At 46.3% G+C, this 45153-nt stretch carries 38 protein-coding genes; 22 read left to right on the top strand and 16 right to left on the bottom strand.

The window, feature by feature from the left end; genetic code table 11:
• Positions 1-56: 56 nt before the first annotated feature.
• Positions 57-3200, top strand: coding sequence for an efflux RND transporter permease subunit (locus QUB64_RS01010; protein WP_333269008.1), 3144 nt, complete (start codon positions 57-59; stop codon positions 3198-3200).
• 79 nt (positions 3201-3279) lie between these two features.
• Here QUB64_RS01010 and QUB64_RS01005 read toward each other — a convergent pair whose 3' ends face one another.
• Positions 3280-3993: a phosphate ABC transporter permease gene (locus tag QUB64_RS01005; RefSeq protein ID WP_333269007.1), complete on the bottom strand. Its 714-nt coding sequence runs from the start codon at positions 3991-3993 to the stop codon at positions 3280-3282.
• Between the two features lie 29 nt (positions 3994-4022).
• On the opposite strand from QUB64_RS01005, the gene QUB64_RS01000 reads away from it, so the two are divergent.
• Positions 4023-4217, top strand: a complete 195-nt coding sequence (locus tag QUB64_RS01000) for a hypothetical protein (protein ID WP_333269006.1) — start codon at positions 4023-4025, stop codon at positions 4215-4217.
• Between the two features lie 220 nt (positions 4218-4437).
• Here the strand turns inward: QUB64_RS01000 and dapB are convergent, their stop codons facing one another.
• Entirely contained in the window at positions 4438-5265 is an 828-nt protein-coding gene (dapB, locus tag QUB64_RS00995; protein ID WP_333269005.1) for a 4-hydroxy-tetrahydrodipicolinate reductase, read from the bottom strand.
• Positions 5266-5632: 367 nt separating this feature from the next.
• Between dapB and QUB64_RS00990 the strand changes: the two genes are divergently transcribed.
• The 3 genes from QUB64_RS00990 (at position 5633) to QUB64_RS00980 (ending at position 8886) form a co-directional block, all read left to right on the top strand.
• Positions 5633-8089: an EAL domain-containing protein gene (locus QUB64_RS00990; RefSeq protein ID WP_442921623.1), complete on the top strand. Its 2457-nt coding sequence runs from the start codon at positions 5633-5635 to the stop codon at positions 8087-8089.
• 141 nt (positions 8090-8230) lie between these two features.
• The gene (locus QUB64_RS00985; RefSeq protein WP_333269003.1) at positions 8231-8572 is read left to right on the top strand and encodes a DUF6883 domain-containing protein; all 342 of its coding nucleotides are present in this window, start codon (positions 8231-8233) and stop codon (positions 8570-8572) included.
• 8 nt (positions 8573-8580) lie between these two features.
• Positions 8581-8886 carry a DUF4926 domain-containing protein gene (locus QUB64_RS00980; RefSeq protein ID WP_333269002.1) on the top strand — a complete coding sequence of 102 codons (306 nt, stop codon included), beginning with the start codon at positions 8581-8583 and terminating at the stop codon, positions 8884-8886.
• Positions 8887-8962: 76 nt separating this feature from the next.
• Here the strand turns inward: QUB64_RS00980 and QUB64_RS00975 are convergent, their stop codons facing one another.
• A complete protein-coding gene (locus QUB64_RS00975; protein WP_333269001.1) occupies positions 8963-9328 on the bottom strand; it encodes an aspartyl protease family protein in 366 nt (121 codons plus the stop codon).
• 535 nt (positions 9329-9863) lie between these two features.
• Here QUB64_RS00975 and QUB64_RS00970 point away from each other — a divergent pair.
• Both QUB64_RS00970 and QUB64_RS00965 read left to right on the top strand, forming a co-directional pair.
• A complete protein-coding gene (locus QUB64_RS00970) occupies positions 9864-10208 on the top strand; it encodes a hypothetical protein (RefSeq protein ID WP_333269000.1) in 345 nt (114 codons plus the stop codon).
• Positions 10205-10387, top strand: a complete 183-nt coding sequence (locus QUB64_RS00965) for a hypothetical protein (RefSeq protein WP_333268999.1) — start codon at positions 10205-10207, stop codon at positions 10385-10387. The genes QUB64_RS00970 and QUB64_RS00965 overlap by 4 nt, the downstream gene beginning before the upstream one ends.
• A 93-nt stretch (positions 10388-10480) precedes the next feature.
• On the opposite strand, the gene QUB64_RS00960 is transcribed toward QUB64_RS00965, so the two are convergent.
• A complete protein-coding gene (locus tag QUB64_RS00960; RefSeq protein WP_333268998.1) occupies positions 10481-10645 on the bottom strand; it encodes a hypothetical protein in 165 nt (54 codons plus the stop codon).
• A gap of 240 nt (positions 10646-10885) precedes the next feature.
• Here QUB64_RS00960 and QUB64_RS00955 point away from each other — a divergent pair, with 240 nt between their 5' ends.
• Together QUB64_RS00955 and QUB64_RS00950 are read left to right on the top strand one after the other, a co-directional pair.
• Positions 10886-11080 carry a hypothetical protein gene (locus QUB64_RS00955; RefSeq protein ID WP_333268997.1) on the top strand — a complete coding sequence of 65 codons (195 nt, stop codon included), beginning with the start codon at positions 10886-10888 and terminating at the stop codon, positions 11078-11080.
• Positions 11065-11397 carry a type II toxin-antitoxin system PemK/MazF family toxin gene (locus QUB64_RS00950; protein WP_333268996.1) on the top strand — a complete coding sequence of 111 codons (333 nt, stop codon included), beginning with the start codon at positions 11065-11067 and terminating at the stop codon, positions 11395-11397. The genes QUB64_RS00955 and QUB64_RS00950 overlap by 16 nt, the downstream gene beginning before the upstream one ends.
• 48 nt (positions 11398-11445) lie before the next feature.
• Here the strand turns inward: QUB64_RS00950 and QUB64_RS00945 are convergent, their stop codons facing one another.
• Positions 11446-11580: a hypothetical protein gene (locus tag QUB64_RS00945; protein ID WP_333268995.1), complete on the bottom strand. Its 135-nt coding sequence runs from the start codon at positions 11578-11580 to the stop codon at positions 11446-11448.
• A 127-nt stretch (positions 11581-11707) separates the two neighbouring features.
• Complete coding sequence (locus QUB64_RS00940; RefSeq protein ID WP_333268994.1) at positions 11708-12553, bottom strand: PEP-CTERM sorting domain-containing protein; 846 nt, start codon at positions 12551-12553, stop codon at positions 11708-11710.
• 119 nt (positions 12554-12672) lie between these two features.
• Here QUB64_RS00940 and QUB64_RS00935 point away from each other — a divergent pair, with 119 nt between their 5' ends.
• Positions 12673-12963, top strand: coding sequence for a hypothetical protein (locus tag QUB64_RS00935; RefSeq protein ID WP_333343170.1), 291 nt, complete (start codon positions 12673-12675; stop codon positions 12961-12963).
• On the opposite strand, the gene QUB64_RS00930 is transcribed toward QUB64_RS00935, so the two are convergent.
• Genes QUB64_RS00930 through QUB64_RS00920 form a run of 3 tightly spaced genes read right to left on the bottom strand, consistent with a single transcriptional unit; the run spans position 12960 to position 21071 of the window.
• Positions 12960-13391 carry a hypothetical protein gene (locus QUB64_RS00930; RefSeq protein WP_333268992.1) on the bottom strand — a complete coding sequence of 144 codons (432 nt, stop codon included), beginning with the start codon at positions 13389-13391 and terminating at the stop codon, positions 12960-12962. The two genes, QUB64_RS00935 and QUB64_RS00930, sit on opposite strands and share 4 nt — an antisense overlap.
• Positions 13381-13851, bottom strand: coding sequence for an SMI1/KNR4 family protein (locus tag QUB64_RS00925; protein WP_333268991.1), 471 nt, complete (start codon positions 13849-13851; stop codon positions 13381-13383). The genes QUB64_RS00930 and QUB64_RS00925 overlap by 11 nt, the downstream gene beginning before the upstream one ends.
• 17 nt (positions 13852-13868) lie before the next feature.
• Positions 13869-21071 (bottom strand): S8 family serine peptidase, encoded by a 7203-nt coding sequence (locus tag QUB64_RS00920; protein WP_333268990.1) that lies wholly within the window; start codon positions 21069-21071, stop codon positions 13869-13871.
• A 336-nt stretch (positions 21072-21407) separates the two neighbouring features.
• On the opposite strand from QUB64_RS00920, the gene bchI reads away from it, so the two are divergent.
• Complete coding sequence (bchI, locus tag QUB64_RS00915) at positions 21408-22523, top strand: magnesium chelatase ATPase subunit I (RefSeq protein ID WP_442921619.1); 1116 nt, start codon at positions 21408-21410, stop codon at positions 22521-22523.
• A gap of 251 nt (positions 22524-22774) precedes the next feature.
• Here bchI and QUB64_RS00910 read toward each other — a convergent pair whose 3' ends face one another.
• From QUB64_RS00910 to QUB64_RS00900, 3 genes are all read right to left on the bottom strand, one after another.
• A complete protein-coding gene (locus QUB64_RS00910) occupies positions 22775-23380 on the bottom strand; it encodes a hypothetical protein (protein ID WP_333268989.1) in 606 nt (201 codons plus the stop codon).
• Between the two features lie 153 nt (positions 23381-23533).
• Positions 23534-24391, bottom strand: a complete 858-nt coding sequence (locus tag QUB64_RS00905) for a M48 family metalloprotease (RefSeq protein WP_333268988.1) — start codon at positions 24389-24391, stop codon at positions 23534-23536.
• 346 nt (positions 24392-24737) lie between these two features.
• Positions 24738-25376 (bottom strand): macro domain-containing protein, encoded by a 639-nt coding sequence (locus QUB64_RS00900; protein WP_333268987.1) that lies wholly within the window; start codon positions 25374-25376, stop codon positions 24738-24740.
• Positions 25377-25504: 128 nt separating this feature from the next.
• Between QUB64_RS00900 and crcB the strand changes: the two genes are divergently transcribed.
• Positions 25505-25903: a fluoride efflux transporter CrcB gene (gene crcB, locus QUB64_RS00895; protein WP_333268986.1), complete on the top strand. Its 399-nt coding sequence runs from the start codon at positions 25505-25507 to the stop codon at positions 25901-25903.
• A 650-nt stretch (positions 25904-26553) separates the two neighbouring features.
• Positions 26554-27900 carry an ABC transporter ATP-binding protein gene (locus QUB64_RS00890; RefSeq protein ID WP_333268985.1) on the top strand — a complete coding sequence of 449 codons (1347 nt, stop codon included), beginning with the start codon at positions 26554-26556 and terminating at the stop codon, positions 27898-27900.
• A 251-nt stretch (positions 27901-28151) separates the two neighbouring features.
• Here the strand turns inward: QUB64_RS00890 and QUB64_RS00885 are convergent, their stop codons facing one another.
• Positions 28152-28367, bottom strand: coding sequence for a hypothetical protein (locus QUB64_RS00885; RefSeq protein ID WP_333268984.1), 216 nt, complete (start codon positions 28365-28367; stop codon positions 28152-28154).
• Between the two features lie 112 nt (positions 28368-28479).
• Here QUB64_RS00885 and QUB64_RS00880 point away from each other — a divergent pair, with 112 nt between their 5' ends.
• From QUB64_RS00880 to QUB64_RS00870, 3 genes are all read left to right on the top strand, one after another.
• Positions 28480-30009, top strand: coding sequence for an ABC transporter permease (locus tag QUB64_RS00880; protein WP_333268983.1), 1530 nt, complete (start codon positions 28480-28482; stop codon positions 30007-30009).
• A 702-nt stretch (positions 30010-30711) separates the two neighbouring features.
• Positions 30712-32109, top strand: coding sequence for a magnesium transporter (gene mgtE / locus QUB64_RS00875; protein WP_333268982.1), 1398 nt, complete (start codon positions 30712-30714; stop codon positions 32107-32109).
• 227 nt (positions 32110-32336) lie between these two features.
• A complete protein-coding gene (locus QUB64_RS00870) occupies positions 32337-33272 on the top strand; it encodes a hypothetical protein (RefSeq protein WP_333268981.1) in 936 nt (311 codons plus the stop codon).
• On the opposite strand, the gene QUB64_RS00865 is transcribed toward QUB64_RS00870, so the two are convergent.
• From QUB64_RS00865 to QUB64_RS00855, 3 genes are all read right to left on the bottom strand, one after another.
• The gene (locus QUB64_RS00865; RefSeq protein WP_333268980.1) at positions 33203-33577 is read right to left on the bottom strand and encodes a hypothetical protein; all 375 of its coding nucleotides are present in this window, start codon (positions 33575-33577) and stop codon (positions 33203-33205) included. The two genes, QUB64_RS00870 and QUB64_RS00865, sit on opposite strands and share 70 nt — an antisense overlap.
• Before the next feature lie 96 nt (positions 33578-33673).
• Entirely contained in the window at positions 33674-34192 is a 519-nt protein-coding gene (locus tag QUB64_RS00860) for a hypothetical protein (RefSeq protein WP_333268979.1), read from the bottom strand.
• Positions 34193-34212: 20 nt separating this feature from the next.
• A complete protein-coding gene (locus QUB64_RS00855) occupies positions 34213-35295 on the bottom strand; it encodes a ParM/StbA family protein (RefSeq protein ID WP_333268978.1) in 1083 nt (360 codons plus the stop codon).
• Positions 35296-35615: 320 nt separating this feature from the next.
• Between QUB64_RS00855 and ftsH2 the strand changes: the two genes are divergently transcribed.
• The 6 genes from ftsH2 to QUB64_RS00825 all read left to right on the top strand — a co-directional run bounded on the left by ftsH2 (position 35616) and on the right by QUB64_RS00825 (position 45007).
• Complete coding sequence (gene ftsH2 / locus QUB64_RS00850) at positions 35616-37502, top strand: ATP-dependent zinc metalloprotease FtsH2 (RefSeq protein ID WP_333268977.1); 1887 nt, start codon at positions 35616-35618, stop codon at positions 37500-37502.
• A 327-nt stretch (positions 37503-37829) separates the two neighbouring features.
• Positions 37830-38228 carry a hypothetical protein gene (locus QUB64_RS00845; RefSeq protein ID WP_333268976.1) on the top strand — a complete coding sequence of 133 codons (399 nt, stop codon included), beginning with the start codon at positions 37830-37832 and terminating at the stop codon, positions 38226-38228.
• 255 nt (positions 38229-38483) lie between these two features.
• Complete coding sequence (locus QUB64_RS00840) at positions 38484-38921, top strand: surface-adhesin E family protein (protein ID WP_333268975.1); 438 nt, start codon at positions 38484-38486, stop codon at positions 38919-38921.
• A gap of 199 nt (positions 38922-39120) precedes the next feature.
• A complete protein-coding gene (locus tag QUB64_RS00835) occupies positions 39121-40410 on the top strand; it encodes an aminopeptidase P N-terminal domain-containing protein (protein WP_333268974.1) in 1290 nt (429 codons plus the stop codon).
• Between the two features lie 439 nt (positions 40411-40849).
• Positions 40850-43777 (top strand): PAS domain S-box protein, encoded by a 2928-nt coding sequence (locus QUB64_RS00830; RefSeq protein ID WP_333268973.1) that lies wholly within the window; start codon positions 40850-40852, stop codon positions 43775-43777.
• A 9-nt stretch (positions 43778-43786) separates the two neighbouring features.
• A complete protein-coding gene (locus QUB64_RS00825; protein WP_333268972.1) occupies positions 43787-45007 on the top strand; it encodes a hybrid sensor histidine kinase/response regulator in 1221 nt (406 codons plus the stop codon).
• The last annotated feature ends 146 nt before the right edge of the window (positions 45008-45153 follow it).

The following is a 45153-nucleotide window of genomic DNA, read 5'->3' as shown; positions in this document are numbered from 1 at the left end:
AGGACTTTAGTCCTGAATTTTCCGAGGACTAAAGTCCCCACTACAAACCAAAATTTATGAACATATCAGAAATCTTTATCCGCCGCCCCGTAATGACTACCCTAGTCACCACCGGCATTCTCATCTTCGGTTTAATGAGTTATTTCCTGCTACCAATTAGCGCCTTACCGCACGTAGAATATCCTTTTGTCAGCGTTTCCGCCAGCCTACCGGGCGCCACGCCAGAAACCATGTCATCCTCCGTCGCCGCGCCCTTAGAAAGACAGTTTACCGAAATAGCAGGCCTCAATTCATTTAACTCCACAAGTTCCACCGGTAGCGCCAACATTTCCCTGCAATTCGACTTCAGCCGCAGCGTCAATTCGGCCGCTAAAGACGTACAAGCTGCGATCGCAGCAGCCGCAGGTGCATTACCCTCAGGAATGCCCAAACCGCCCAGCTACCGCAAAGTCAACCCTTCAGTATCACCAATTCTCTACCTGTACTTGTACTCAAAAACGCTGCAAATCTCAGCAGTCAATGAAGCCGCCGAAATCACAATCGCCCAACCAATTTCTGCCATCGAAGGTGTGGCGCAAGTCCAGATTTTTGGGCAGAAACAATATGCAGTCAGGATTCAACTCGATCCGCGAGAATTGACATCAAGAGGTATTGGATTAGACCAAGTCAGAACCGCCATTACCCAAGGCAATGTCAACTTACCAACTGGTAGCATTTCTGGCGATTACAAAAGCTATTTAATTCAGGTAAACGGTCAATTAAATAATGCAGCAGAATATCGCTCGCTAATCGTGTCTTACAAAAACGGCGCAGCAGTAAGGCTTCAAGATTTAGGCAATGTTGTTGACGATGTACAAAACAATAAAGTCTTGAACTTGTATAGCGATAAACAAGTCAAAAATCAACCTGCAATTTTGCTTTCCGTGCAGCCGCAACCCGATGCAAACACTGTCGAGATTGTCGATGCGATCGCGCGAATGTTACCCGCCCTCAAACAACAGATTCCGCAATCGATCGAAATGGGCATTATGTACGATCGATCGCAATCAATCCGCGCTTCTGTAGATGATGTAAAATTCTCCTTAATCTTGTCGGTGTGTCTGGTTGTCTTAGTAATTTTTATATTTTTACGCAACATCACAGCCACGCTAATTCCGAGTTTAGCTTTACCTGTGGCGATTATCGGCACCTTTGCGGTGATGTATCAGTTGGGATACTCGCTAGATAACTTGTCTCTGATGGCGCTGACGCTTTCCGTGGGTTTTGTTGTCGATGATGCGATCGTAGTTTTGGAAAATATTGTCCGCCATCAAGAAATGGGAGAAGCGCCGCTAGAAGCAGCATTAAAAGGATCCAGAGAAATTGGTTTTACAATTCTCTCAATGACGCTTTCCTTAGTCGCCGTATTTATTCCACTCATGTTTATGAGTGGGTTGATCGGTAGATTATTTCATGAATTTGCTGTGACTATTTCGGTCGCTATTTTGGTTTCAGGATTTGTTTCTCTGAGCCTGACACCGATGTTGTGCAGTCGATTTCTCAAATCGTCCCACCCCCAACGACAAAACCGCTGGTACCGCATTTCGGAGCGGGGATTTGAGCTACTTTTGCAAGCATACGAATGGACGCTAAAACCTGTTTTAAAATATCGTTTCATGACAGTTATTGTTTCGGTAATGCTGCTGGGATTTACGGCTTATCTGTTCGTTTTAGTTCCGAAAGGCTTTATTCCAACTGAAGACACCGGACAACTGATGGTTAACACTAAAGGTGCACAAGATATTTCCTTTGAGGATATGCTGCGCCACCAACAACAAATCGTTGATATCATTCGGAAAGATCCCAATATCGCAGCTTTGAATTCCACTGTAGGCGCAAGCGGGCCGAACGCATCGGCGAACAACGGACGGATTACAATTAGGCTCAAACCCCGATCGCAGCGACGCCTCAGTGCGGATGAAATCATCCAAAAACTGACTCCGAAATTGCGCGGGATTCCTGGGATTCAAGCTTTTTTGCGCTCTCCTTCAGCGATTCCGATCGGCGGTCAACAAACGAATTCACAATATCAGTTTACGGTGCAAAGTTTAGACTTGCAAGCGCTGCGTCAATCTGTACCGGAATTGTTAGCTAAAGTTAAAACTCTACCGGGATTGCGCGGTGTGGATAGCGATTTGCAATTGAGCACGCCTCAACTTGAGGTTAAAGTCGATCGCGCCAAAGCAGCAATTGTAGGCGTCAGCGCGCAACAAGTGCAGAAAACTCTCAGCGCTGCTTACGCTTCCGGACAGGTTTCCACGATTTACACTCCCAACAATCAGTATACCGTTGTCATGGAACTCAAGCCTGAGTTTCAGCGCGATCCGAGTGCTTTGTCGATGCTGTACGTGCGATCGACTACCGGACAAATGATATCGTTAAGTGCGATCGCCAGTATCACCCAAACCGTCGGGCCGCTCACAGTCAATCACCTCAGCGGACTGCCTTCTGCTACAATCTCCTTTGATACTCTCCCCGGTACGTCGCTGAGTCAAGCCACCGCTGCGATCGAGAAAGTTGCCAAGGATATTTTACCGCCATCAGTGACAACCAGTTTCCAAGGTTCAGCCCAAGTATTCAACCAATCATTTAACGATTTAGGCTGGTTGTTAGTAGTTTCGATTGTAGTGATTTATCTAATTCTGGGCATTCTGTACGAGGATTTTATTCACCCGCTGACAATTTTGTCCGGTTTACCCTCAGCCGGATTTGGCGCGCTGCTAACCCTGGTAATCTTTGGAGTTGAATTGAACCTGTATTCGTTTATCGGGATTATTCTGCTGGTGGGAATTGTCAAGAAAAATGGTATCATGTTGGTGGATTTTGCGATCGACAAACAGCGCCAAGATAGCAGCCGCAGCGCCTACGATGCCATCTACGAAGCCTGTATCGTCCGCTTCCGCCCGATTGTGATGACTACTATGGCTGCATTAATCGGCACCTTACCCATCGCCCTAGGCGTCGGTAGCGGTTCAGAATCGCGCCGCCCGTTGGGAATTGCGATCGTCGGTGGATTGCTATTTTCGCAAATTTTAACGCTGTATTTGACTCCCGTATTTTACACTTATATGGAAGGCTGGAGAGAACAGTTAGGCAATCCCAAAATGAAGCTATCTGAATTATTTTTGCGTCCAAAAACTCGACCTTCAAGCCGCAATTAACATAGGTTCGTAGTGAGGACTTTAGTCCTGGAATTTAGATGCGGACTCGCATTCCTCACTACGAACCTAATTTTGTCGCTCAATAATCAGCGGAAGAGCGCCTTTTCGCACCTCTGCTTTGATTATCAGTATCTCGCCCTTTTTTCTGTCTGCCTTTTTTAATCTGCTGGCTCATCTCCACAAACAAATCCTTGCGCAAATAAGGATAGTCGCTCACCCACACGTCGCGGCTGGGAATGTAAATATCCGAAACTTTGGCAATTCTGCCCAAATCTTCTTGATTCGACATGATTAACATTAAAGCAGCTTGGCCGGGGACAATTCCCTGGTGTTCTTTCTGCAAAGGAGCTCGCAGTGTGGTAGTAAATCCGGTTTTGTCGCCAACTTCTAAGTTAATGCGCGGTTCTAGGTTGTCAACAATTACCAGTTGTCCTTTTTGATTGACTGTTTCTTCTTGACTTGTGACTTCATCTGTGATATAAATATCCAATACTCGCCCTTGCCAAAAACCGCAGTATTGATATTTTCGGCATTCTGCATTCCGCAAACTCGCCCAGAAAATCGGCCCCCACAGCCAGTACAAGCCAGCTATCAATCCGGTAATTAAAACTAGCGGCCCGACATCGGAACCGGCGAAGTTGTAGATAACAAGCAGGAAAACTACGGCTACCGCAGAGATTAACATTCGCCTTAAGAAATCGGGCGGTTTCCCCCAAATGTATTTGTATTGTGCTCCGGTAGCCACGGCGGGAATTAGTTCCTGAAAGGTTTCGCGAGTTAAGGGAATTAGCATAATGGGGAATTGGGAATTGGGAATGGGGAATGGGGAATTGGGAATTGGGAATTGGGAATTGGGAATTGGGAATTGGGAATTGGGAATGGGGAATTGGGAATGGGGAATTGGGAATTGGGAATTGGGAATTGGGAATTGGGAATTGGGAATTAGGAATTGGTGTCAACTTAATTATGAAATCGTTGAAAGTTATCGCTTCCTACTCGTTTTTAGGCTCTGCCTAGAAACGCATATTCGGAGGCTCTGCCTCCTTTTGACCGAGGCAGAGCCTCGCTTATATCGATTCCAAGGCTCTGCCTTGGAACCAGTTAACCAGTTAAAAAGCCGAATGACCCATGACTAATGACTAATGACTAATGACTAATGACTAATGACCAATGACCAATGACCAATGACCAATGACCAATGACCAATGACCAATGACCAATGACCAATGACCAATGACTACAAGATTTTTTCCAATCCGTAAACGAGCGATCGCAATTCCAGCACTTTTCGCACCGACAACAAAACTCCCGGCATATAACAAGCGCGATCGCTCGTATCGTGTCGTAAAGTATAAACTTGACCTGCACCGCCAAAAATTACTTCTTGGTGGGCAATTAAACCGGGTAAACGGATGCTGTGAATCCGAATCCCTTCATCGGCTACCGAACCGCGAGCTCCGGCTATTTTTTCAGTTTCCTCAACTTCGGGCACATTGAAAGTTTTTCCCAATTCTGCTAGCATTTGGGCAGTTTGAATCGCCGTGCCGCTGGGAGCATCGGCTTTTTGATTGTGGTGCAGCTCGATAATTTCTACGTGTTCAAAATACTGAGATGCTGTGACAGCCGCTTGTTGGAGCAGAACCATGCCGATCGAGAAATTGGGTATAATCAAACAGCCGATGCTGGCTTTATCCGCGAATTCACTTAGGTTTTGAATTTGCTCGGTGCTCAAGCCGGTAGTTCCAACTACGGGGCGAATCCCGTAAGCGATCGCCGATCGCACGTTTTCATAAACAGACGAAGGGTGCGTAAAATCTACCATCACGCCTAACTGCTTTTCCTGAGCTGCTAATACCAGCATTCCTTGCAAGTCATCAGTGACGGGAACTTCTAACGGGCCGCATCCGGCTAATTCCCCCGCATCGGCGTTGAGGCACTCAGGAGAGCGGTCTACAGCCCCAAATAAAGTCATGTCACTAGCACTTGCGATCGCCTTAATTACTTCGCGGCCCATCTTGCCGCCAGCACCGTTAACAATCACCGGAATCGGAAGTTGATTCGCCATAATCTCAAAAATATCCAGAAAGTTCGAGCGACTAAATTTTAACTCTTGTGGGAATTTGGGGAAACCGGGGGAATAAAAGACAGGACTTGTCGGCCAATCTTCAGCAACCCGGTTTCTCACCCCAGAAATACTTTGCCAAATCGAGTAATTAGCTTAAATAAACTCGGTTGGGGCACAAATTCTGAAAAAATTACACTCAATCTCATAATAAGCTCAATTCTGTGGGAACAGACTTGTGCTCCGGAATTTGCACCCATATATTTTTTCTGTGACTGCCAAATTCTCTCGAAATCTTCGTTCTGTACTGTCTGTCGCCACTCGCCTCGATCTGAGTTATCCAGGCCGGCGCGTCAGGATTTTGCCTGCCATGCTGGCGGGCGCGACTGTAACGCTGCTGAATATGGGAGTTCAGCGGTTGGGATGGCTGCAAAGCTGGGAATTGGGGAGTTTTGACTCGTTAGTGCGGTTGCAGCCCGATCCCGGCCCCGATCCGCGACTGCTGATAGTGGGAATTTCTGAAGCTGATATTCAAGCTCTCGGGAGATTTCCGATTTCCGACGGTGCGATCGCCCAAACCTTGACAAAACTGCAAAAGTACCAGCCAAAAGTCATCGGTTTGGACTTGTATCGGGATTTGCCTCAAGAACCGGGACACCGAGAATTGCTGGCAGAGATCAAAGCGCCAAATCTAGTGGCGATCGCCGAATTGAGCGATTCAGAACGTCCGGGAGTGTCCGCGCCGCCGGGGATACCGCCCGATCGGGTCGGTTTTAACGACTTTGTGCTAGATGCTGACGGCGTGGTGCGCCGCAATTTGATCTCAGTCTCGCAAGCAGACAAGACTACTGCTTCGTCGTTTTCTGTGCAACTGGCTTTGCTGTATCTCAAAGACAGAATGCAGCCGGCAGATAGCCCCGTCAATCCCCACCAAATCAACTGGGGAAAAGCAGAATTTGTGCCTTTAAAGTCTGACAGCGGCGGCTATGCAAATATTGACACCAGAGGCTACCAAATTATGCTCAAATACCGTTCAGGGAAGAAGGTGGCGCGACAAGTCAGTATCACGCAGGTATTGAACGGCGAAATAGATCCGAGTTGGGTAAAGAACAAGATTGTGCTGATCGGGACGACTGCACCGAGTACCAGAGACGTGTTTCTGACGCCCTACAGTCCGGTTAAAAAGCAAAGTCCGAAAATGCCGGGGGTATTGCTGCACGCGCAAATGCTCAGCCAAATATTGAGTGCAGTGTTGCACGGGCGATCGCTGTTTTGGATGTGGCCCGAATGGGCGGAAATTTTATGGAACGGTGCTTGGGCGGTGCTTGGCGGGGTTGTGGCTTGGCGTATTGTGCACCCGGCGAGGGCGGGATTGGTTGGGGGTGTGGCGTTGATGGGGCTGTTGGGGATTAGTTTGGCGATTTTTATTGAGGGTGGGTGGGTGCCACTGGTGTCGCCCGCTTTGGGTTTGGTGGTGACTGGTGTGGGCGTCACCGCTTACAAGAAGCTTTACGATGCTTTTCACGACTCTCTGACGGGTTTGCCGAACCGGGATTTGTTTGTCGAGTGCTTGGGGCGGGCGATCGCCCATAGGAGGGGCCGCCGCAACTATCTGTTTGCGGTGCTGTTTTTGGATTTAGACCGATTTAAGGTGATTAATGATTCTTTGGGTCATTTGGTGGGGGATGAACTGCTGATGGCGGTGGTGCTGCGGTTGAGGGCAAGTATTGCTCGCGCGGATACTGTGGCGCGGGTGGGCGGCGACGATTTTGCGATTTTGGTGAGGAATGTTGATGTTGCGAGTGCGGTGGATTTGGCCGATCGCATTCAGCAAGCTTTAATTGTGCCATTTGACTTGAGAGAACAGGAGGTGTTTGTCACCGCAAGCATCGGGATTGCCTTGGGGGGCGAACCCGCTGCCGCCGCCCGGGAACAGCCGGAACACTTGCTGCGGGATGCCCACACGGCGATGTACCGGGCGAAGGCTTTGGGAACCGGAAGGTATCAGGTGTTTAATGCTTCGATGCACGATTTGGCGTTGGAGAGGTTGCAGTTGGAGACGGATTTACGGATGGCCCTCAAGCGCCGGGAGTTTTTGCTGCACTACCAGCCGTTTGTGTGTTTGGTAAGCGGCAAGATTATTGGGTTTGAGGCTTTGGTGCGCTGGCAGCACCCGCAGCGGGGTTTGATTTCGCCGGTCAAGTTTATTCCGGTGGCTGAGGAGACGGGGGCAATTATTCCGCTTGGTGAGTGGGTACTGGAGGAGGCTTGTCGGCAGTTGCGGCTGTGGGAGGGAATGTTTGATTTCGATCGCCCTTTGATTATAAGTGTAAATTTATCTGGGAAACAGTTTGCTCAGCCGGATTTAGTCGATCGCCTGAAGGCTATTTTGGCAGCAACGGGTTTGAGTGCCGAGAGTTTGAAGTTGGAGATTACTGAGAGTGTGGTGATGGATGATGTGGAGTCGGCGATCGGGGTTTTGAAGCAAATGAAAGCGTTAAATGTCAAATTGGGAATTGATGATTTTGGCACTGGTTATTCGTCGTTGAGTTATTTGAGTCGGTTTCCTACGGATACTTTGAAGGTTGATAAGTCGTTTGTCGGGCTGATGGAGTTGGGTGAGGGAGAAAATGTGGCGATCGTGCGGACGATTGTGACGCTGGCGCACGCTTTGGGGATGGATGTGATTGCTGAGGGTGTGGAGACGGCGGCGCAATTAGCTAGGTTAAGGGCGATCGGCTGCGAATACGGCCAAGGTTATTTTTTTGCTAAGCCCTTACCCAGCGAAGACGCGACTGCTTTAATGGCTTCCGAACCGCAGTGGTAATCATTAGTCATTCGTCATTTTCTGACTCAAGACTGGGCATATGCTATCGCAGTACGTTAGAGTAAAAATTGAAAGTCGATCGAACTTCCAAAGCAGCTCTTTAATCTATTGGGTGCTAAAATTAGTGCTGGGTAAACAAACATGAAGCTGAAAGAAATTGTCAGCCATCTCGTTATCGCTCCTCAAAAATTAACAGAGTATGCTCTTAATTTAGATAATCCAGTCGGTAGGGATAAAGCTATAATATTTCAGCGTCGTTTGGGATTTACCCGAGACAATCATGAATTGCTGTTAGCACAGATTTCAACTAAAACTCTTGATGCTGAAGCAATTTTAGGACTAAATGACAAACACGGGCAGCGCTATACCGTAGACTTGGAAATTATGGGGGTACAAGGACAGCAGGAGATTGTCCGTACAGGTTGGATCGTAGAAGCTGGCAGTAATGAGGCAAGACTGGTAACACTATTCGTTCGGAGGTGAGCGCGATCGTGCCAGAATTATTTGATGTAGTCGAATTGTTAGTGACCTTGCCTGAATCTAATTTGCACGTAGGTGTTAGAGGGGCAATTGTCGATTGTTATGCTGATGGAAATTATGAGGTTGAATTTAGCGATAGCTCTGGCGAAACCATAGCTTTATGTACCCTGTCTTCCGAGCAAATTTTAGTGGTTTGGAATGCGAAAGAGGGTCGTTGGTTGTCTGTATCCGAGCAGTTAGCTGGGATGATTGAACGTTTGTCAGACGAACGTCAGCAACAAGTTTTAGAGTTTGCCCGTTCTTTGTCTGAAAGATAGGGAGTGTCAATATCAGTATGGTGCATCAGCTCGGTTTTTTAGGAATAATTGATAATTTTATATTCTCAAAAATCAGCTACATAATCGTCAAATAAGTATCGACTGATTCGGAGGGTAAAACATTTAAAGTTTGGTGGCGCAGATCCGGTTCTAAACCGAGGGCTTCCAGAGGAATTACGCCAATTAAAGTATCTCGCCCTCCGGGTAATTCCAGACATTCAAAAGTGCCTTCTCTACCGCAAAGTGAAATCTTAGCATCTTGAAAGATGCTTGCTTTGCTGAATCCCGTTGCGGTGGCCACATCCACTTCTTTAAGCAATTCGAGGCCGAGTTGGGCGATCGCCCGTGGAGGCAGGCATAATGTAGTAGCACCGGTATCTACCACCACGTTATCCAGGGTAATCGAGCGTATTTCCGGGGTAGATAAAGGGCGTGAAGCCAAGCTATCCCCAAGGGAATCGCACTTAACAGACAGAATTTGTTACGAAAGGTAGATGCAGACATGAGGATAATTTTTCTGAATGATTAAAAGTTGACATTCCTGGACGCACGGGTGGTCAGAAACCGGGTTTTTTCGGAGAATATTTGGTAACAGCGATTGAACAGGGAAAAACCCGGTTTCTTTGGTATTTATGCACCTAAGACTGCGGTTCGCGAGTGTTAAAAGTCGATCGCCCGATCGCACTTTTGAAACCAACCGTCATTTATCTATCAGGTGCGATCGGCTAGTTTTATGCAAAACGCGGCTTGATCTTAATAAAACTTTACGAAATCATGTAGTGTTGGGAGGGAGCGATCGAAAGAGGGCGATCGCCATTCGTCGATAAAAGCAGTAAAGGGATCTCGACCTTTCGATGTCAAAAAGTGCGAGATCCCTTCCCTGAGAAAAAGGAGTAAAGGGATCTCGACTTTTCCCTATCGCGATGGTACTTCCCTAAAATGATAAAATCAATGCGAGCATCTCAATAACCTGAATTATGGCGAAATTTTCCCCAGATATTACGGAAATAGTTAATAGGCTTAAACAACAGTCTTTGGATATAGTTGACGGAGTGACAGCAGCAGAATTAGCTTTATTTGAGCTTTTTGGCGAAACAGAGCAGACGTTGCCTTTTTTTGCTGAGTTGACTACGGTGTTGGAGGATGCTGAGGCTTCTTATATGCAGTTATCGAGGTTGGGGCTAAATATTGCTCGCTCTCAACCTAATGCACAGCCAGATATGCTAGAGTTGATGAATCGAGCCATTGCCCGTACTCAAACTAGGATTCCGGCGTGGGAGCGAAGTTTGGAAGAAGTTAAGTTAGAGTGGAATTTACCATGAGCAAGCAGCCACGAATTCCCGATCCAGAAACGGCTAAGAGACTTTTGGCTAATCTGCGCCGGACTCATTTAGAAATGGAACAGTTTAATTTAGAACTAGCAGAAATTAATGCCAGATTGGAAGAAGTTAACCGACAAAAACGACTGTCACGGTTAGATAAATTATTGAATAATTATTAAGCGATCGCGTTTCTTGCCAAAAACTCTCATTCTCAAAAAAGCGAGATCCCTTCCCTGAGAATATAGTCGTAAAGGGATCTCGACTTTTGGATGTCAAAAAGTGCGATCGCCCGTCGCGTGTGAAAAAGTCGTAACGGGCTCTCGACCTTTGGATGCCAAAAGAGCGATCGCCCGTCGCCCGTGAAACAGGAGTAAAGGGATCTCGACTTTTCGATACCAAAAAGTGCGATCGCCCGTCGCCCGTAAAAAATTAGTCAAGGGATCTCGACCTTTCGATACCAAAAAGAGCGAGATCCCCTTGGATGCAAAAAGAGCGAGATCGCCCTGGCGTTGAATGAGTGGGCTAGTCGTGAAGCGAAGCTCTCGGGAGCATGAATCGCCCATTTTACTCAATCGCAGCCGCTCGCCCTTTTCATCCCTGACAAAAAGACCGATCGCTGCTCATCTCAAAGATGCTATGATAGATTAATAGTTACTATGTCTTTATAGGTAAATGACATGAACGCTAAAGAATTGCTCCTTAAAGAAGTGGAAAATATTCCAGAATTTATATTAGAAGAAGTTTGGGATTTTTTGCAATTTTTAAAAGGAAAATATGATAGAGATAAGTTAGAATCAAGCCTGCTGAGTGAATCTGCTTTGCAAAAAGACTGGTTAAAGTCAGAGGAGGATGAAGCATGGCAGAATTTGTAAAAGGTGATGTGGTAGTTGTGCCGTTCCCATTTTCAGATTTAACACAAGCGAAGCGCCGACCGGCTTTAGTTATAGCAACTTTGGCAGGAGAGGATCTAATTCTTTGTCAGATTACTAGCCAGAGAATCGCCGATCGCTATGCTATTAGTCTTGAAAGTAGCGATTTTAGTGAGGGCGGACTTAACCAAACTAGCAACATTAGACCTAATCGCTTGTTTACCGCAGATCGAGAAATTATACTTTATAAAGCTGGTAAGCTTAAAACTGAGAAGTTGAATGAGGCGATCGCTAAAATCGTGGAAATTATTCAGCAGTAATTCTCTATAGTATAGTTAAGCGTTCAGTCTGTTCAAAATGCTGTTTGACTATGTTGTAAAGGGCGATCGACCTTTCGATGTCAAAAAGAGCGATCGCCCGTCGCGTGTGAAATAGGAGTAAAGGGCGATCGACCTTTGGATGCCAAAAGAGCGATCGCCCGTCGCGTGTGAAAAAGTTGTCAAGGGCGATCGACTATTGCAAGATGCTAAAAAGAGTGATCGCCCGTCACCCGTGAAAAAGTTGTAAAAGGATCTCGCTCGCAATTCCTAATCTTGTAGGGACACAACAATGTTGTGTCCTGACTGTAAATTAACGAGATAATTTTTGTTTGCGTTTCCGCACCACACCGACAAGGAAAGAACCGGAAGCAAACAAACCTAACATTGCAGAAGGTTCGGGAACAGCTTCAGCTTCGTTAAGCAGTGCGTGCATATTGAAGTTGGCTTTATCTGTATTGAATTCTAGTTTCAGCGGAAATGCAGTGGAATTAGTCGGATCGACATTGAGGCCGGTAACGCTAAATTCTTTAACACCGCTGCCACCGACTAGCAAGTTGCCGAGTAACTGACTATAATTGCTAAAGCTAACGCTATTTCCGGGGGTAAATTCACCCAAAATCACATCTTTTACTAACACAGTAAAAGGCTTAGAAAAACCAGTGGGAAAATCAATTATTTCGGTAAACACAGAGTCCGAAGTCATCTCGTAGCGAAAACCGTAAGCTGTCGGCGGATCTCCCCAGTCACCGCTGATAAAATCAATAAAAGTCCAGAAGCCTGGTTGAGTTATAGTTGGCATAATGGGATTTTGTTGAGAGGAACCAGGTCGTTCAGGTTGCCAAGGAGCGCACGGAAATCCAGCACCATTAATGCAAGGAAAAATCGGGGAGACAGGTTCTAATAGTTCCTCCTTTTGTTGTCTTTGACGCCATTCTTCTTCTTCTTGTCGGCGACGTAATAATTCCTGTTCTTGGATTGTCATCAATTCTTCTTGTGTATTGAGCGCCTGTTCTCGATCGGGAGCAAAGCTGACGGCTTGAGCAGATTGGGGGAGAGAAAGGGCGTGAAGCGAAGCTATCCCGAAGGGAATCGCGCTTAGCAAACTTAAACCCAAGCTAAACGGGTAGAATTTGTTACGAAAGGTAGATGCAAACATGAGGATAATTTTTGTGAATGATTAAAAGTTGACATTCCTAGACGCACGGGTGGTCAGAAACCGGGTTTTTTTGAAGAATATTTGGTAACAGCGATTGAACAGGGAAAAACCCGGTTTCTTTGGTATTTATGCGCCCAGGACTACAGTTGGCGAGTGTTAAAAGTCGATCGCCCGTAAGCGAAGCCCTCACACACGATCGCACTTTTGAAACCAACCGTCATTTATCTATCAGGTGCGATCGGCTAGTTTTATGCGAAACGCGGCTCAATCTTAATAAAACTTTACGAAATGCTGTAGGTAGCGTTGGGAAAGAGCGATCGAAAGAGGGCGATCCCCTTCGCTTCGCTCCGCCCGTCGCCCGTGAAAAAGTCGTAAAGGGCGATCGCACTTTCATTTATCGCACTCCTTAATTTGCCTTTGCTACCAACTCTGGAGTTTGAATTGAGAAAACATTCTCCAGCAAGTCAAAGAGAGTTTGTTGAGTTGCCAGTAGCAGAACACAAGCTTGCGGTGTCAGGCTAATACTGTTAATCCACTGATGGCAAATATCGCCGATCGCTTCTAGGTGGCAAATCAGCAAATTTGGCGCAATTTCTGCGGCACTTTGTTGCAGGATTTCGGGAACAGCTTGCAGCAGAATAGCTAGTTTTTCCGCAGAGGAATTATCCCAGGTGTACTCAGCTAATGGCATCGGTGCGGGTGCAATTTTGGTAGGAGCAATCCCCCCGCGATCGCCCCTGGGGGTGATGTCTAGCTGAATCAGGCCTTGTTCTCCTGACTTGTTGCAGCAGCATACCGCAGCGGTAGCTAGCCAAAACGACTTACAACTACGATTCATCAGTCAGAATATCTAGAAACTTTGAAAAAGAGTCACAAATTCTGTAGACGTTATCAACGTTATCTTTGCCACGTTCACCAGTCAAATCCCAAAACATTACGCATCCGTAGTCATCTTCAGAAAAAACCAGACATATTAGATCACCAAAATCGCTACACCCAATTGGTAGAAATTTATCCGGTATCCGATCTTTATAGGCTTGAAAGTTCCAGGTTATTGAAACAGAAACAATCAATGTTTCTATTCCAAAAAATACTTGAATTGGCAAAATATTTTCTGGATGGTTTAAAAGAGGGAAATTACTTGGCGTTGGAACACCTCCATTGTGACTTAATAGAAAGCTCTTGTAGTCATCAGGAAGCCGAATACCCAGATAATCTGCTAGACTACTCAAATCTTTCTCGGAATTTGCTTGAGAAATTCCATTGTTTTTTTCAAGGGACTTTATCCTGTGCAACATTTTTTTATTTCTCCACGTCAATTTCCAGAAAAGCCACCATCATGTCCTGTTTTACTATGAATTTCTCCCTTCACTAATTCCATTGTCTTTCCATCTTGATGATGATGCCAGACGTACCCAATTGGTGTGCTTGTATAGCCAGATGCTTTGTTGGCTAAATCTTTGTCTTTTCCGCGATTTCCTGTGAATTCAATCTTAACCCTTTTGAGGATCCATTGAGAGAAATCTGGATATCCATTTTTATCAAAAGGTACACCAGTCACAGGATGCTTCTTGCCAGCTAGATGTACATTACGTCTAGCTTTGAATTTAACGACTGAGCGTTTTTTGCTGTTTTTATTTTTTAAGTTCAGACTCCAACCCGAACCAGCAAACTTAGAACCTACTTTCCCAATGATTAAGTTGGCAAGTAAGCCCAATAGAGGACTAGCGCTAGCTTGGACAAATTTTTCTCCATTCTCATCTAAATCAGCCTCAGTTTCAGCATTATCTAGGCTGTTAGGTAGGTTTTGGGCATCTCCTACCAATTTATTAATACCATTCCAAAGATCCCCAAGAATTTTTGTTCCATCTTCCAAAAGCTTCTTGGCTTCATCCCATAGCTTGCCCAAGTCTAGATTTTGGAGGAAACCCGCAATTTCTGATAGCATTTCGCTAGGGGACTTACCTCTCCCAACTGCTAGAACTGCTCGGCCTAAAGGTGTTCTCCCTAGCACTTTGGCAGCAACAAAATCAAATATCTTTATTCCGAGAGCTTGCCAATCAATATTCGGAAATTTTTTGATATCGTCAATGATTTCGTTGAAAGATGACACAATATCATTGAGCGCATCCTCGCCAAGTCCTTTGACGTACTCAACAACGTATTCCTTGATGTGGTCAACGACTGCATTCAGCTTTCGTTCGCGTGACCAATCTTTTACGCTTTCACCTCTGTCATCTTCAACATAATCGTAAAAGTATTCGTCATCAACTTGATTATTACTCGAATCATCATCAGTTGCAGAATCATCACGGCCACCCGTTGCCCCCACTTCTGCACGCAAACTATTCAATCGATTCAGCCAGCCTTGCAGAAACACCCCCATACTTGGATTATTGGCAACGATCACCCGATACCGAGCTTCTCGCAAATCGAGATACCGCCGAACTACACTCATTTCGTCTCCGTTAGCCGACTGACGCGCCTGCTGTAAAAGCCCGCTTGCGGCACCAACCCCCATATTTACAGCAGTGTCAAAATTAACTGTTGCCAAGCGGGAGGTAAGCTGGTCACTACCAGATGCTTTCCAATACCTTGTGAAGTAGATATCTTCCACTTCCTGGTCTGAAATTAGCCGGACATCCCGTGCAGCTAGTCCTTTGCTTCCTCGGTAAGCGTTGTAAGTATTCTGGGTGATTCCTTTATTTGTGGCACCGCCTGGATCGCTAGGGTGATTGACATACCCTCCTTCCCAGCGACCCACAAAAGCAAGTGCTCGGCGAAAGTCTGCCGATTGAACTGGTGCAGGATTGTTCACAGGTGGTTGCGTAACTGGTTTACCAGGCCCAGTCTGATAACTCACTGGTAGATAGACAGATTGACCCACCTGTAAATTCCGTGCTTCTGCTTCGGTAAACGTACTGCCATCCGCTTTCTTAATTTCCCGCCAACGATCGCCATTCCCCAATTCTCGGAAAGCAATTGTCCACAACGTATCATTGGGCTTGATGATGTACTGTCGCTGCTGTCCCGGTTGTGCTGGCGGCGGTACAGCAGGCGAGGAACTACTACCAACTGGCAGGTAAACTACTTGACCGATTTGCAAGCGACGCGCTTCATCACTCGAAAACGTGCTGCCATCTGCTTTCTGGATTTCTACCCAGCGATTCCCGTTGCCCATTTCTCGCTGGGCGATCGCGCTTAAAGTATCTCCCGATCGAATCGTGTAAGCGCGACGGGTAGGTGTCGGAGTCGGAGTCGGAGTAGAAATCGAATTGCTGGGATTAATAGCAGCCCCCCAGATTTCACCGCTGCCAGATACACTGCCAGTAACACTGACAGCAGCGGTTTGCGGATTAACGGCCAATCTTTGCCCGGTGGAAGTATAAGCCGTTAGCTGTCCGTTAACTTGCGCTAAACCGTAAACTTTGCGGTAGCCTAAATCTCCAATTGTCCGGCTGCTGCCATTAGAGGGATTGACAGCAACTAGGCGATCGCTGCCACTAGAAAAAGAGCCGACCGTAGCAAAAATCTCATTACCATTAAAGACCATATCCCCGCTGCTTGGCCCGCCTAAAGAACCGATTTGGCTAACTTGAGCTGTCTGCGGAGAAATTTGGTACAAATTGCCATTGTTGGTATCTGCACCGTAAAGTCTGCCATCAGGAGAAAAAGTAAGTGAATTAATCCAAGCACCCCCAAAGTTGCCAATGGTTCTGGCTTGACCGCTAGCAGGATTAATCTCATACAGTTCATTAAAGGTAGAACCGAACAATCGGCCATCAGAAGAAACAGCTAAATCCGTGAAAGCTATTCCTTGATAAATCAGACTTTGTTCGCCGGTTGCCGTGTTAACTGCTAATACTTGTCCTCCACTCGTAGACAGATATAGAGTCCTATTAGTTGGTTGGGGTTGCGGTTGAGGTTGGGGTTGCGGTTGCGGTTGCAGTGCTAATCCCGATACCCGTCGCGGAATCAAAATTGTGCGTCCCGTTTGGATTAAATTAGGATTGGCAATGCCATTTTTCTGAGCAATAAAGTTGAAATAAGGTACAGAACCATTGCCCATTGTTCTCGATGCAATCCCGCTCAATGTATCTCCAGAGCGAATGGTATAAGAAACCCATTCGTAATATTGACCCTCAAATTCACTCACCGAAGAACGAGGTTGCTGTTGGGCTGGTTTTGCTGGAGTTATGGATTGTGCTGCGGGTTGTGATTGTACGGGGGGTTGCTGTTGTACAACAGGCGGCGATACTTCTCGTGGAACTGAAATTGTGCGGCCTGCAAAAATACGATCTGGATTAGCAATACCATTCTGCTGAGCGATCAAATTGAAATAAGGTGCAGAACCATTGCCCATTGTTCTCGATGCAATTCCACTCAATGTATCCCCAGAGCGAATTGTGTAGGGAACCCAATCGTAGTATTTGCCCAAGAAAGCAGTAGCAACTGCTCGCTCTCCCGGTATAACTTTACCTTCGCCGCTCCAAGTATCGGGAATTAACACAACTGGCGGGTAATATGTTTCGGGTACAGTTGTTTTTGCTAAATGCACTGCTGCTGAGATATTCAACAATCCTGCACCAGTTTCAGAATCCCAATTTGGCAGTTTTAAATCGGTAGCTGTAGACTTGAGAATCTCGATGACTTGGCGATAGTTTAGATCGGGATTTGCCGCCCATACTTGCGAGACTGCACCGGTTACTTTGGCAGTAGCAACAGAAGTTCCAGCCATTGTACCCAAGCCGTCGCCAACTGTGGAAAGTACGGGATTATCTGCTGTGCCGCCGTCAGCAACAATATCTAATCCTTGACCGTAACTTGAATAGCCAGCATAGTCGAAAGCTTTGGAAAGTGCGATTTCTTGATTAACTCGTTCAGCAGCACCGACGGTAATAATATTGTCAAATTCTTGGGAAGCTTGAGCCAAAGCTGACATTACTCCACCGTCGTTGCCAGCAGCAGCTACAATCATTACTCCTTTTTGACGTGCATATTCAATTGCTTTTCTTTCTGGCGGTGTCAATTCATAGCGAGTTGTGACGCTGCCATCGGGATTAAGTTGAGTTAAGTCAAAACTCAGGTTGACGATGCCGTTTGGCTGTCCAGATGCCACCATTTTATCAACAGACGAAATCAATGCTTCGGCCCATTTACCTGAACCGATCGCGCGAACTGCTAAAATTGGTGCGTTGGGATTAATGCCGTCAATACCAATGCCGTTATCAGGTTTAGCAGCAATAATTCCTAAAACATGATCTCCGTGTCCGTTGACTCGATCTGCTGGTGCTGTGGGGTCAACATCGCCGTCTACTAAGTCAGTTCCCCAAGTAATACGAGAATAGTCAATGTCCGGGTTATTGGCACTGAAGTCTGTATCGATGATAGCGATTAATGGTTGATTTGCTACAGGAAACTCAAACTGTACTGGCTGAATAGGTTCGATCGCAGGTAGTGCAACTTTCACCACCATATCTTCCAGCCGCGAAATCAACGCCCCCGTATTATCCGAGATAGGAGCCGCTTTTGTTTGCTCCCTCAACTTCTCAGTCATGGTTTGCAAACGATCGATCAAAGTGCGATCGATCGCATTTTCAGCAACAACATCTGCACTACCCAAATTACTCAAACGTTGTTTAACGCTTTCCAATCGCGCTATCCAATCAGCATTGACATCATGATTGTTTTGTGCTACTGCCTCCTGAGCCGGTGCTGTTATGGCAACAGGCAACTCCGGCTTAACCTCAGTAGTTTCCTTGCGCCCAATAGGTATTGGCAGATTGTCCTTCACCGCAGAATCGACACTATTTCCAGGTAAACCAACTTTCGGAGTATCAGCTTTTGCAACTACCGTTATAGCAGGTTTAGCAACTTCAGCTTCCGTCTTAATTTCCGCTGGTAAAACTTCAGGTTTCGCCTCTACCTTCGGAGTTGGATTTGCTACTGTTTCCGTTTCAGCCGTAGATTTAGCAGGCAAAGTTGTCGCTGGTGCAGTTTCAACAACTTTATCTTTTTCCTCACTCGTTACTGTCGGAACAGACGTTTTTTCAACTTGTAATTTAGTTTCTAGAGTCTCGACACTATTTCCAGGTGCAGCAACTTTCGGAGTCTCAGCTTTTGCAACTTCCGTTGCAGCAGGTTTAGCAACTTCAGTTTCCCTCTTACTTTCCACTGGCAAAACTTCAGTTTCCGTCTCAGAGGTAGATTTAGCAGGAAAAGTTGTCGGTGGTGGAGTTTCAGCAGCTTTATCTTTTTTCTCAGTCGCTGCTGTGGGAACAGTCGTTTTTTCAACTGGTAATTTTTCCGTCGAATCAACCCGGGCAATATCTTTGACTTTTTCCTCAGTTGTTACCGCTGGAATTGTCGGATTTGCATCTACCTTATCCGTTGGTACAACCTTCGTCGGTTCGGTAGTCGTTTTGTCCGTAGTATCCGCCGCAATATCTTTGACTTTTTCCTCAGTTGTTACCGCTGGAATTGCCGGATTTGCATCTACCTTATCAGTTGGTACAACCTTCCTCGGTTCAGTAGTTTTCGTCGAATCAACCGCCGCAGTATCTTTGACCTTTTCCTCAGTTGTTACCGCTGGAATTGCCGGATTTGCATCTACCTTATCAGTTGGTAAAACCTTGCTGGGTTCAGTAGTATTTTTGTCTGTGCCAGCCTTCTGTTCTGGGGATTTGGGAGTTTCTTTCCCAGGAGTTGATGGATTTGCAATCTCCTTTTCCAAATCATCAATCAAGCCGGATACTTCCGCTTCTAACTTCGGTTTTGGTTGCGATTCCGGTGTAATGTAAGGTTTGGCATAGGCAATTACAGCCTTGCCTAAATCCGTTTTCCGCCAATCTTTATCCGGGTTGACTACACTATCCATCAAGGCCGCTTTACCCTTAGCGCCCCGCACTTGGAAAGTAATATCATTGTAATCCCTGTCAGTCCCTAAATCGAACCGCAGATCCTCCATCGCAAAGGTATTGCCTTCTCCCGTGATATCAGCAATTTGACCCAAATGAAATGCCTCGTTAGGATTGGCTGTCACCATCGAGAACAACGGACGTTTATCGCCGCCAAAACCGGGATAGTCGTACACGAACTTTACAGTGTCGTTCGGTACGATCATGATGCCAAATTCATCCCCTGGAGTCATCGCAAAAGTCTTGACTCCTAAATACGGCCCTTCGTTGAAATTACCTTCTGGTAAATTACCGGAAAATCTCGCACCTTCCGTCAAATCATTGATAACTATGTGACCTTTTTCAGAGTTGCTAAGCGCCCTCGAAGCCGCTTCTTTGATAAACTCTTCCGAACCGGGAACAAACTTCTCCATCCCTTTGAGGCTGATAATCGCTAACTGACCGCGATACAAGCCACCATCTAATAGGTAATCTATGCCGACTTTGCCTGTTGCATCAACAGTAAATATTCCCGATGTAAAGGGAGATGTCAGTTGTTTTGCGGGAGTGGGTTCGGGTTCTTTTTTAGTGTCAGAAATCGGTAGGGCGGTGGTGGGAGTCTCTTTTTGCTTGTCTTCTGCACTGCTGTCGGCAGTAGTTGATTTGTCGGTGGTTTTGTTAGTATCTGTGGCTAAAGCATCGCTGGTTTTTGGTTTGCTGGTAACTGTCTCGCCTGTAACTGCATCTTTTGAAGTAGTTGTTTCGGCACCCGTGTTCGCTGGATTTGTGGTTTTAGCAGCTTCCTCAGACTTTTCTGTGGTTAAAGTTGCAGGTGCGGTTGTTTTGTCGGAGGGTGTGGTTAAAGCAGCGTCGGTTTTGGGTTCTTTACTGGCAATTGTCTCGCCTGTAACTGCATCTTTTGAACTCGTAGTTGTCGAGGCTGCCGTGTTCGCTGGATTTGTGGTTTTAGCAGTTTCCTCAGACTTTTGGGTCGTTAAAGTTGCAGGTGCGGTTGGTTTTTCGGATGCGGCAATTGCCGATTCAGTGTCGGATAAAGTTTTTTCTGATTCGGTTTTGGTAGTTGTTTTAGCAGTGGGAATAGCTGTTTTATCCCCAGCCGCAACTTGACTGTTATTTGTAGGTGCGGCTGTCTTCTCCTCAGCTATAGTTCCTGTGATCGGATCTTTGGTTGCTGTGGATTTTTCAGAAGTGCTGGTGACTGGTAAGATTGTGGAATCTTTGGCGGAAAGTGTCGCTTCTGATTTTGCACCTGTGAGGCTATCGATGCCGATCGCCTTTTCGGTTTGGAGTGCTGCTGTTAAACTTAGGCTGTAATTAGTGTTGCCGCCGATTTGCAAAACTTTGACTGTATAGTCTCCAGCAATTAAGTTGTCAACGCTAATTGTTTCTGCGCTGGTTCCCACGTTGGCAGAAGCGTGCAGTGTTGCACCGCTGCTGTTGAGTACGAATACGTCAGCATTGCTGGTTAAACCGTTAACGGAAATTTGGAAACTTCCGGTATTTTTGATGTTAAATTGGTAAAGGTCAAAGATATTTTTACTGTCAACTGTGCCTGTGTAGGTTTTGCTGCCAGTTAATGCACCGATGTTAGTTTCAGACATTTGCACCCTTCAAAAAAAATAGTTGCTTGACTTTGCTCTTAATTACCTATCTGGAGCAACCTGAGGTTTTTATGCGAATCGGGCAGAATTGTTACATTTCTTTACAATTTGGCACGATCGCCCTTCCGGTGTCCCTTAGGCGCTGATTCCCTCTGTGCTCAGCACGCTACATCTTGACTATATCTCTGATAGTTGTGTCTGCTCGATCGCCCTTACGCACAATTTCCCTTGGGCGCTGAAGCCTGTCACGATCTAAAATCCAAAATCTAAAATCTAAAATCTAAAATCCCTTATCCCTTACAATAAACAGGCAATTATTATATTTTGAGTTATCCTGTGAGTCCTACTGCCGAAGTCAGCAATAACGTAAATGCGGGCGCTATACCAAGCGTTACCGCCACCGCAGCCCGCCGCGCTGTTTTTCCCTTCACTGCGATTGTTGGCCAGGAGGAGATGAAACTGGCGCTGCTGTTGAATGTCATCGATCCCAAAATTGGTGGTGTGATGATTATGGGCGATCGCGGTACTGGCAAATCTACCACAATCCGCGCTCTCACTGATTTACTACCAGAAATTGAAGTGGTGGCTGACGATCCTTTTAACAGTCATCCCACCGATCCGGATTTGATGAGCGATGAGGTGCGCGATCGCACTTTGCATCACGGTACAATGCCGATCGCCCTCAAAAAAGTACAAATGGTAGACTTACCACTCGGCGCTACCGAAGACCGAGTGTGCGGTACGATCGACATTGAGAAAGCTTTGTCCGAAGGTGTGAAAGCTTTTGAACCAGGCCTGTTAGCTAAAGCTAACCGCGGCATTCTTTACGTCGATGAAGTCAATTTGCTCGACGATCACTTAGTCGATGTTTTGCTTGACTCCGCCGCCAGCGGTTGGAATACTGTTGAAAGAGAAGGCATTTCCATCCGCCACCCGGCTAAATTTATTTTAATCGGTTCCGGGAATCCAGAAGAAGGAGAATTGCGGCCGCAATTGCTCGACAGATTCGGAATGCACGCCGAAATTCGGACTGTCAAAGATCCTAATCTGAGAGTAGAAATTGTCGAACAACGATCGAGCTTTGACCAAAATCCGCCCGAATTTCTCGCTAAATATCAGCACCAACAAGACGATATGCAGCAGAAATTGGTAGAAGCCCAGGAAAGGCTGAAATCCGTAACCCTCGATCGCGATTTGCGAGTAAAAATTTCCCAAGTCTGCGCGGAATTGGACGTAGACGGGCTGCGCGGCGATTTGGTCACAAATCGGGCAGCGAAAGCTTTTACCGCCCTAGAATGTCGCACAGAGGTCACTGTGGACGATATTCGCAAAGTGATGACTCTCTGTTTGCGGCACCGATTGCGGAAAGACCCGCTGGAATCAATAGATTCCGGCTATAAAGTGACTAAAGTATTCGATCGCGTATTCGGCCTAGAAACAACTGAAGGGTAGTCCTGAAGCCACTCGCACGAACAGAATAAGATTCGTTTGTAGTGAGGACTTTAGTCCTCTAATTATGCGGACTAAAGTCCTCACTACAAACCTTTTTAATTGGTTCGATCGTTCGGACTTTAGTCCGCATCCATCAAAGGACTGAAGTCCTCACTACAAACCAGGTTCGATCGTTCGGACTTCAGTCCGCATCAATGACTAGCTATGAAACCAGGCTGGTACCGCCACTACAAAACCAGTATTTTGATACTTTACTTCTGCGAATCACCGCGATCGGACTTGTCAAAAAACGCCGTCAGCGCGTTCCACGCAGACTTAGCCGTCTCTTTCAAACGAGTGCCGATCGACTCAATTTCCCCAACCACAACGTGCCAATTCTTTTCAGTTTCCTTGTGAATGTGGTCAACAGCTTGGTCAATGCGATCGCGTTCGATAAACTTATTTTGTTCCAACGCTTCCCGCGCTTGTCGAACCGCTTTCAAATAAGCTTCGCGACTGACTTCGCCGGCATCTTGCACCTGCGCTTGCGCCCGGGTTTTAATCGCATCAACCACCAGCCAATTTTTCTCAGATTCCTTTTTGAGTAGGCTGACTGCTTCTGTCATTCTCTCTTTGGCGATCGACTTATTTTGTTCGATCGCCTTAGAAGCTTTAGTCACAGCTTTCAAATAAGCTTCGCGGGTGAGATCGCCCGCTGCTTGGACTTCGGCGGCGGCGCGTTTTTTAATTGCTTCAAACAAAGCAGCAGTTTCTGCGATCGTCTCATCAGTCGCGTCGGGCATCTCCTTTTTAACGATCGCCGTCGTTTCGGGAGATACCTCTACAATTGTTACTTCAGTCAAATTTGGATCTGTCATATCAATCATCTCCTTTGGTAGTCCGCTTGGAGTGGACTTTGTATGTGTAGCGCCAGAATTCATTCTGGCCCTTAAGACTTTCTACCCATAGCACCATAACTCATGCTAGCTGTTAAAACTTTCGATGTGTAGCGCCAGAATCAATCCTAACACTTAATAAGAACCAGTCAATTCTTGTTCCAGCTTCATCAAATTTTCAATCCGCGATTCCGTAGTTGGATGAGTCGAAAACAGACTTCTAAACCAATCACCAGCAGACGAATTCACAATCAACAGCGGCGCAAAAGCTGGATTACCATCTAAAGGCATTTGGCGCGCCCCACTTTCCAACCGCTGCAAAGCCCTCGCCAAAGCCCTTGGATTGCCCGTTAACCGGGCAGCCCCCGCATCCGCCGAAAACTCCCGCGTGCGCGAAATGGCTAGCTGAATCACCGAAGCAGCCACCGGAGCGAGGATAATCGTCAGCAGCAACCCTAAAGGATTCGGGCTGTCGCGATCGTCCCTACCACCAAACCACATACTATAACTCGCCATTTGCGCCAACCACGAAATCGCCCCCGCCACCGTCGCCGCCACCGCTTGCGTCAGCGTGTCGCGGTTGTTGATGTGAGTAAGTTCGTGCGCCAGTACCCCTTCGAGTTCGTCGTCTGACAGCATATTCATAATACCTTCAGTGACTGCAACCGCCGCGTGTTCGGGATCGCGCCCAGTAGCAAAAGCGTTAGCAGACTGAGTGGGAATAATGTAAACTCCCGGCATGGGTAAATTAGCGCGCTGAGCCAGTCTTTCCACCATTGTATAAAGTCCCGGCGCTTGGTTAGCAGTTACCGGCACAGCCCCGTAAGCCGCCAAAGCGATTTTATCCGAGTAAAACCAAGAACCTAAGTTCATCGCGGCGGCCAAACCAATGCCGATAATTGCACCGCCCGAACCGCCGATTACCCAATAGCTAACGGTAATTAACAGGGCGCTTAACAAGCCTAACAAAGCAGCAGTTTTAATTTGATTCATTTCGGGACTCTCCCTCGAAGCACTAAATTAAGCAATAATCTCGATCGACCTTCAATTGCGATCGACTAACCCAATAAGATTGGTTCGTAGTGCGGACTTCAGTCCGCAGCATTTTGCGGACTGAAGTCCGCACTACAAACCGTGGGATATGACATCACAGATAAATTTTGGTTGTGGGCTTTTGCCTCTGTTCTCCTACATTCTATCTAGCCAAGTTGAGCTCGCGTGTAGGATACCGCCAACTTGCAGGTACGGTTTAGCGTACTTTAATTTCTGATAAATCGCTCCACCTCAAAATACACACTACCAAGAAACCCGGTTGCTAAACACTGTAGAAATTTGAGATTTAAGCCTTTCTAGTTTCCAGCGGCAACTCTCCAGCATTGTTCGCATATAATAAATGGTGAGATTTTTGGGCGTCCCGCCAAGATTTAGGAAATTCGTATTGAGATAGGAGGATATCTTGAAGCGCGACTTGCATCTGATGCGCGCAGATATCGGGCGGCACTTTGCCTGTGCCCGTACCCATGCCGGGAATTGCGATCGTTTCAATGATATGTTTGACCGGCGTTCCGTCTGGAACCGTGCCAAATTTTACGAGAGTTAAAATAGCCCGGGTTGCGAGATAGACATTGACTGTCTCTGTTAAAATTGTGGGAACGCGCATTGTTGGGGCAGCTATTAAATAGGGAATTTCTGCATGATCGGTATCTACAACTTCGGCTAATCCTACTAATAGTTCGCCGTGATGGCGACTTTGAATTAGTTTTTGCAGGCGTTCTTGAACGTGACTTCCAAAATATTTGGCAATCTCTAAATCTAAGCCGCCGTCCATAAAGCCAAAACTATTTGCCGGACTGACAATCGCATCACATTTCACATCAAAGATTGAGCCGCGGTGTATTTTAACATTCTCCATATTACCGCAAGTGCTTTCCCAGGCTCTAACTAAGTCATCGTCTACCGCAGCCAGCACAATTTGCATACAGACTCTCTATAATTTTTAATTAGGCACCGCCAGAGCGATCGCCAATTTAATCATACAATACATTACATGAGTCCGCTAAATCTAAAATTTATCTTAATTTCAACTCACAAATCTTCAATAGCTGTATGCTGCAAGACCAGAATCTGGGCCATCCGATCGCAATTAGTTTAGGTGCCGTTGCCGGCGCATTGAGCCGGTATTATATCACCTTGTGGTTTGCCAACCGTTTCGGCACGGCTTTTCCCTACGGAACTTTTTTTATCAACATCACCGGTTGCTTGGCTATGGGATTTTTTATCACTCTGGTTTTTGAACGGGTGCCTGCTGTTCCCTCGGAGGTGCGGTTAATGGTAGCAACGGGCTTTTTGGGAGCTTATACTACTTTTTCGACTTACGGTTTAGATACAAATGTCTTGTTGCGCGATCGCTTTTACAGCTTGGCCACTTTTTACTGGGCTGGCAGCGCTATAATCGGAGTAATTGCCGTTCAGTTAGGCAGCATTTTAGCACGAATTGGCAAATAGATAAAATACCGTTTACATCTTTCATTAGATAGAATCGAGCATCTGTAGGGAAACAGCAATGCCGTGTCCGGCTTGCGGCTCGTCAAATGAAAGATAATTTATATAAAATCAGTAATTGTAGCAATAAATTTGAAAATCAATCTAAAAATCAAGTTTTTTCAGATCGACCTGGTTTTGGCGATCGCTCCTTATTTCAGCTTTAATTGATATCTCGCAGATTTTACGCATTCCTGCCAGCAGGTCTTGCTAAAAATGAGTTTATGAGGTATACGTATGGAAACCCAAGAATCAATTTTAAGACCAACGGACGCAAACTCCGGTCTGCCGACAAATATCAGTTGTCAGTTTGTGAGAGTTTTTGACGGCAGGACTAATGACGGCAGGACTAATGACTAATGACGGCAGGACTAATGACGGCAGGACTAATGACCAATGACCAATGACCAATAACTAATGACCAATAACTAATGACCAATGACCAGCCTTCGGCTTCGCTCTTCGGCTAAAATGACCAATGACTAATAACTAATGACCAGCCTTCGGCTTCGCTCTTCGGCTAAAATGACCAATGACGGCAGGACTAATGACGGCAGGACTAATGACGGCAGGACTAATAACTAAAGTTAAACAACAAGCAAGGAGGTTTAGTTGTGATAGTTAAAACAGCAACAGAGTGCCTCATTACCTTAGAAGGTGTCAGCAAGGCTTACCAGCAGCCCAACGGTCAACAAATATCTATTTTAGAGCCAATAAATTTAGAACTGCGATCGGGCGAAATAGTAGCTTTGCTAGGCCCTTCCGGTTCCGGAAAATCAACATTAATGCGGATGATTGCCGGACTGATCCCACCCAGCGACGGTCAAGTTTTTTACCACAATCGTCCTTTAGTTGGCTTAAATCCTGGGATAGCCATTGTATTTCAAAACTTTGCCCTTTATCCCTGGCTGACGGTACTAGAAAATGTAGAATTAGGCTTAAAAGCTAAAGGAGAATTGCCAGAACCGCGCCGCCAAAAAGCCTTGCGGATGATTGACATTATCGGTTTGGATGGATTTGAAAATGCTTATCCGAAAGAACTTTCCGGCGGAATGCGGCAGCGAGTGGGATTTGCTAGGGCTTTGGCGGTGGAACCCGAATTGCTTTGCATGGATGAACCGTTTTCAGCTTTAGACGTGCTGACAGCAGAAAACTTGCGGTTTGAGTTATTAGATTTGTGGCTGGAAAAAAAGATTCCGACTAAATCTGTATTAATCGTAACTCACGGGATTGAGGAAGCGGTAATTTTAGCCGATCGCATTGTAGTCCTCGGCCGCAATCCCGGGCGAATTCGCGCCGAACTGACGGTGACTTTGCCGCACTACCGCGATCGCAAAACAGCAGAATTCCAAGCCCTCGTAGACCAAGTATACAAAATTCTCACCAATCCAGAGTTAAGCTGCGAAACAGTTGCTGCACCGACTAAAAGTGCCACTACTGTGTCTCAACCCGAGCCCCCGCCCGCTGCGCCTAAATACCAATCTCTGCCGCAGGTGCGTACAGGTGCGATCGCAGGTTTGTTAGAACTCTTGGAAGATCGCAAGGAGAAAGACCTTTACCGCCTCGGTCAAGAATTAATGTTAGAGGTTGACGACATTTTGCCGATCGTCGAAGCCGCCAAATTAATGGAATTCCTAGTAATTCAAGAAGGCGACCTCCTGTTAACACCAGTTGGTATTCAATTCATTGCCGGCGGAATCGACCAGCGCAAACAAATTGTTCGCACCCAAATTCTCAGCAACATTCGCCTCGTACAGCAAATTTCTCGAATGCTTCAGTCTAAGCGCAATCACCGCATTTCAGAAGAGTTAATTCTGGACATTCTCGAAGCCCACTTTAGCCCCCAAGAAGCAATGCGGCAATTGAAAACTGCGATTGATTGGGGTCGGTATGCAGAGTTGTACAGCTACGACGAACCAGGGGGCGAAATTTTCTTAGAATCAGAAACTAAAGATGAGTAGTCATTAGTCATTAGTCCTGCCGTCATTAGTCTTTTTAGCCGAAGAGCGAAGCCGAAGGCTGGTCATTAGTCCTGCCGTCATTAGTCATTTTAGCCGAAGAGCGAAGCCGAAGGCTGGTCATTAGTCCTGCCGTCATTAGTCATTTTAGCCGAAGAGCGAAGCCGAAGGCTGGTCATTAGTCCTGCCGTCATTAGTCATTGGTTATTGGTTATTAGTCATTAGTCCTGCCGTCATTAGTCATTGGTTATTTGTTATTTGACTGTTAAATGTTGACTGTTAGCAATGCCCAATGCCCCATTCCCAATGCCCCATTCCCAATGCCCCATTCCCAATGCCCCATTCCCAATGCCCCATTCCCAATAACTAATTATTATGACAAGACCCCTAACACCAGCCAATAAAACATTAGAAAGATCGGCTTGGACATGGCAAGACGGCTTGCTGATTCTAGCAATCTTCTCTCTCATTTTAGTAATAGTCCAAACAGCTTCTCAATTCAACAGTGACTACAACCCAAACTTTAAAATAGAGACTACGCTAAATGTCTTGCCAGCCTATACAGCCCAGACTCTTTTACGCATGACAGCGGCTTATATTTTATCCTTCCTATTTACCCTAGTTTATGCTTATTCAGCTTACCGCTTTCCTCTCGCAGCTAAAATCTTAATTCCCTTACTAGATATTTTGCAATCAATTCCGGTTTTATCCTTTTTGCCCGGAGTAGTTTTAGCGCTAGTTACGTTATTTCCCGGTCAAAGAATCGGCGTAGAACTCGCATCGATCATCTTAATATTTACTGGAATGACTTGGAATATGACCTTTAGTTTCTATCAGTCGCTTTCCGGCATTCCGCAAGAACTGAAAGAAGCTGCTAAAGTTTATCGGCTGAATGCTTGGCAACAATTTTGGACGTTAGAATTGCCCGCTGGTGCGATCGGGCTGGTGTGGAACAGCGTCATGTCAGTGGCTGGTGGCTGGTTCTTTTTGATTGCGATCGAATCTTTTACCTTGGGTGCTAAAAATTTTCATCTACCCGGACTCGGTTCCTATTTGGGCAAGGCAGCCAATGAAGGGAACTTTGGGGCGATCGGCTGGGGTTTAGCAGTATTAATAGGTGTGATTGTGGCGATCGACTTTTCGATCTGGCAGCCTTTGATTGCTTGGGTGGAAAAGTTTAAATATCAAGCCGTAGAAGCGACCAATGTACCGCAGTCCAAGGTGTTGGATTTTTTAAGGCGATCGGCGACGCTGCGGGTGTTGAAGTCGCGAATATCGCCCGTAGGTGACAGTTTCGATCGCGCGCTGGCAAGAGGTTTTGCACCCGCTAATTTACCAACCAGTCCTCGCCCAGAAAGCCGCCTCGGAAATTGGATCAATTGGCTGTTTGTCAGCGGGTTTGCTGCGATCGTCCTTTGGGGAACCTGGGAAGCAGTGCTGCTGTTGCGGTTCCTGAGTGTGTCTGACTGGCAAAAAGTCGTGGGAGGTGCGTTTTTCACAGCTTTGCGAGTCATTTGCGCCCTATTTTTATCGCTGTTGTGGACTGTACCTGTCGGAGTGGCGATCGGTCGAAATCCGCGTTTAGCTCAGATTTTGCAGCCCTTAGTGCAAATAGCCGCTTCTGTACCAGCAACGGCTTTATTTCCCGTATTGCTACTAGCTCTAATTCACGCTGGAGGCGGGTTGCAAATTGGTTCTGTAGCGCTGATGATGTTGGGTACAATGTGGTATTTGCTGTTTAATGTGATTGCGGGCGCTCAAGCCATACCTTCGGAGTTGTTTGAAGCGGCGCAAGTTTACAAACTTTCCCTAATTCAGCGCTGGAAAACTTTAATTTTGCCGGGAATATTCCCTTATTTAATCACAGGAATTATTACGGCGGTTGGCGGAGCTTGGAATGCAAGTATTGTCAGCGAATACGTGCAGTTTAAAGGTGAAATAATTAGAACGAGCGGTTTGGGCGAGACAATTTCTGAAGCAACGGCATCGGGTAATTTTCCTTTACTGTTAGCGGCTACTTCTGTGATGTCGCTGTTGGTTGTATTGACTAACCGTTTGGTGTGGCGCCCGCTTTACCGTTTGGCACAAGAAAAATACCAGTTATTGGTTTAAGTCGGTTGACAGTTGACAGTTGACAGTTGACAGTTGACAGCAAACAGGTTGATAGTGGACAGTTGACAGCAAACAGGTTGACAGTTGATAGTTGACAGCTAGCTGTGAGCGAAGCCGAAGGGTTGAGAGTATACCCATTCTCAAAGGTAATTAGTAATTGGGAATTAGTAATTAGTAATTGGTAATCGGTAATTGGTAAGCTGTTGTGCATTTAAATTGTATATTTCGAGTCCCGATCAAAAATCCTCTCCCCATCGGACGCTCTCGCCCTCTCCCCTTCTCCCTCTCTAATACCATAGGCAATCTAGATGCAACACAGCTTAATTGATAATTGGTAATTGGTAATTGGTGATCGAGCGCGTTGTTCAGAACTCACACTCTGTTGTACTAGACCGAAAACATAATACCAAAAAACTTGGTTTCGACAATACATCTTGGTTTTGGTGGTGCCGCATCTGCCAAAAAATTGGGTTGCTCGCGCCGCCCGTGGAAATCGTAATAACTGCAACCAGTGGTGTCAATAGGCTATAAACTGGATTCAGGAAGGCGTGCAGCACAGGTTGATACCAGTTACCACAAAAATGCAACTGTAGGTCAAGTCCAAATCTGCTGACTTAGTAAGTCATTCGCAATTCTTTAATCCCAAATCCCAAATCTAAAATCTAAAATCTAAAATCTAAAATTGCATGAGGAGGGTCATCAGTGACAGAAAACAATTATCAATCGTCTTCTCAACCCACCTACGCGCGAAAAGAACTGCGGGAATTAGTTCGATCGCAGTTAAAGGCTTTGTTGGAACAAGGAGACTTTCAAGGAGCAAAAGCAATTTTGCAGCCGGTGCAGGAAGCAGACATCGCTGAAGCTATCGAAGGCCTGCCGGAAACCATGCAAGTAATAGCTTTCCGGTTGCTTTCTAAAGACGAAGCGATCGCAGTTTACGAATATCTCGACTCTACCGTTCAGCAGTCCCTCTGCGAAAAATTCAAACGCCAAGAAGTCATCGATATTGTAGACAAAATGTCCCCGGACGATCGAGCTAAACTATTTGACGAACTGCCGGCCATCTTAGTCCGCCGCCTCTTAGGTGAATTGAGCCCAACGGAACGCGAAGCTACGGCCCAACTTTTGGGTTACGAAGCCAGTACCGCCGGCCGGATCATGACCCCGGAATACATTTCTCTCAAAGAAAGCTTTACCGTCGCCCAAGCTTTAGACAGAATTCGCTCTTTGGCTAAAACTACCGAAACTATTTATTCTCTTTACGTCACCGATGCGGCGCGACGGTTGAGTGGCATTTTATCCTTGCGGGATTTGGTCACTTCTCCCCTCGACAAAACTGTCGGCGAAATTATGACTCGCGAGGTAGTTTCTGTTCAAACTGGAACGGATCGAGAAGAAGTAGCTAGGCTGATCCAGCGTTACGATTTTTTAGCCGTGCCCGTTGTAGACCGCGAACAGCGTCTGGTGGGGATAATTACAGTGGACGACGCGATCGACATTTTAGAACAAGAAGCTGATAAAGATATTTATACATTGGGCGGCGTCCAGTCCGGCGGCGACAATTATTTTCAGACAGATTTAATCACCGTTGCTCGCAAAAGGGTGGTGTGGCTGTTTGTTCTGCTGTTAACCAATACTGTCACTGGCACAATTATTAGGGCTCAAGAAGATATTTTGCACCAAGTAGTTGCCCTAGCAGCCTTTATTCCGCTGCTGACGGGCACTGGAGGCAATGTCGGAGCTCAGTCCTCAACTGTGGTAATTCGCGGGTTGAACACTGACGAAATTACAGCCATGGGCCCCTTGCAAGTAATTGTCCGCGAGGGGATGGCAGGAGCGCTGCTAGGAGCTATATTGGGGACGGTAGCGACGGGCTGGGCTTACACTCTGCAAGGGAATTTAGCCGTGGCAATCGCGGTGGGGGTGAGTTTGCTGGCGATCGCAATTTTAGCTTCTCTTGCCGGTTCAGCTCTGCCGTTTCTCTTTCGTTCTTTGGGTTTAGACCCCGCTTTAATGTCAGCTCCTTTTATTACCACCGCAGTTGATGTCCTGGGAGTCTTAATTTATTTCACTTTAGCTCGACTAATTTTGCAAATATAATATATTTAATTAGATGAGTGTCAATAAAAAACTTAATTTGTTGTTCACCAATGCTCAATTCGGGGGCCAAAGCGCTCACACTTTATTTTTACTCACACACTTATACCAGTTTAAAAAAATAATGCAACTTTAGACCCGCGATCCAAACCCTTCTGAAATCAGTCATTCCCCATTCTTCAATCTAAAATCTAAAATCTAAAATCTAAAATCTAAAATCGTATTAACCTATGTCATCATCTAATTCACCAACCAAAATCCAAAATTCCAACTCGAGCAATTTGTTAGAAACTGCTGAATTGGTATCTCTTGCTGCCTCGGCTGTGGGATTGGCTGCTAGTTTGGTTTTGCAGCAGAGCATTTATGTCGAAGTACCTGTGGTGATTTCGCTGGTGTTGAATTTTGTGAACCGCCAGAAGTTGCGCGGCCAAGTTAAAACAAGTACGGCGGCAGTGTTCGATCGCGTAAACCAACAAGCCGCTACTAGCGATCGCGCGATCGAGCAATTGCAACTTGCTGTCAATGCTGTAGACGAAGCTCTTGCTCAAACATCTCGCGAAAATCTCAATGTTGCGCCGGGAGAAAATGCACACTCTCTAATTTCAGCAATTGAGAACCTGCGCCAGCGGATCATAATTTTAGAAAAAACTATTAAAATGATTCAAAGCGAGATCGAAATCACCAGCCGCCAATTCAAACAACGGCCGGAGTTGCAACAAGTCGAAACTTTGACAACAATCATTCTGGATTTGCAGGAATTTATCAACGAACTGCCGCAGTGGGGAAATTTGCAGCAGCGGCAGCTAACAGAACTTCAGCAACAAGTGGATAATGCTTTGGCTCAGCTTACTCAAGAAATTGCTGTGATTCCCAGCCGGGTTGAGGAGGCTGTAGCTAGTCGCGGCGGGGAAATTAACCAACAGTTGGGTTCTGGTTTGAATGCCGAGCAAAAAAATGCCGATCGATCTAAAGCCCAGAATGATAAAATTCGCCAGAAATATCCCAGAGCTTACGTAAAGTGGAGTCGGGAGGAAGACGAGAATTTGCAGAAAGAATATGCAAACTGCCAAGAAATTGGTGAATTAGCTCAGAAATTTCAGCGACAACCTGTTGCTATTCGTTCGCGCTTGCAAAAATTAGGATTGATGGATTCAGTGGACAGTTGACAGTGGACAGTGGACAGTTGGCAGTTGGCAGTTGGCAGTTGGCAGTTGGCAGTTGGCAGTTGACAGTTGACAGTTGGCAGTTGACAGTTGGCAGTGGACAGTTGGCAGTGGACAGTGGACAGTGGACAGTTGATAGACCAATGCCCGATGCCCGATGCCCGATGCCCCATCCCCGATGCCCGATGCCCCATGCCCGATGCCCACCCTTCGACTTCGCGAGCGGGCAAGATGCCCCATCCCCGATGCCCCATGCCCCATGCCCCATGCCCCATGCCCAATAAAAAAGCGATCGCCCTTTTTTTCAAAAGAGCGATCGCTTTATTTATTTATTCAGTACCCGCTGCCAACAGCGGGCCACTAACATCAAATCTCAAGGCTTTTTAGCCTTGGCCTACCTCATTCTAGAAATCTTGCGGTAACAAAGAACTTAAACGCTCCAATAAAGGATCGGACTCCCGACGAGGAGCAACCTCAGCATCAGAAACTACACGATCGTCCGCTACAGACTCAGACTCGATCGGGTGAGGCTCTACTACTTTTGAAACTTGGGCAAAAGAAACTTGAGCAAACTTACTGTTAACACTCCCCTGCAACTGATCCAACTGCGCGCCCAATTGACTCAGGTGATGTTCCAGTCCTTCCAAACGGCTTAATTCCTCAGCAGAAACTTTGCGCTCGAACTCAGCAAATCTGACCGTAAGTTCAGCAATACCCTGTTCCAACCGCTGAGAGCTATCTGTAGAGCTAGCAGACTCAGATACAGACAAAAACTGCCACAAAGCTTGCTTGCAGAGATTGCTGAAAGTCTGATACTTCGTAAAAGCCAACTCTTTTTCAATAGCGGCCAGCAAAGTTTGATCGGCAGCATCTTCTGTAAACGCCACCGAGAAATTCGCCTTATTTTTTGCCCACAGTGCCATAGGGTTCAAGCCTTAATGCGTTACTTTATCGTGGCTAGCTGAGCCTCAGCATAAATAAACTGTCCCAAAGCATTAGCTTTCCGAGAAGGCTGAGCCAAGTGAGCCTTAAGATTGGCGTCTTTCAGCAAAGGTTGGAGTACCTCCCAGAAAAATTCGCCGCCACCGCCAGTCAGAACTACGTCCGTCACCCGTTCCGGCAGCCACTGTACCAAACGTTCGGATAGTTCGTTAGCGAAAGCCTCCCGCAAATCCTTAATAATCGGATCTAAATTAGTCGGCTTAGTCGCTCCTCTAGGACGGTAGAAACGCTGGCCTTCCGGTTTATTCACCCCTTCCAGTAAAGACAGGGATTGAGGGTCTGCCCCCGGAATTTTTGAGGCAACTTGTTCGTAGAATTTGTTCATGGCGAAGGAATCGCTCTTAGAAGCGGCCCGGGCGAACCGGAAACGATCGACCATTAACAAATCAGTAGTTTGGTGTCCGATATCGACAACAGCCACCGACAGTTCCGGTAAATCCGGCGTAAACTCCTTGTTGTCTTGAGCTTCGCACCAAATCAGGCTGCCGAATCCTTCCGGCATCACCCAAACGTGGCGAATGTCAATTTCCAAACGCTCGCCGCGGTACACCACAACGTGGGGAGAGCGGAGTTGGCTGATAATCTCTTCCTTTTCTTTCTCAAACTGATCCTGCGAATAAAAAGGCAAACCCAGCACTACTGCCATTTCGCCCTTCATCTGGAAATATCCTGCACAGGAAAAAACCTTAACCAAAGCATCTACTACTTTCGACTGGTCAGCACCGCCGAGATTAGCGCCAAAGTCCGCAGCCAGTTGGCCGATGGCGTACCCCTTGCCCTGGTGCTCCAGCCACATATCCAACAGAGGGTCTGTTGCTTTTGACTCAAAGCTGCCGCCCCGCACCTTTTCCACGGGCATAGCAGCCACGTTGGCAGGGATAAAAACAACACCGCTCGGGTTGCGACTCACGCAAGCTTTAGTTGCTGTACGACCCAAATCAGCACTAATAATCGATTTGTGAGAAGCGATCTTAGTCTGCTGCGTCAGCATAGCCGAATTAGGAACAAGCTGTCTAGTTGTCATTGAAATGTGTTACCTCACTGAGCCTCACCATTATCATGCCTTATCCCTTGACACTGCCGCGCTTAAAGACAGTGGGTGAAAGCGGCGATGCTTCTAACTCTACCTAGATCGGTATTGAAATCAGCACCAAACATTATATTCGGGACGATCGCCCTTACCGTAACTAACCTAACTTTTTCTCAATCGCCGCGATCGGCCCTGTTGCCCGATCGTGCATTGTTAAGTTAAATTTAGTTAAGATTCTGAGTGTAAACTTTTGTCACACTCCTCCGACACCGCGATCTTACCCGATCAGTCCCCAATTCAAGGCACCCGCATTTATGAAAATTTCTTGGCGAACTATACTACTTTGGACTTTACCCGCCCTAGTCATCGGCTTTTTCTTGTGGCAGGGGGCCTTTGCCCCATCCCCAGCAGAAATGACCAAGAACACCGCCAGCACCCGCCTGAGCTACGGTAGATTCTTAGATTACTTAAACGCCGATCGAGTCACCAGCGTTGACCTTTACGACGGAGGTCGGACGGCGATTGTCGAAGCAATCGATCCCGAACTGGACAATCACGTGCAGCGGTGGCGCGTGGACTTGCCCTCAAATGCCCCGGAACTGGTTTCTCGACTCAGAGACTCCAAAATCAGCTTCGACACTCACCCCCTGCGCAACGACGGCGCTATCTGGGGAGTTTTAGGCAATCTAGTATTTCCCCTACTGTTAGTAGGAGGGCTGTTCTTCCTGTTCCGCCGCGGCGGCAACGTGCCAGGAGGCCCAGGCCAAGCCATGAATTTTGGCAAATCCAAAGCACGCTTTCAAATGGAAGCTAAAACAGGCGTACTGTTCGACGACGTAGCAGGCGTGGAAGAAGCCAAAGAAGAACTCGCCGAAGTCGTGACTTTCCTCAAAAAACCCGAACGCTTCACCGCAGTCGGGGCCAAGATTCCCAAAGGCGTACTGCTAGTGGGCCCTCCGGGAACAGGCAAAACCATGCTGGCAAAAGCGATCGCAGGCGAAGCCGCCGTCCCTTTCTTCAGCATCTCCGGTTCCGAATTTGTGGAAATGTTCGTCGGTGTCGGCGCATCCCGCGTCCGCGACTTGTTCAAGAAAGCTAAAGAAAATGCTCCTTGTATCATCTTTATTGATGAAATCGATGCAGTCGGCCGCCAGCGCGGCGCCGGTATCGGCGGCGGTAACGACGAACGGGAACAAACCCTGAACCAGTTGCTGACCGAAATGGACGGTTTTGAAGGCAATACTGGCATCATCATCATTGCTGCCACAAACCGCCCTGACGTTCTCGACTCGGCTTTGCTGCGTCCGGGTCGTTTTGACCGCCAAGTTAGCGTAGATACGCCGGATATCAAAGGCAGATTGTCCATTCTTGAAGTTCACGCGCGCAACAAGAAGCTGTCTGAGGAGATTTCTTTGGATGCGATCGCCCGCCGCACTCCTGGTTTTACCGGCGCGGATTTGGCTAACTTGCTCAATGAAGCTGCTATTTTAACAGCAAGACGCCGCAAAGAAGCGATTACGATGCTCGAAATTGACGATGCAGTCGATCGCGTCGTCGCAGGTATGGAAGGCACACCGCTGGTGGACAGCAAGAGCAAACGCTTGATTGCTTACCACGAAATCGGCCACGCGATCGTCGGTACAGTCATTCAAGCCCACGATCCCGTGCAAAAAGTTACCTTAGTTCCTCGCGGACAAGCCCGCGGCTTGACTTGGTTCATGCCCAGCGAAGACCAAGGTTTGATTTCAAGATCGCAAATTTTAGCACGGATTAGCGGTGCTTTGGGCGGCCGCGCAGCCGAAGAAGTAGTTTTCGGCGATGCTGAAGTAACCACCGGTGCCGGCAACGACTTACAGCAAGTCAGCGGTATGGCGCGCCAAATGGTAACTCGCTACGGGATGTCTACCTTGGGCCCGATCGCCCTGGAAGCTCAACAAAGCGAAATTTTCCTCGGCCGCGACTACACCGCGCGATCGGAATATTCCGAAGAAATCGCCTCTCGCATTGACGGACAAGTTCGATCGATTGTCGATCGTTGTTACGAAGATGCGCGCCGAATTATTCGCGAAAATCGTACCGTGGTCGATCGTTTAGTCGATTTGCTGATCGAAAAAGAAACCATCGACGGCGAAGAGTTGCGCCTAATCGTCTCTGAATACACTTTTGTTCCTGAAAAAGAACAATACGTTCCTCAGCTTTAAAAAGTCAGGGCGAATATTCAGCGAATATTCAGCGAATATTTAGGGCGAATAGAATTCGCGACTACACAAACAAAGTCCGCCTCCGCGGACTGAAGAAAATCAACCCGCCTGACAGCGGGTTTTGTCTGTGTAGAAGCGGTTTCAACCGCCGAATTTATTTCGATATCGTGTCCGGTTGATCGATCGCGATAAGATTCGTTTGTAGTGCGTCCTGGCGTCCGCGATTTGAGAGCGGCCGCCAGGACGCACTACGAACCCTTTTTTGTTATGGTAATCGAACGGCCATGCTATGAAATAGCCACCGCAGATCGACTCCAATTAACGCAGATGAAGACAAAGATTGCCATACATAAAATCAATAATTTGTCAAGTTTTTTTCTAGCTAGTTTGATTTTTGTTTCCGTGAATACTTTGAGCGCCCGCGCCGAAAAATTAAGATGTTTTGTAGATATTTGCATCGAACCCAGCAGCGTTAAATCAAGTAAATCGGATTTTCCCGGTGCTCCGTCTTATCCAGTTAGAACTATTTTAGGGACTCAGCAATTTAGTAACGAGAAAATGCTGGCGCAGATGGAAGTTAACTGCCGACAGCGAGAGTTTAGAACTGTCCGAGTTAGCCAAGATGGCGAAAATTGGTCGAATTTCGATCCCAGATGGACTTTGGTCGATCGCAACTCATCTTTGTCTCGGATGGTTGACTATACTTGTAAATTGGCGATCGAATAAGCTTAAAATGTCGATCGAGTTATTGTAATTATTGTAGGGTGCGTCAGGGGCTGAATATTTTGACAACCTACTCAAAAATTATCCCCCCTGACGCACCCTACGGTTAGTTAAGCGCGCACTTCGCTCGCCGAACACCTCCGGCGGACTGAAGAAATTCAACCTGCCTTACAGCGGGTTTTGTCTGTTTGGTGTGCGATTTTAACCGCTGAGTTGATTTTTGAGAGAGCAACCGCAGATGAACGCAAATTAACGCAGATGAAAACTCGATTTACAGAACATAAAATTAATAACTTGTCAAGCTTTTTTCTAGCTACTTGGATTTTTGTTTCCGTCAATACTTTGAGCGCCCGCGCCGAAAAATTAAGATGTTTTGTAGATATTTGCATCGACCCCGAAAAATTAAGATGTTTTGCATATATTTGCATCGATCCCAGCAGCGTAAAATTAAGCAAATCTGATATTCCCGGTGTTCCCTATTATCCCGTTAGAACTATTTTAGGAACTCAGCAGTCTAGTTACCAGAAAATGTTCGTGCAAATGGAATTCAACTGCAAGCAGCGACAGTTTAGAATTGTCAGGGCTATCAAATATGGCCGAAATTGGTCGGATTTTGATCCGAGATGGACTTTAATTACTCCTAACTCCCCTTTTTCAAGGCTGGTTGACTATACTTGTAAATTGGCGATCGAATAAGCTTAAAATGGCGATCGAGTTATTGTAATTATTGTAGGGTGCCTCAGGGGCTGAATATTTTGACAACCTACTCAAAAATTATCCCCCCTGACGCACCCTACGGTTAGTTAACCGCGCACTTGTAGGCGCAATCCCCCCCTGAAGAGATCCTCAATCTAAAATCTCAATCTAAAATCTAAAATCTAAAATCTAAAATCGAATGACCCACCCCAGCGAATACCGGCAAAGGCGCGAACAATTAATGGCTAAAATTGGCAGCGGGACGGCGATATTTCGCAGCGCGCCCGCAGCCGTCATGCACAACGATGTTGAATACGCCTACCGACAAGATAGCGATTTTTTCTATTTAACCGGTTTCAACGAAGCTGCGGCGGTAGCAGTGCTCGCCCCGCACCACGAAGAACACAAATTTGTGTTGTTCGTGCAGCCAAAAGACTTGGAAAAAGAAACTTGGCACGGTTATCGCGCTGGAGTTGAAGGTGCTAAGGAGTTGTACGGTGCCGATGAAGCGTTTCCTATCGCCGAACTTGCCGAAAAACTGCCGAAATATTTAGAAAAAGCCGATCGCATATACTATCACTTCGGGCGCGATCGCACATTCGACCAAACAGTCCTCAACCACTGGCAAAGCTTGATGCGCACTTACCCCAAACGCGGTACAGGCCCCACTGCGATCGAAGATTCCAACATCATATTACACCCGATGCGGCTGGTGAAAAGCCAAACAGAATTAGCATTAATGCGCAAAGCAGCTAATATCTCAGTGACCGCCCACAACCGCGCCCGAGAATTCGCCAAACCGGGCAGGTACGAATACGAAATTCAAGCAGAAATAGAACATATTTTTGGCATGAATGGCGGCACTCCCGCTTATCCTTCAATTGTGGCATCCGGTAACAATGCCTGCGTCCTCCACTACATCGAAAACAACCGCCAAATGCAGGAAAACGACTTGCTGCTAATAGATGCCGGTTGTGCTTGCAGCTACTACAACGCCGATATTACTCGCACCTTTCCCGTCAACGGCAAATTCACCGCCGAACAACAGATAATTTACGACTTAGTTTTGCAAGCACAATTGCAGGCAATTAGTCAAGTATATCCGGGAAATCCTTACAGCAAAATTCACGAAACAGCCGTGCGCGTTTTGGTAGAAGGTTTAATGGATTTAAAACTTTTGGTCGGTGACATTGAAGAGATAATTAAAGAGGAGAAATACAAGCCGTTTTATATGCACCGCACTGGTCACTGGCTGGGATTGGACGTGCACGATGTCGGCGTTTATCAGTACGGCGAAAATCCGCAACTTTTGCAGGCAGGACAGGTGCTGACGGTGGAACCGGGGATTTATATTTCTCCTTATATTAAACCCGTTGAAGGACAGCCGGAGGTTCCTGAAAAATGGCGCGGTATTGGTGTGAGAATTGAAGATGATGTTTTGGTGACATTTGACAGTCATGAAGTCTTGACGGCGGGAGTTCCTAAATGAAGGAATTCGTCAGTAGTCAGTAGTCAGTAGTTAGTAGTCAGCAGTCAGTAGTTAGTAGTCAGCAGTCAGCAGTCAGCAGTCAGTAGTCAGCAGTCAGCAGTCATCAGGAAGAAGGAAAGTAATCACACTCTTGGACTCATAACCGGCGTTGTGTAGGGTGCGCACTGCGCACTGCTATAATTCGCGATTCCTACCTTTTTTTGGCGTTAGTCGTATTAATGCTAAGCTGGACAAAACTCAAGTCCGCAACTGCAAAAAAAAAGAGCCATATCATTTGAGATTAAATAATTGAGAATGACTTATTTTGTATGGGTTGAGAGCTGGCCTACAGTTGCATTTGTTTGGGAACTGGTATAAGGTGCTCCCCAGTTGTCTTATCCATTACCCATTACCCATTACCAATTAGCACTTTGTACCTCACTCATTTGAGTATTACTATATGTGTATTGATCCCACAAAGATCGATCGACCTCTCGAAAGCTGCGAAGCATTAGTCGCAGAGCAAAGCGCAAAAATTCTGCAACTCGAACAGGATTTGCAGCAGCAGAGAGAATTGTGCCAGAAATTAGCAGCACAACTCAAAGCAGTCGAGAAGGCCGGCTTTTCGGGTTCCGCAACTGAATTGCAGATCGCCGACGACGATCGCGCTCAGTTAATCGCATCTCTGGAAAAAAGCCAGGAAATGTACCGAACTCTGATCAAACATTATCCGAATGGCTCGGTATTTTTGTTCGATCGCGATTTGCGCTATACTCTGGTTGACGGTCAAGGTTTGGCAGTAGTTGGTTTGTCCAAAGAATTGTTGGAAGGCCAAACATTGTGGGAAGTATCGCCCCCAGAAGATTTGCAACTTTTTGAGACCAAATATCGCGCGGCTTTAGCAGGAGAAGAGAATAATTTTGAATATAAATACCGCGATCGATTTTATTCAACAACAATTTCTCCGGTCAAAAACGACCGAGAAGAAATTTTTGCAGGCATGGTAGTTACTCAAGATATTAGCGAAAGAAAGCAGGCAGAATTCGCGCTGCGACGGCTGAAAAATGAACTAGAAATAAAATATCACAAACGTAGTGAAGATTTAAGAATAGCTAACCAACAATTGCGGGAAGAAATTATCGACCGCTGGCGCACCGAAGAATTTTTACGGGAAAGCCAGCAACAGCTAGAATTGTTTTTCTCTCAATCTTTAAATGGTTTTTTCTTTATGATGCTGGAGGAGCCAGTGCACTGGGACGATACCGCTGACAAAGAAAAAGTCTTGGATTACGTATTTGCTAGCGGGCGGGTAACGAAGGCAAACGATGCTTTGATATCTCAATACGGAGCTACTAGGGAAGAGTTTATTGGCGTGACGCTTAACTCTTTATTGTCCCACAACTTGGCTGGTGGCAGAGAAATTATCAGGCAATTTTTTGATGCTGGCAGAATTCACATCGAAAATGACAATCGCAAGTTTGATGGTGAGCTAATTTGGGTGGAAGGCGATTATATTTGCATTGACGATTCCCAGGGCAGAATTGTCGGGTATTTTGGCGTGCAGCGCGATATTAGCGATCGCAAAAAAGCAGAAGCTGCCCTTAGAGATAGCGAAGAACGTTTTCGCGCAACCGTCGAACAAGCAGCAGTCGGCATTACCCACTGCGACAAAAATGGCCGCTATTTGCGAGTCAACCAAAAGTTTTGCAATATTTTAGGGTATACTGCCGAAGAATTGCTGGGCCGAACTTGGATGGATGTCACTTACCGTGAAGATCTAGATTCAGACTTGGCAAAAAATCACAGGTTGTTTGCTAGGGAAGTTGATTGTTTCAATATGGAAAAACGCTTGGTTTGTCAAGACGGTTCTTTAATTTGGGTAAATATCACTGTTTCCCTAGTCGAAGAACCGTTGAGCGGAGCAGTTTACAACATAGCAGTCATCGAAGATATCAGCGATCGCAAACAAGCCGAAGCAGCACTCAAGGAAAGCGAAGAAAGGTTCCGACAGCTAGCCGAAAATATTGAAAGCGTGTTTTGGATGGTAGACGTTCAACCGCAGAAAATGGTTTATATCAGTCCGGGTTACGCAAAAATCTGGGGGAGAAGCTGCGATGATTTGTATGCTTCCGGGCGCTTTTGTGCAGATTCTATCCATCCGGAAGACCGAACTCGCGTGATGGCTACCTTCACTCAAAAAAATTTAGCTGAAAACGAGATAGAATATCGAATTGTCAGGCCGGATGGTGAAACTCGCTGGATTCGCGATCGGGCTTTTCCGATTAGAAATCAAGCTGGTGAAGTTTATCGTGTTGTTGGTATTGCAGAAGATATCAGCGATCGCAAACAGGCAGAAAAAGCGATCCGTGAAAGTGAAGAACGCTTCCGCCAGCTAGCAGAAAATATCCAAGATTCCTTCTGGCTACTTTCTGTTGAATTGACCGATGTACTTTACATAAGTCCAGCTTACGAACAAATCTGGGGGCGCAGTCGCGAAGAATTGTATGCCGATCCATTAAGATGGATGGAGTTGGTGCATCCAGAAGATAAATACCTTTTGCAAGAGGCAATTCCGCGAGTATTGCAGGGCGAGTCTACCAGCACCGAATATCGGATTTTTCTGCCAGACGGCACAATTCGCTGGCTGTGCGATCGAGCTTTTCCTATTTACGACGAATCGGGCAAAATTTACAGGCTCGCGGGTATTTGCGAAGATATTAGCGATCGCAAATTGACCGAGGCCCGCATCCAAGCAGCACTCCGCGAAAAAGAAGTATTGCTCAAAGAAATTCACCACCGAGTTAAAAATAATATGCAGGTTGTTTCCAGCCTGCTGCAACTTCAATCTCAATACATTGAAGACGAACCGACACTAGCTTTATTTGAAGAAAGCCAGACACGCATCCATTCAATGGCTCTGATTCACGAGCAACTTTATCAATCCGAACATCTCGATCGGATCGACCTCCCTCCCTACGTCGAAAACTTGGTTGCTAATTTGTATCAATCTTTTGGTTGCGGCAACACTTCCATTCAATTTAATTTAAATCTTGACCCCATTTATTTAAACATAGAAACAGCAATTCCTTGCGGTTTAATTATTAACGAACTGGTTTCTAATTCCTTAAAATATGCTTTTGACCAAAGTTTAGCAGGTGAAATTAATATTAATTTTCATGAAGTAATTCCTCAGCAGTTTCACTTAACTATTCAAGACAACGGCAGCGGATTTCCGGCGGACTTTGATGTGGAAACTACCGAAACATTAGGATTGCGATTAGTGCGGATGTTGACTCAGCAATTAGAGGGAACTCTTGTAATTGACAGTGAGTGCGGAACTTGTTACCATATTACTTTCCTTGAGTTAAATTATCGGCGTCGCATTTAAGAAAAAAATATGAACCCTATAAAAGTTTTGGTTGTAGAAGACGAAATTATTGTGGCCCAGGACATAGCAGGTAGATTAAAAAGACTGGGTTATGCAGTAACAGCTACAGTTGCTTCAGGGGAAGAAGCTATTGAAAAAGTAGCCGAAAATCCGCCAGACATAGTGCTGATGGATATCGTGCTTAAAGGTGACATGGACGGCGTAACAGCAGCCGAACAAATCAGAACCAAAATTGATGTACCAACAGTATTTTTAACAGCTTATGCCGACGAGAAAACTCTGCAAAGAGCGAAACTTACAGATCCCTTCGGTTACATTATCAAACCATTTCAACAAAATGATTTGCGGGTGGCGATCGAGATTGCTCTGCACAGACACGAAATCGAGGCCAAAATGCGAGCAGCTCTCAAAGCTGAGGAAGCAGCCAGAGAGTCGGTGGAAGAAAAATCGCAGCGCCAAAACCAGTATATATCAATGGCTGCCCACGAATTGCGCAACCCGCTGAATGCGATTTTAATCTCTGCGGAGATCCTAGAGTTCGATCGCACTCGCAGCAGTGACGAATCCCAAGTCAAAACCCTGCGCTTAGTGCACTCAGCTACCCAAAAGATGAACCAGCTAATAGACGATATGCTGTTCATGGGGCGAGCAGAAGCAGGCAAACTCAAATGCCATCCATTACCGATAAATTTAGTTGAATTTTGTCAAGACTTGCTGGCTCAATTGCAGTTAGGAAATGAAGCAAAGCACAAACTAACATTAATCCCGTCAGGCGTTACCAGCGCGATGTTAGATCAACAATTGCTGCACTGCATTATTTCTAACTTAATTGTCAACGCTATCAAATATTCCCCAAACGGCGGGAAAGTCACCTTAGAATTGGAATACAGTCAAGCAGGTGAGGGAGGCAAAGAACCTATATTCTGTTTGTCTCCTCAGTGTTTGTTTCCCAATTCCAAATTTACAAATATGAACTCTCCCTTACTAATTATGCGCATCCGAGACGAAGGTATGGGCATCCCAGAAACTGAAGTAGGGAAAATATTTGAAATGTTTTACCGCTGCAAGAATACTGGAAAGATTAAAGGTAACGGTTTGGGCTTAACTATTGTTAAAAAAGCTGTGGATTTGCAAGGAGGTGCGATCGCCTGCGAAAGCCAAATCGGCGTTGGCACTACCTTTACAGTCGCGCTTCCTTATGTGGCTCTTCCCTGCAAAAATCAGAGATAAGACGGCGGTTGAAACCGCGTAAGCGTCAAACTCTCACCTGACGGGAGCAGGTTGAAGAATAACAGATGCAGACGGCGGTTGAAACCGCGTAAGCGTCAAACTCTCACCTGACGGGAGCAGGTTGAAGAATAACAGATGCAGACGGC

It is taken from the genome of Microcoleus sp. Aus8_D2 (genome assembly GCF_036702665.1).
Classification (GTDB): Bacteria; Cyanobacteriota; Cyanobacteriia; order Cyanobacteriales; family Microcoleaceae; genus Microcoleus.
The sequence above is the reverse complement of the archived record's forward strand: the minus strand, read 5'-3'. Positions and strand labels throughout refer to the sequence as shown.

What these genes read in the sequence shown, in the direction of transcription:
- QUB64_RS00940 (WP_333268994.1), bottom strand. Translation starts at nt 12,553, where the DNA reads ATGTTTGCATCTACCTTTCGTAACAAATTCTACCCGTTTAGCTTGGGT.
- QUB64_RS01005 (WP_333269007.1), bottom strand. Translation starts at nt 3,993, where the DNA reads ATGCTAATTCCCTTAACTCGCGAAACCTTTCAGGAACTAATTCCCGCC.
- QUB64_RS00990 (WP_442921623.1), top strand. Translation starts at nt 5,633, where the DNA reads ATGCTGGCGGGCGCGACTGTAACGCTGCTGAATATGGGAGTTCAGCGG.
- QUB64_RS00925 (WP_333268991.1), bottom strand. Translation starts at nt 13,851, where the DNA reads ATGTTGCACAGGATAAAGTCCCTTGAAAAAAACAATGGAATTTCTCAA.
- crcB (WP_333268986.1), top strand. Translation starts at nt 25,505, where the DNA reads ATGCTGCAAGACCAGAATCTGGGCCATCCGATCGCAATTAGTTTAGGT.
- QUB64_RS00825 (WP_333268972.1), top strand. Translation starts at nt 43,787, where the DNA reads ATGAACCCTATAAAAGTTTTGGTTGTAGAAGACGAAATTATTGTGGCC.
- QUB64_RS00920 (WP_333268990.1), bottom strand. Translation starts at nt 21,071, where the DNA reads ATGTCTGAAACTAACATCGGTGCATTAACTGGCAGCAAAACCTACACA.
- QUB64_RS00970 (WP_333269000.1), top strand. Translation starts at nt 9,864, where the DNA reads ATGGCGAAATTTTCCCCAGATATTACGGAAATAGTTAATAGGCTTAAA.
- QUB64_RS00985 (WP_333269003.1), top strand. Translation starts at nt 8,231, where the DNA reads ATGAAGCTGAAAGAAATTGTCAGCCATCTCGTTATCGCTCCTCAAAAA.
- QUB64_RS00870 (WP_333268981.1), top strand. Translation starts at nt 32,337, where the DNA reads ATGTCATCATCTAATTCACCAACCAAAATCCAAAATTCCAACTCGAGC.
- QUB64_RS01000 (WP_333269006.1), top strand. Translation starts at nt 4,023, where the DNA reads ATGGGGAATTGGGAATTGGGAATTGGGAATTGGGAATTGGGAATTGGG.
- QUB64_RS00830 (WP_333268973.1), top strand. Translation starts at nt 40,850, where the DNA reads ATGTGTATTGATCCCACAAAGATCGATCGACCTCTCGAAAGCTGCGAA.
- QUB64_RS00840 (WP_333268975.1), top strand. Translation starts at nt 38,484, where the DNA reads ATGAAAACTCGATTTACAGAACATAAAATTAATAACTTGTCAAGCTTT.
- QUB64_RS00880 (WP_333268983.1), top strand. Translation starts at nt 28,480, where the DNA reads ATGACAGCGGCTTATATTTTATCCTTCCTATTTACCCTAGTTTATGCT.
- QUB64_RS00910 (WP_333268989.1), bottom strand. Translation starts at nt 23,380, where the DNA reads ATGACAGATCCAAATTTGACTGAAGTAACAATTGTAGAGGTATCTCCC.
- QUB64_RS00885 (WP_333268984.1), bottom strand. Translation starts at nt 28,367, where the DNA reads ATGAGAGAGAAGATTGCTAGAATCAGCAAGCCGTCTTGCCATGTCCAA.
- QUB64_RS00950 (WP_333268996.1), top strand. Translation starts at nt 11,065, where the DNA reads ATGGCAGAATTTGTAAAAGGTGATGTGGTAGTTGTGCCGTTCCCATTT.
- QUB64_RS00900 (WP_333268987.1), bottom strand. Translation starts at nt 25,376, where the DNA reads ATGCAAATTGTGCTGGCTGCGGTAGACGATGACTTAGTTAGAGCCTGG.
- dapB (WP_333269005.1), bottom strand. Translation starts at nt 5,265, where the DNA reads ATGGCGAATCAACTTCCGATTCCGGTGATTGTTAACGGTGCTGGCGGC.
- QUB64_RS00845 (WP_333268976.1), top strand. Translation starts at nt 37,830, where the DNA reads ATGAAGACAAAGATTGCCATACATAAAATCAATAATTTGTCAAGTTTT.
- QUB64_RS00955 (WP_333268997.1), top strand. Translation starts at nt 10,886, where the DNA reads ATGAACGCTAAAGAATTGCTCCTTAAAGAAGTGGAAAATATTCCAGAA.
- QUB64_RS00855 (WP_333268978.1), bottom strand. Translation starts at nt 35,295, where the DNA reads ATGACAACTAGACAGCTTGTTCCTAATTCGGCTATGCTGACGCAGCAG.
- ftsH2 (WP_333268977.1), top strand. Translation starts at nt 35,616, where the DNA reads ATGAAAATTTCTTGGCGAACTATACTACTTTGGACTTTACCCGCCCTA.
- QUB64_RS00860 (WP_333268979.1), bottom strand. Translation starts at nt 34,192, where the DNA reads ATGGCACTGTGGGCAAAAAATAAGGCGAATTTCTCGGTGGCGTTTACA.
- QUB64_RS01010 (WP_333269008.1), top strand. Translation starts at nt 57, where the DNA reads ATGAACATATCAGAAATCTTTATCCGCCGCCCCGTAATGACTACCCTA.
- QUB64_RS00835 (WP_333268974.1), top strand. Translation starts at nt 39,121, where the DNA reads ATGACCCACCCCAGCGAATACCGGCAAAGGCGCGAACAATTAATGGCT.
- QUB64_RS00930 (WP_333268992.1), bottom strand. Translation starts at nt 13,391, where the DNA reads ATGAATCGTAGTTGTAAGTCGTTTTGGCTAGCTACCGCTGCGGTATGC.
- QUB64_RS00905 (WP_333268988.1), bottom strand. Translation starts at nt 24,391, where the DNA reads ATGAATCAAATTAAAACTGCTGCTTTGTTAGGCTTGTTAAGCGCCCTG.
- QUB64_RS00965 (WP_333268999.1), top strand. Translation starts at nt 10,205, where the DNA reads ATGAGCAAGCAGCCACGAATTCCCGATCCAGAAACGGCTAAGAGACTT.